This window comes from Streptomyces sp. NBC_00433 (assembly GCA_036015235.1).
GTDB lineage: Bacteria > Actinomycetota > Actinomycetes > Streptomycetales > Streptomycetaceae > Actinacidiphila.
In genome coordinates, this window is sequence record CP107926.1 from 1901758 (window position 1) to 1956983 (window position 55226).

A 55226-nucleotide genomic window follows, 5' to 3' on the forward strand; every position below is an offset into this window, starting at 1 on the left:
ATCCGCTTCGGCTCCCGGGTCGACGTCTACCTGCCGGCCGGGATCGAAGCGGGTGTCGAGGTCGGGCAGACCACCACGGCTGGGGTGACACGCCTTGACCGTGACTGATTCGGACACGGCGCAGTCCACCTGGGTCTCCGAGCTGCAGGACGAGGTCGACGACCTCCCCCTGTCGACCCGGCTGTCCATCGCCGACGCGCTCACCCTCGGCAACGCGATCTGCGGCTTCATGGCGGTGTACTTCACCACCACGGGCGTGCTCGTCCCGCACCTGATGGGCACGAGTGACGGCGGCATGTCGAAGCACAGCGCCGCCACGGCGGTCACGCTGATGCTGCTCGCCTCGGTCTTCGACCTCTTCGACGGGCTCGTCGCGCGCAAGCTGCGCAGCTCGGCGATGGGCGCGGAGCTGGACAACCTCTCCGACCTGATCAGCTTCGGGCTCGCCCCGGCGTATTTCGTGGTCGTCTGGGGCCTGGTCGCCGACGACGCCTACGGCAAGGTGTCCGCGGTCGCCGCGGTGCTCGTCGTGCTCGCGGTGGTGCTGCGGCTGGCCCGCTTCTCCTGCACGACGCTGCGGGACGGCGTCTTCCAGGGCATGCCCAGCCCCTTCGGGGCGATGACCGTGGTGTCCGTGGTGCTCCTCGAACTGCCCTTCGCGCCGACCATCGCGGCGATCGTGGGCGTGGCCTGGCTGATGGTGAGCCGGGTCGAGTACCCCAAGCCGCGCGGGCGGCTGGCCGTCGTCACGCTGGCCTGGATCCTGGTCAGCATGGGATGCCTCACCGCCTGGACCCTGGACGCCCCCGGCGGCCACCAGCTCCTCCAGACCGGTGCGGCGCTCCAGTGCCTGGCCGCCGCGGTCATCCCCTGCTTCGCCACGACGCGCCGGGTGAACACGATCCGGGCCAATCGCCGCGAGGCGCGAGCCGAGGCCATCCGCTAGCCCCGCGCCCGGGGGTTTCCCCCGGGACCCCCTCTGGCACCCTCCGCCGCTTCCCGCGGCCGGGGGGTGCTTTTGCCTGCGGCGCGGCCCTTCTGCGGCCGGTGGTCCGGCCCCACCGAGCAGCCCCTCCTGCGGTCGGTGGCCGGATCCGACAGAAACGGCCCCTTGCGGCCGGCGGCGACGTGCAGCTTGCCGACGGCCGGTCGCGCCCACGCGGCGCCAGCCGCACATCAGATGCAGCCCCGCGCCCCTGAGGGCTCGGCCCCGCCCCAGAGGGCACCCACCAGGGGCGCGGGGAACGGCGCGCTCAGCCCACTACCGGCCGGTGGTCCGGATACGACAGGAACAGCCCCTTGCGGCCGCTGGCGACCCGCGGCCCGTCGACGGCCGGTCGCGCCCACGCGGCGCCAGCCGCACATCAGATGCAGCCCCGCGCCCCTGAGGGCTCGGCCCCGCCCCAGAGGGCACCCACCAGGGGCGCGGGGAACGGCGCGCTCAGCCCACTACCGGCCGGTGGTCCGGATACGACAGGAACAGCCCCTTGCGGCCGCTGGCGACCCGCGGCCCGTCGACGGCCGGTCGCGCCCACGCGGCGCCAGCCGCACATCAGATGCAGCCCCGCGCCCCTGAGGGCTCGGCCCCGCCGCAGAGGGCACCCACCTGAGGGCGCGGCCCAGCCGCAGAGGGCACCCGTCTGAGGCGCGGCCCCGGCGCGGAGGGTGGCCACCAGGGGCGCGGCCCCGCAGGGGATGGGTCAGGTCAGGAAGTCGTGGGCCAGGTTGGCGGACAGGTGTTCGAGGAGGGGGCCGGCGTCGGACATGGAGCGGGAGGTGTCGGGCTCCAGGTCGGAGAGGGCGTAGGCGCGGCGGATGCCGGCGGCGCCGAGGGCGGCCGGGGGGAGGCTGAGGCGGCCGCAGACGGCCACCACGTCGATGGAGCGGGCGCGGGCCGCGCGGGCGACGCCGGCGGGGGCCTTGCCGTGGAGGGTCTGCTCGTCGAGGGAACCCTCACCGGTGATGACGAGCGTGACGCCGTCGAGGGCCGCCTCGAAGCCGAGGACGTCGAGCAGCACGTCGATGCCGGGCCGGAAGGCCGCGCGCAGGCCGACCAGGGCACCGAAGCCGATACCGCCGGCGGCGCCGGCGCCGGGCGCCTCGGCCTCCGCGGTGGCGTCGAGCACCTCGGCGTAGCGGGCGAGGGCCGCGTCCAGGACGGCGACGTCGGCGGGCGACGCGCCCTTCTGCGGGCCGTAGACGGCCGCCGCGCCCTTCGGCCCGAGCAGCGGGTTGTCGACGTCGCTGGCGAGCACCACGTCGGTGGCGGCCAGCCGCGGGTCGAGCCCGCCGAGGTCGGCGGTGGCGAGGCCGGCCAGCGCGGCGCCGCCGGGCGCCACCGGGGCACCCGAGGCGTCGAGGAGCCGCGCGCCCAGCGCGCTGAGCATGCCCGCGCCGCCGTCGTTGGTGGCGCTGCCGCCGACGCCGAGCACGATCGTGCGGGCCCCGGCGTCGAGGGCGGCCCGCAGCAGCTCCCCGGTGCCGTAGGTGGTGGCCGTGAGCGGTGCGAAGTCCCCGGGCGGCAGGTGCCGCAGCCCGGAGGCCTCGGCCATCTCGATCACGGCGGTGCCGTCGCGCAGCGCGTAAGCGGCTTCGACGGGCTCGCCGAGCGGCCCGGTGACGCGTACCGTCCGCCGCTCGAAACCGGCGGCGACCGCCGCGTCGACCGTCCCGTCGCCGCCGTCGGCCACGGGCAGCGCGGCCACGTCGAGGCCGGGGACGACGGAGCGCAGGCCGGCCATGACATGCCCCGCCACCTGCACCGCGGTCAGCGAGCCCTTGAACTTGTCGGCGGCGATCAGAACGCGCCCGGTCGAACTTCCTGCGGTGTCGGACACCTTGGTCTTCTCCATCCGGTACGGAACGTCGCGCCTTTCGGACCCTATCCCGGCGGGGCCGCCGTGCCCGTCGGCGACGCTGCCCGTGGTCGTACGAACACGGCCCGTCGGCGGGCCCGGCGCCGTAAATTGGCGGCATGACCATGGATTTCGCGACCTACATCGCCGGCCTTCCGAAGATCCTCGCCGGCGCCAGCATGCTGTGCCGTTCGGCGGACGGGCGGATCCTGATCGTGGAGCCGAACTACCGGGACGACGGGACGTGGACGCTGCCCGGGGGCACGATCGAGTCGGACCTGGACGAGACGCCGCGGGAGGGTGCGCGGCGGGAGACCCTGGAGGAGATCGGGCTCGACGTGGAGCCGGGCGCGCTGCTGGTGGTCGACTGGTCCTCGGGCCCCGGGCGGCCGCCGTCGGTGAGCTTCCTCTTCGACGGCGGGGTGCTGTCGCCGGAGCAGCTGGCCGCGGTCCGTGTGCAGGAGGAGGAGCTGGACTCGTGGCGGCTGGCCGCGCCCGCGGAGCTGGACCGCTTCTTCGCGCCCGGCCAGCTCGGCAGGCTGCGGGCCGCCCTGGCGGCGCTGGACGCGGGCGCCGGCGCCGCCGAGCTGGTGAACGGCCGCCCGGTGGCCGTGAAGGAGTGACTCAGGGCTTGGGGATGTCGAAGTAGTAGGTCAGGCCGCCGGCCAGCCGGATGTCGCCCTTGACCTTGAGCTTGCGGGTGAAGAAGAGCGTGGGGCCTGACGCGTTGCCCGACACGAGGCGGAGGAATTCCGGCGCGGCCATGGTGAGGCTGAGCTGCGGCTCGCGGTCGGTGCGCTCGGGGGTCACCGTGCAGGTGCCGCCGCCGATGTGGGTCTCGTAGACGTCGTCCTCGTCGCCGTCGGTGATGCGCCAGCGGATCAGCGCGTCCCTGCCGGCGGCCGCGTCGGGCTTGAAGAGGGTGTGCATCCGGCCGAAGACCTCGTCGAGCACCCGGCGACGCTGCTCGCCGCTCATCAGCTCGGCGATCCGCCGGGTGGGCGTGCCCTTGACGATCCGGGCGAATTCAACGGGCTCGACCGAGCCGAAGTCCAGGGTCTCCAGGTCGAGATCGTCCAGTGCGGCCATCGGCCACCGTCCTTACTCCAGCGTAAACTTACCGGCGGGTAAGCCTAGTTTCCGTACGCCCCGGTGACAACCCGCACCCCCCGGTCGTGACCGCTCCCGCGGAAGATCCACGAATGGTGCGGAAAGCGGCGACACAGAGCAACCTTTACCCCTATGCTTCCGGTTCGGCACCCGTAACCGCCTGCGGAAACGGGTGTCTTGCGGCTTGAGCCGCCTTCTTCGGCATGCCCCCCACCCCACTGCGGCCCGCTGCGGCCGCATGTCGTGTCTGCCGGGCTGCCCCCGTCCCCACCGCTTGCGTTCCACCATCGAAAGGCGCGTGTCCCATGTCCCAGTCCCAGACCCTCGGCAACGGCGAGAACACCTCGTGGGAGAAGTTCTGGTACGTCCTCGGCTGCATCTACTTCGGTGCCGCCTACCTGTCGAAGGTCCCGGGGAAGAAGGCGCTGTCGGAGTACGGCCTGGTCGAGATGACCGGCGCCGAGAAGTTCTGGTACGTCGTGCAGTGCATCTTCTTCGGTGCCGGCTACTTCAACAAGATCATCGTGAAGAAGGCGCTGTCCGAGGTGCGCTTCGCCGCCCCGCAGGGCTACGCGGCGCCGGCCGGCGCCCAGTCGCCGTACGCTCCCTGACCGCAACTGCCGCCCGGTCCGGCGCCGCCTCCCGCCAGGGGCGGCGTCCAGGGCGGCGCCGGCAGCGGTGTCAGCGCCCGGCCGCCGAGCGCCGCAGGTGCCGCAGGACCGCGCCGGCCGCGTTGTGCCCGCTCATACCGTGCACTCCGGGGCCCGGCGGGGTCGCCGACGAGCACAGGAAGACCCCGGGCCGCCGGGTCGCGTAGGGCACCGCGGCGAGCCGCGGGCGCAGCACCGCCTGGATGCCGGCGAAGGCGCCGCAGGCCACGTCCCCACCCACGTAGTTGGCATTGCGCGCGGCGAGCCCCGCGGGGCCGGTGGTCGCGCGGGCCAGCACCAGATCGCGGAATCCCGGCGCGAAGCGCTCGATCTGCCGCTCGACGGCGTCGGTGGCGTCGCCGTGCCAGTCGTGCGGCACGTGGCCGTACGCCCAGAAGACGTGCTTGCCCTCCGGCGCCCTGGTCGGGTCCACCACGGTGGGCTGCGAGGTGATCAGGAACGGGGTGTGCGGCGGGCGCCCGGTGACCGCCCGGTTCAGGGCGTCGCCGATCTCGGTGTAGGTCGGGCCGATGTGCACGGTGCCGGCCCGCCGCGCCGCCTCCGCCGTCCACGGGACGGGGCCGTCCAGGGCGTAGTCGATCTTGAAGACCGAGGGGCCGTAGCGGTAGCCGCGGTAGGCGTCGCCGAGCGCGGCGATCCTGGCCAGCGCGGTCGGCGAGGTGTCGAAGACGTAGGCGCGGGCCGGTGGCAGCTCGTCGAGCTTGCGCACGGTCACGCCGGTGCGGATCTCGCCGCCCAGCTCGGTCAGATACCCGGCCAGCGCGTCGGAGATCGACTGCGAGCCGCCGCGGGCCACCGGCCAGCCGCGCTCGTGGGCGGCGAGCGCGAACATCATGGCCAGCGCGCCGGTGAAGGGCTGGCCCAGCCGCGAGATCGCGTGCCCGGCGAGCCCGGCGAGCAGCCCCCTGGCCTTGGCGTCGCGGAAGCGCAGCGCCAGCAGCGCGGCCGGCGGGGTGCCGGTCAGCCCGAAGCGCAGGAAGCGGTAGGGGTCGCGGGGTATGCCGGCCCACGGCGGCCGGAAGAAGTCCGCCGCGATGGCGTCCCAGTGGCCGATATAGGGCGCCATCAGCTTGCGGTAGGTGCCCGCGTCGCGCGGCCCGAGGGACGCGGCGGTCTCGCCGACCGTACGGCCGAGCACCGCGGCGGTGCCGTCGGGGAAGGGGTGCGCCATCGGCACCTCGGGCTGCACCCACTCCAGGCCGTGCCGGGCCAGCGGCAGTGCCTGGAAGGCGGGCGAGCCGATGCCGAAGGGGTGCACGGCGGAGCACGGGTCGTGCCGGAAGCCCGGCAGCGTCAGCTCCTCGGTGCGCGCGCCGCCGCCGACGGTGTCCGCGGCCTCGTAGAGCTGCACGCTCAGGCCCGCGCGGGCCAGCTCGACCGCGGCGGTCAGCCCGTTGGGTCCCGCTCCGACGACGACCGCGTCGGCGACCACGGCCCGCCTCACGACCGGGCCGCCGTCCGGCCCGCCGGGTTCTCCTGCACACCGACTCCGTTGCCCATGGCGCCATCCAACCAGACGCCGGGGCACTGTGGTTCCGCACCCCGTACGGCCGCCGCCCTCATGACATCGCCGGGATCACCTGCTCGCCGTAGGCGTCGATCGTCGACTCCTTGGCGTCGTGCATGTCGTAGACGGCGAAGTGGTCGACGCCCAGGTCGCGCAGGGCCTTGAGCTTGGCGACATGGGCCTGCGGCGGGCCGATCAGGCAGAAGCGGTCCACGATGTCGTCGGGCACGAAGGCGGTGTCGGGATTGCCGCTGCGGCCGTGGTGGGAGTAGTCGTAGCCGTGCCGCTGCTTGATGTACGCGGTCAACTCGTCCGGGACCAGGGCGGAGTGCTCGCCGTAGCGGGCGACCAGGTCGGCGACGTGGTTGCCGACCATGCCGCCGAACCAGCGGCACTGCTCGCGGGCGTGCGCCAGCGCCTCCGGCGAGTCGTCGGCGGTGACGTAGGCGGGGGCGGCGACGCAGACGGTGACGGACGCCGGGTCGCGGCCCGCGGCGGCCGCGGCGGCGCGCACCGCCTTGACCATCCACTCGGTGAGGTAGACGTCGGCCAGTTGCAGGATGAAGCCGTCGGCCAGCTCCCCCGCCATGGCCAGCGCCTTGGGGCCGTACGCGGCCATCCACACCGGCAGCCTGCCGTCCTCGACCCACGGCAGCCGCACCGCGGTGCCGTCGACCAGGGCCTCCCGGCCCTCGGCGAGGTCGCGGATGGCGGTGATGGCCTCGCCGAGCCTGGCCAGCGTGTTGGGCGGCCGGCCGGCGACCCGCATCGCCGAGTCGCCGCGGCCGATGCCGCAGATCGTGCGGTTGCCGTACATCGAGTTGAGGGTGGCGAAGGTGGACGCGGTCACCTCCCAGGTGCGGGTGCCCGGGTTGGTGACCATGGTGCCGACGGTGAGCCGCTCGGTGTGGTCCAGGATGCGGCTGTGGATGACGAAGGGCTCCTGCCACAGCACGGCGGAGTCGAAGGTCCAGCCGTGGGTGAAGCCGTTGCGCTCGGCACGCCGCATCAGTTCGACGACGTCGGACGCGGGCGGGTCGGTCTGCAGCACGAGGCCGAAGTCCATGGCCGCACTCCTTAGGTGACGGGTGGCTACAGGTACTGGCAGATGCCGCGCGGGGTGTACTGCCCGTGCCCGGCCCTGCCGACGAAGGCGCGTTCCTCGATGACCGGGACGCCGCGGGACAGCACGGTCTCGACCCGGCCCGTGAGGGTCCGGCCCTCGTAGGCGGAGTAGTCGACGTTCATGTGGTGGGTGCTCGCGGAGACCGTCTGCTCGGCGTGCGGGTCGTAGACGACCACGTCGGCGTCGGCGCCCGGGGCGATGGTGCCCTTGCGCGGGTAGAGGCCGAACATCCGGGCGGGGGCGGCGCAGGCGATGTCGATCCAGCGGCGGCGGGTGATGTGCCCGTCTACCACGGCCTGGTGGAGCAGGTCCATCCGGTGCTCCACCCCCGGCATGCCGTTGGGGATCTTCGAGAAGTCGCCGCGGCCCATCTCCTTCTGCCCGGTGAAGCAGAAGGGGCAGTGGTCGGTGGACACCACCTGGAGGTCGTCGGTGCGCAGCCCCCGCCACAGCGCGGCCTGGTGCTCGCGCGGGCGCAGCGGCGTGCTGCACACGTATTTGGCGCCCTCGAAGTCCGGCTCGGCCAGGTTGTCGGTGGACAGGAAGAGATACTGCGGGCAGGTCTCGCCGAAGACCGGCAGGCCCAGGTCGCGGGCGGCGGCCAGTTCGGCGACGGCCTGCTCGGCGGAGACGTGCACGACGTAGAGCGGCGAGCCGGCCACCCGGGCGAGCTGGATGGCGCGGTGGGTGGCCTCGGCCTCCAGCAGCGCGTGGCGCACCTCGCCGTGGTAGCGGGGGTCGGTCTTCCCGGCGGCGAGCGCCTGCTGGACCAGGACGTCGATGGCGATGCCGTTCTCGGCGTGCATCATCACCAGGCCGCCGTTGCCCGAGGCGCGCTGCATGGCGCGCAGGATCTGCCCGTCGTCGCTGTAGAAGACCCCCGGGTAGGCCATGAACATCTTGAAGCTGGTGACGCCCTCCTCGACCAGGGTGTCCATCTCGGCGAGCGTCTTGTCGTTGACGTCGGCGACGATCATGTGGAAGCCGTAGTCGACGGCGCACTGGGCGTCGGCCTTGGCGTGCCAGGCGTCGAGTCCGGCGCGCAGCGACTCGCCGACGCCCTGGATGGCGAAGTCCACGATGGTGGTGGTGCCGCCCCAGGCGGCGGCCCTGGTGCCGGTCTCGAAGGTGTCGGACGCGGTGGTGCCGCCGAAGGGCATCTGCATGTGGGTGTGCCCGTCGACACCGCCGGGGATGACGTACTTCCCGGTGGCGTCGATGACGGTGTCCGCGGTCCAGCCGGCCGCGGTGTCGCTGTCGTGGGCGGCGAGCGCGGCGATCCTGCCGCCCTCGATCAGGACGTCGGCGTGCATCTCGTCGGCGGCGGTGACGACCAGGCCGCCGCGGACGACGGTACGGGTGCCGGTGCTCATACGGTGACGCCTCCCGTGGCGGTGCTCTGCGGGCTCTCCAGTGCGTTCTGCGCCGCCTTCAGCGCCGCTTCGAGCGCCGCGGCGCCCTCCTCCGCCTCGGCGACGGTCAGCGACAGCGGCGGGGCGATCCGCAGCACATTGCCGGCCCTGCCGCCCTTGCCGATGAGCAGGCCCTGCTCGCGGGCGGCCTCCAGGACCAGTCCCGCGGCCTGCGCGGACGGCTGGTCGGTGCCGGGCACGACCAGTTCGACGCCCAGCATCAGGCCGCGCCCGCGCACCTCGCGGACCACGCCGAGGCCGGCGGACACCGACTCGATCCTGGCCTTCAGCAGGCCGCCGACCCGGCGGGCGTTGCCCGGCAGGTCGTGGTCGATGAGGTAGCCCAGGTTGGCGAGCGCCGCCGCGGCGGTGACCGGGCTGCCGCCGAAGGTGGAGATCGAGTTGGCGGTCAGGCAGTTCATCACGTCGGCGCGGGCCACCACCCCGCCCATCGACATGCCGTTGCCGACGCCCTTGGCGAAGGTGAGGATGTCGGGCGGCCCGGCCTTGCCGTGCGCCTGCCAGCCCCAGAAGTGCTCGCCGGTACGGCCCCAGCCGGTCTGCACCTCGTCGGTGATCCACAGGATGCCGTGCCGGTCGAGCACCTGCTTGAAGGCCGCGAACAGCCCGTCGGGCGGCAGGGTGAAACCGCCGACGCCCTGGACGGGTTCGGCGATCAATGCGGCGACCTGGCCGCCCGCCTGCCCGAGCACGTCCTCCAGGTCGGCCACGCAGGCGGAGATGAACTCGGCGTCCGACAGGTGCGCGTAGGGCCCGCGGCTGCGCACCCCGCCGTGCACGTAGAGCGTCTGCAGCGGGGACAGGCTGGTCGGCGACCAGGCTGAATTGCCGGTGATGCCGATCGCGCTGAAGGACCGGCCGTGGTAGCTGTTGCGCAGCGCGAGGATCTGGTTGGAGCTGCGGTAGGCCGTCGCCAGCAGCAGGGCCGTGTCGTTGGCCTCGGTGCCTGAGGTGGTGAAGAAGACGCGGGCGTCGGGGATGCCGGACAGCCGGGCGATCCGCTCGGCCAGTTCCACGGCCTGGCTGCTCAGATACAGCGTCGAGGAGTGCAGCAGCTTCCCGGCCTGCTCGGCGACGGCAGCGGCGACCTCGGGCAGGGCGTGCGCGGTCATCGTGGTGAGGATGCCGCCGAAGAAGTCCAGGTAGCGGTTGCCCTCGGCGTCCCAGACGTGCCGGCCCTCGCCGTGCGTCAGCTCGATCGGCTGCGCGTAATACGTCGCCAGCCAGTCGGGCAGTACGGCCCGGTGCCTGGCGTGCAGTGCGGCGTGCGCGCCCGCGGTCTCGGTGGCCATCGGCTCAGCCCTCCGTCAGGTCGCCGTAGGCGTCGGGCCTGCGGTCGCGGTAGAAGGCCCACTGCTGGCGGACTTCGTCGATCAGGCCGAAGTCCAGGTCGCGGACCAGCAGTTCCTCCTTGGTGTCGGAGGCGGTGCCGTCGACGAACTGCCCGCGCGGGTCCACGAAGTAGCTGGTGCCGTAGAAGTCGTTGTCGCCGTACTCCTCGCGGCCGACCCGGTTGATCGCGGCGACGAAGTATTCGTTGGCGACGGCGGCGGCCGGCTGCTCCAGCTGCCACAGGTAAGCCGACAGGCCGCGGCTGGTGGCGCTCGGGTTGTAGACGAGTTGGGCGCCCGCGAGGCCCAGTGCGCGCCAGCCCTCCGGGAAGTGCCGGTCGTAGCAGATGTAGACGCCGATCCTGCCGACCGCGGTATCGAAGACCGGCCAGCCGAGATTGCCCGGTTTGAAGTAGTACTTCTCCCAGAAGCCGGTCACCTGCGGAATGTGGTGCTTGCGGTATTTGCCGAGGAAGCTGCCGTCCGCGTCGATGACCGCGGCGGTGTTGAAGTAGACGCCCGGCTGCTCGATCTCGAAGACCGGCACGACGATCACCATGCCCGTCTCCCGGGCGAGTTCGCGCATCCTGAGCACGGTCGGCCCGTCCGGCACCGGTTCCGCCCAGCGGTAGTGCTCGGCCTGCTGCACCTGGCAGAAGTAGGGGGCGTTGAAGACCTCCTGGAAGCCGATCACCTTCGCGCCCTGCGCGGCGGCGGCCCTGGCATGTTCCTCATGCTTGGCGATCATCGTCTCGGTGTGGCCGGTCCAGGTCGCCTGGACGAGCGCGGCACGCACGACATTGCTCATGACAGCAGCTCCTCTGACGTGACGTCACGCCGGTTCTACGCACGTAGATCCCCGCCGTCCGACGAACGTAGATCCCTCGCCCCACTCTGACAAGGCCCCCGCCGTTACCGCCTGACGTCACCCATGTTTCGCCCCCGCCCGACCCATACGGCGCACTGGCGGGCGTGGTGGCCTGATCCCGCCCATGACGCGGGAGGCGGGCGTTCGAGGGGTGCGGTCCTGCGACGGCCGGGGCGCGTGGGGGGACGCGGCGGGCCGGACCGGGCCGGGCGCGGCGAATCGAACGGCGGGGACGGGCCGGTGCGCACTTCCCGCCATAGTCCGCCATTCGGCTGAGCGAGTGGGATATGCGCATTTACCGTACTGATCGTGAAAGCCGTACGTCATACGCGGGTCCTGCCGGCTGCCGCCGGGCTGGCGGCGGCGCTGCTGGTGCTGTCGGCCGGGCCCGCGCCGGCCGCGGGCGGGGTGACGGTGACCGTCGGCTGCGCTCCGGGCGCCGGATGCGGAATCCTGCTGGTCAGCTGCGGGCCCGGCGGGCACGTGACGGGGGTGGTGCGGCTGGGGGGCGCCCTGCCCGTGCTGCCGATCGGGCACATCACGGTGCGGATCGGGGGGCCGTGCGGGGTGGCGCAGCCGCCGCCGACGGCGCCGCCATTTACCACGCCGCCCACGACGCCGCCGACGACGCCTCCCCCGCCCTCGACGCCTTCGACGGTGCCTTCCACGGTGCCGCCGAGCACGGCTCCGGGCACGGCCTCCGCGTCGGCGGCGGCGCCCTCGCGGCCCCTGCCGCCGGTCGCCTCCCGGCCCGCCGTGCCCGCCGCGAGGGAGTCGCCGCACCCCGCCACCGCCTCGGCTGCCACCGGGCCCACCACCGCGTCCACCAGCGGCCCGCCGCCGCCCGTGCCGCCCGGCCCCGCCGGACATACACCGCCGCCGGTCGCCGCCGAGCCGTACGACCGGGCTTCGGGCGAGGCCGCGCGCTGGTGGCTGCTGACGATGGCGGTCGTCGTCCTGCCTGCCGTGCTCGCGGCACTCCCCTACCGCCACATCCGGCGCCGGCACTGAAACCGACCCCTGGGAGTCCCATGTCCTCCTACGCCCTCCCCCTGCTGTTCACCCTCGGCGGTGCCGCCTTCGCCTTCTGCCTCGGCCGCTTCCTCGGCGCGGGAGGCGTCACCGCCGAAGGGGAGATCGGCGGGCAGGCGCTGTCCCTGATCGGCGCGGTCCTGCTCAGCTCCTTCATCCTGCTGACCGGCTTCCAGGTCGCGGGGAGCTGGTCGGCGCTCAGCAGCGCGCGCAGCGGTACGTACGACGAGGAGCGGGCGCTCACCGACACCTACTGGGCCGCGGGCGGCCTCACCGCCGCCGACCGCACGGCGGTGCGCGGGCTGCTGCGGCAGTACACCGCGGACGTCCGCACCACGGAATTCCCCGAGCTGGCGCGCGGGCGGACCAGCCTCGCGGCCTGGCAGGCGCTCGACCGGGTCCGCGCCGCCGTACGCACCGCCGCCGCCCCCCGGCCCGACCAGCAGGCGGCCAAGGCCGCGGCCCAGTCCGCGCTGGCGACCGTGTACGAAACCCGCACCGATCGGGCCGCCGCGGTCAAGGCCGGCATACCCCGGGTGATCTGGCTCGCGATGGTCGGCGCGGGCGGCTTCCTGATCGCCTTCCCCGCGGTCCTCGGCCTCACCACCACCGCCCGCCACATCGCCGCCCACTCCTTCGCCGGCGCCGCCGTCGCCTTCGCGATCGTCCTCGCGGCCCAGCTCAACCACCCTTTCCGCGAGCCCTTCGGCGTCAGCCGCACGGCTTTCGTCTTCGCCGAGACCCGCTTCGACCAGATGGACGGCCGGCAGCGGTGAACCGTGTCCCGGGCAGCCATGTGTCGGGGCCCGCCGCCGGGGAAGACGCCCGACATGGCCGTACTCAGGAAGTTCGCCCGCCCCCTTCTCGCGTCGACTTTCGTCGTCGGCGGCTATGCGGCGCTGCGCAGCCCCGAGGCGCAGGCGCCCGACGTGACGCCGACCGCGCTGCCCCTCACCGAACGTGTCCTGCGGCTGCCGCAGGACGCCGAGCAACTGGTCAGGATCACCGGCGCCCTGCAACTGGGCGCCGGCGGGCTGCTGGCGCTCGGCCGGCTGCCCCGCGCGGCGGCGCTCGCGCTGTCGGTCAGCCTGCTGCCCGCCGTGCTGGCGGTCGATCCGTGGTGGACGGTCGCCGACCCCGACGAGCGGGCGCGGCAGCGCGCCAGGTTCTTCGCCGGGCTTTCGGTGCTCGGCGGGGTGCTGCTCGCCGCCGCCGACACGCACGGCAAGCCGTCGCTCGCCTACCGGACCCGGCGCGGCACCCGGCACGCGGCGGACGGTCTCGCGGACGGTGCGCGGGATCTGGCGGGCGGCGTACGCGACCGGCTCCCGACGCGCTGAGACCGGCGGTCCGGGGAAGGCTTGAAGCAGGAAGCCGGGGCCGTCCGGCCGTGTGAAGGGACCGCACCATGATCCGCATCGGGGACATCCGCGAGTGGCGCAACGAAGACGTCCTCGATCCCGGGGGCCACAGGATCGGCATCCTGGAGTCCGTCTACGTGGACACCAGCACCGACGAGCCCGCGATGGGCACCGTCCGGGTGGGGATGCCCACCCGGCACCGGCTGGTCTTCGTGCCGCTGGACGACGCACAGGTCGGGCCGGGCTACGTGAAGGTCGGCTACGACAAGGAGCTGGTCAAGTCCGCGCCCTGGATCGGCACGGACGCTGTGCTGCCGGCCGAGGACGAGCCGGCGATCTTCGAGCACTACGGCCTCACCTACAAGCCGGGGGCCAACGGCGAGCGGCAGCTCGCCCGCCGCTGAATCCGCACCGCTGAATCCGCACCGCCGACCCCGCCGCGCCAGGAAGCGCGCGGGGTCTCAGCGCGCGCCGCGGTGCAGGGCCGCGGCCAGGTCGCGGTGGCAGGGCGGGGAGACCCGGGCCGCGGCGGCGAGCAGGGGGTCGGTGAGGGACGGGCGGGCGCGGGCCACCGCGGCCGCGGCTTCCGCGGTCCTGCCGCGGGCGACGGTTTCGAGGAGTTCGCCGGCCTCGGCCGTGCGGCCGCCGCTGTGCAGGAGGTCGGCGACCACGGCGACGTCCCCTGCCGAGCGGGCGGCGACCTGGTGCAGCAGGGTGCGGGAGTGCGGACCGCGCCCGGCGGCGGCCAGCGCGGAGACGGCTTCCGCGACCGGCCGCGGCGGCAGCGCGGCGATCTCCCAGAGCAGGGTCGCCACGTCGGCGGCGAGGCCGGTGCGCTCCAGTTCCCGTACGACGTAGGGCAGACGGTCGGCGGGTCCTTCCGCGGCCGCAGCCAGGACGAGGTAGGCGGCGCCGCTCTCACCCGTGCGCCGCAACTGGCCGAGCCTGGCGGCCTCGGCGCGCGCCTCGGCGGCCCACCGGGGGTCGGCGGCCGGCTGCGCGGGCTCCGGTGCCGCCTGCGGCGCCCCGGCGAAGCGCGCCCCGCGCGGCATCCTGGGCGCGGGCACCTGGCGTGCCGCGGGCTCGGCGGCCGGGGGCGCGGACTGCACGCCGGTCCGCGGGGCGCCTGCGAAGCGCGCCCCCCGCGGGGCGGACGCGGACGCCTCGTGGTCCGCCGCGGACGGCGTCACGGGAACCGCGCCCGCCGACGCCGGCCCCCCGTCCGACCGCGGCGCCCTCGCGAAGCGCGCCCCCCGCGGCGCCGCGGGCACGGGCGCGCCCGGCGACTCGACCGGCTCGGGGTCGGCGGGAGCCACGGCGGCGAGCCGCTGGTGGAGGGTCGTGCAGCGGGCGGTGGTGCGGGTCAGGTCGTCCCGGGTCCAGGCGAGGGACTGGGCGCGGGCCGAGGTGGGGTGCCGGGCGTAGGCGCGGGCGGACTCGCGGGCCCGGGAGGCCGCGGACTCGCGGGCGCGGGTGGCCTCGGCGAGGCGGCCGCGCAGGCGGGCGGCGGCGTCGGGGGCGGCGTCCTCCGCGGCGAGGGCGGCGCGGTGCAGGGCGTAGGCCCTGGACGCCTCCGCCGGGTCGATGTCCTCGGCGCCGGAGTTGACCGCGAGGTCGCGCAGGACGGTTCTGACCACGTCCCAGGGCGGGATCTCCCGCCCGGTCTCGTGGTCGCGGGCGGGACCGGGCTCGCGTTGGGCGTACAGGCCGTACCAGCCGGGCCGTTCGCCGAGCGCCGCCACCAGGGACCGGAAGTAGTACGTGAAATCCGCCGTCACCGAAGCCTCCCGACCGGCATTGGACACCCGGTGCGTTACGGCGCTGCTACGGACGGTTTTCTGGCGGTGACAGGATCCGCCGCGGAAGCCGCCGCGGATCGGCAGGCAAACTTGTAAGTTTCCCTGCCGGACTCCTACGGTGGAGCCATGCCGAGAGCCGACCGCGCCCGTACCGCAGACGAGCTGACCACGCTGGTCGCCCAGCTCAGCAGACGGCTGCGGGCGGCGTCCGCGGCCGCCGAGCTGACCCCGTCGCAGCAGTCGGTGATGGGGCGGCTGGGGAGGGAGGGTCCGGCGACGACGGCCGGGCTCGCCCGCGGCGAGCTGGTCAGGCCGCAGTCGATGCGGCTGACGCTGGCCGCCCTGGAGGAGCGCGGGCTCGTCGTCCGCGCCCCGCACCCGACCGACGGCCGGCAGGTGGTCTTCTCGCTGACCGCCGAGGGCGCCGGCCTGCTGGGCTCCGGCCGGGCCGCCCGCCGCGGCTGGCTGGCGCAGGCGATCGAGGCCCGGCTCACCCCGGAGGAGCACCGCGCGCTGGCCTGCGCCCTCCCGCTGCTCCGCCGGCTGGTGGAGTCACCGCACGACCCGTACGACGGCCCACCGCACGACCCGCACCGCACCGCACCCACAGGAGATGTCCCGCAATGAGCGCCACCACCCTCGACCCCCGTACCGCCCTGGTCGCCATAGACCTGCAGACCGGCATCGTCGCCCTGCCCACCGCCCACCCGGCGGACGAGGTCGTCGCCCGCAGCGCCCGGCTGGCCGCCGCCTTCCGCAAGGCGGGCCTGCCGGTGGTGCTGGTGAACGTCACCGGTGTGGCGCCCGGCCGCACCGACGGCGGCCCCGGCGGCTCCGTCACCTTCCCCGAGGGCTGGACCGACCTGGTCGGCGAGCTGGACCCGCAGCCGTCCGACATCACCGTCTCGAAGCAGCAGTGGGGCGCCTTCTACGGCACCGGGCTCGACCTGGAGCTGCGCCGCCGCGGGGTCACCCAGATCGTGCTGTGCGGCATCTCCACCAGCATCGGGGTGGAGTCCACCGCCCGTGACGCGTACGAGCACGGCTACAACGTCACGGTGGCCACCGACGCGGTGACCGACACCGACGCCGCCGCGCACGAGCGCTCGGTCAGCGCGATCTTCCCGCGGCTCGGCGAGACGGGCAGCACCGCGGACATCCTGGGCCTGCTCCCGGCCTGACCGGTCCGCTCGTGGCGCGGCCCACCCGTAGTCGGCACCGCTCGAACACCGCTACGATGCCGCGCCATGAGCGACGACCTCCGCAATCTCGTCCTTGGCCTTGCCGCGGCCGCCGTCTGCGTGGCGCTCGGCTGGTTCGCCCGCGGCTATCTGTGGCAGCGCAGGCTGCACCGCAAGCAGCGCTTCTTCGGACTGCCGAAGGACTCCGAGTGCCTGCTGGTGGTGCCGCGCGATCCGGGCTCGCGGACCTGGAGCGTGGCGCGGCACGACGCCTTCGCGCTGCTCGAACTGGCCGCCGTGATCGGCGAGTGCGGGGCGCACTCGGAGGTGCTCGCGCACGACACGGCCTGGCAGGGCTTCGGCGCCCGCACCGAATTCTGCATCGGCGGGCCCGCGGAGAACCTGCGGCTCGCTGCGCACCTGCGGTCCATGCTGCCGGGCATCGAGATCAACGTCGATCCGGCGCCCGGTCCCGAGCAGGGCGCGATAACGGTCGGCGGCGACACCTACCGGCTGGAGAAGGGCGCCGTCGAGCACGTCCTGCTGGCCCGACTGGCGTCGGCCGGCGACACCGGCAACGACCGCCCGGTCTTCCTGTCGTCGGGCCAGCGCGGTATCGCCAACCAGGCGGCGGTGCGCTATCTGGCCAGGCACCACACGCGGCTGGCCCGCAAGCACGGGGTGGACTCGACCTTCTGCCTGCTGCTGCGGGTGGTGAATTCCCAGGCCTACGGGTCGGACGTGGTGGAGCTGGTGGCCGATGTGACCAAGCCGGCCGTGGCGGCGTCCAAGAAGCTCAGTCAGCGAGACCGATCACCAGCCACATGATGCCGGTGCCCGCCACCGTGCAGAGCAGCGTGGAGCTGGACGGGTGCGGGCTGTGCGCCTCCGGGAGGATGTCGGAGGTCGCCAGGTAGAGCAGGAAGCCGGCGAAGAAGCCCAGGTAGAGCCCGAGCGCCCCGGACGGGATGGTGAAGGCCAGCGTCACGGCCGCGCCGGCCACCGGGGCGATCGCGTCGGCGCCGAGCAGCAGCTGCGCCCGGCGCCGGCCGTTCCCGTACATCCGGGTGATCGTGTACGTGTTGAAGCCGTCGGCGAAGTCGTGCGCCACGACCGCGATGGCGACCACGATGCCGACGGTGTTGCCGGCCTGGAAGGCGGCGCCGATCGCGAAGCCGTCCATGACGCTGTGGCCGACCAGCGCGGCGGCCGCGGTGATCCCGATGCCCTTGACCGGGTCGTGCGCGTGCCCGTGGCCGTGAGCGTGCGGGGCGTACTCGCCCTCGTGGGCGCGGTGGATGGCGACCGAGCGCTCGATGATGTGCAGCGCGAGGAAGCCCGCGACGAACATCAGCAGCGCCGCGGGCACTCCGAAGACCACCCTCGGCTGGGTCTCCAGCGCCTCGGGCAGCAGATCGAATCCGACGACGCCGAGCATCAGCCCGGCGGCGAGTCCGAGGACGAGGTGGCGGCGGTCCCCGATGTGCTGGGCGACGACTCCGCCGACCATGGTCATCGCGAAGGCGCACGCGGCTATCAGGACCGGCATGGATCGATGATCCATGACGCCGCGCGCGGCCGCGACTCAGGGTCGCCTTACCCGCGAGAACGCCCCTGGCCGCCGACCCGGGCCGTCACGGCCCGCGCCATCACCCGCTCGCCGGTGGCGTTGGGGTGGGCGGGCGCCGCGGGCGAGGCGGGCACCAGCGGCTCTATCCAGCGGTCCGCGGGCGCCTTGCACATGTCGTGGCCCACGGTCGGCCGGTAGGTGTCGACGTATTCGGCGCCGCCGAGGAGCGCCTCGATCCGCAGCATGGTGTTGAGCTGCTTCTCGGTGTCCCGCAGATACGGGAAGTCGCCGGCCGCGAAGGGCACGGCGGGGAAGCAGCCGACGCCGTCGTCGGGCAGCAGGTCGGGGTAGCCGACGACGACGACCCGGGCGTGCGGGGCCTGGCGGTGCACGGCCCGCAGCACCGCGGCGACCTTCGGGGCGGTCCTGACGACGTTGACGGTGAGCTGGTCGAAGCCGCCCGCCCGGTAGTGGTCCTTGCAGGGGCTGCCCGCGGGGGCGGTGACGCTCAGGCCCGCGCAGGTGGCGATGATCGAGCTGAAACCGATGTCATTGCCGCCGATCTGCAGGGTGACCAGGGTGGTCTCCCGGGTGACGGCGTCGAGCTGCGGGCCGTTGGTGCCCTGGGCCTGCCACATCTGGACGGTGGTGGCGCCGCCGCAGCTGACGTCGGTGAAGCCGGCGTAGTGCCCGGCCGCGGCGACCAGCGACGGGTAGTTCTGGTTCGACCTGGCGCAGTTCGCGTCGACCTGGGTCGGTATGGCGGGGCCCGAGGCGTAGGAGTCGCCGAGCGCCACGTAGTGGACGGCGGGCTTGCCGTGCCCGCCGCCCTGGTGCCCGCCGGGGTGGGCGGCGGCCGGGGTGACGGCCGCCGCGGTCAGCGCGAGCGCCCCGCCGAGTGCCGCGGCCCCCAGTCCCACCGCCCTGCGGCGCGTCCCCGTGCCCGCTGCCGCGCTCCTGCTGCTGCCCGTGCCAGACCTGCCGGCCATGTGGCCCCTCCCCTGCGTCGACGCTGACGTCGATCAAGGCTCAGGGCCGCGGGGGGCGCTGTCAATGGCCCGGACGCCGCCAGGCTACCCGGGCGTCACTTCCCGTCCGGCCGGCGGCTCGCGGGGCCGCTCAGGTCGCGACGAGCTTGCGGGCGGCGGCCGCGATGGCGGGGGCGCTGATGCCCGCCGCCTCCAGTTGCTCGGCGGGGGTCCCGGAGCCCGGCATGGTGTGGACGGCGAGCCGGGTGTGCCGGGGGGTGGGGAGGCCGTTGCCGAAGGACTCCATCACCGCGTCGGCGAGCCCGCCCTCGGGGTGGTGGTCCTCGACGACCACGAAGCGCCCGGTGTCCGCGGCGGCGGTGCGCAGCGTCTGCGTGTCGACCGGCTTGACCGAGTAGAGGTCGATCACCCGGGCCCTGATGCCGTCGGCGACCAGCTGGTCGGCGGCGGTGAGCGCCTCGTGGACGGTGATGCCGGCGGCGATCAGCGTGACCTGGTCGTCGGAGTGCGAGCGCAGCACCTTGCTGCCGCCGATCGGGAAGGCGTCACCGGGTCCGTAGATGACCGGGCCGTTGCCGCGGGTGGCCCGCAGGTAGCTGATGCCGGGCCGGTCGGCCATCGCGGTGACCAGCTGGACGGTCTGGTTGGCGTCGCAGGGGTAGAGCACGGTGGTGCCGTGGATGGCCCGCATCATCGCCAGGTCCTCCAGGGCCATCTGGGACGGGCCGTCCTCGCCGATCGACACGCCCGCGTGGGTGCCGACCACGTTGATCGACGAGCGGCTGATCGCGGCCATCCGCAGGAAGTCGTGGGCGCGGGTCAGGAAGGCCGCGAAGGTGGACGCGTAGGCGGTCCAGCCGCGCACCCCGATGCCGACGGCGGCGGCGATCATCTGCTGCTCGGCGATGTAGCACTCGATGTAGCGCTCGGGGTGGTCGGCGAAGAAGAGCTGGGCCTTGGTGGAGTCGCCGACCTCGCCGTCGAGGACCACGATGTCGTCGTGCAGCGAGCCGAGCGCGGCCAGCGTCTCGCCGAAGGCGGTACGGGTGGCCACCGGGTCGCCGCCGGTGGCGTAGCGCGGCAGCACGGTGTGCGGGTCGCCGCCGCCGCGGGCGGGCGGCGCGACGTCGGGCGGCGGCTGGACGTCGACCCGCAGGTCGCGGATGCCGCCGAGTTCGCGGATGGCCGCGTCCGGGTCGGCCAGCGGCTTGCCGTGCTTGCCCTCCCGGTCCTCGACCTCGCTGGCGCCGCGGCCCTTGCGCGTACGGGCGATGATCGCGGTGGGGGCGCCGCGGGTGGTGGTGGCCGAGGTCATGGCCTCGTCGATGGCGGCGATGTCGTGGCCGTCGATCTCCACGGTGTGCCAGCCGAAGGCGCGGATCCTGCGCGCGTAGGCGTCCAGGTCCCAGCCGTGCCGGGTGGGGCCGCGCTGGCCGAGCCGGTTGACGTCGATGATCACCGTGAGGTGGTCGAGGCCCTCGATGCCCGCGTGCTCGAAGGCCTCCCACAGCGAGCCCTCGGCCATCTCGCTGTCCCCGCACAGCACCCAGGTGCGGTAGGGCAGGTGGTCGAGCCGGCTGCCCGCGAGGGCGACGCCGACGCCGACGGGCAGGCCCTGGCCGAGCGACCCGGTGGCCACGTCGACCCAGGGCAGCCGGGGGGTGGGGTGGCCCTCCATCCGGCTGCCGAGCTTGCGGAAGGTCAGCAGCTCGTCGTCGCTGATGGCGCCGGCCGCCTTGTAGGCGGAGTAGAGCAGCGGGGAGGCGTGGCCCTTGGAGAAGATCAGGTGGTCGTTGCCGGGGTGCTCGGGCCGGTCGAAGTCGTAGTGCAGGTGCCGGGCGAGCAGTACGGCCATCAGGTCGGCGGCGGACATCGACGAGGTGGGGTGCCCGGAGCCGGCCGCGTCGGCCGCCCTCACCGAATCCACCCGCAGTTGCTGGCCCAGCTCGGCGATGTCGCTGTCGCTCATGACCGGGGTGTGGGCGATCGTGTCTTTCATGGCGCGGTCTCTTTCCTCGCGGAGTCGGTCCGTCCCACCGTTGCGGCTGCCCGACCGGGGGCAGGACAAACCGGGATCGCGCCCCACCCGTCGCCTTACCCCAGGTAATGAAGGCGCGGGAGGCGGCGCTCAGATCTCCTCGGGCAGCGCCGTCGGCACCGTGACGGCCTTGGTCCTGGGGCTGCGCCGCTCGTGCCGGGCGATGCGGTGGGCGGACCAGGACAGCAGCACGCACATGCCGATGTAGACGGGGGTGATCACCATCACCACCGGGATGAAGGGCAGGTCGTAGTCCAGGTCGGTGGCGATGAGCTTCCCCGAGTAGAGGAATTCCTGGTAGGTGATGAGGTAGCCCAGCGAGGTGTCCTTCAGCGCCACCACCAGCTGGCTGATGATCGCCGGCAGCATCGCCCTGGCCGCCTGCGGCACCAGCACGTAGGTCATCACCTGGGTCTTGCGCAGCCCCAGCGCGTAGGCCGCCTCCCGCTGGCCGCGCGGCACCGCGTCGACCCCGGCGCGGAAGACCTCGGCGAGCACCGAGCCGTTGTAGAGGGTCAGCCCGACGACCAGCGCGATCATCGGGTCGAACCGGAGCGCGACGAAGATGAAGAAGATCATCACCAGCAGCGGCATCGCCCGGAAGAACTCCACCACCAGCGTGCTCGCCCAGCGCACCACCCGGTGGTCCGAGAGCCGCCCGGCGGCGAAGACCACCCCGAAGGCCAGCGAGGCGAGCGCGGCCCAGCCGAAGGCCCTGAGGGTGTTGGCGAGGCCGGTCAGCAGCAGCCGCTGGATGCCCTCGTAGGCGAAGGGCCGCCATTTCACGGCCGAGAACTGCCCGGTCTCCACCAGCTTGTAGCCGACGAGGCCGACCAGCGCGGCGAGCACCGCGACGGTGATCCAGGCGTACAGCCGGTGTCTGGCCAGCGCCTTGGGTCCCGGGATGTCGTAGAGGGCGCTGCTCGTGGTCACCTGGCCACTCCCAGCTTCCGCTCCAGCACGGCGAAGAGGCCGGCCAGGGTGAGCGTGACGATCAGGTAGCCGACCGCGATCCACACGAAGGTCCACACGATGCTGAAGCCCTGCTCGTTGAGCGGCTTGTAGGTGCCGAGCAGTTCGGAGACGGAGAAGGCCCCGGCGATCGCGGAGTTCTTGGCCAGTGCGATCAGGGTGGAGCCGATCGGCGGGATCACCGAGCGGGCCGCCTGCGGCAGCACCACCAGCGACAGCGTCTGGGTGAAGGTCATCCCGAGGCTGCGGGCCGCCTCGCCCTGGCCGAGCGGCACGGTGTTGATGCCGGCCCGCACCGCCTCGCAGATGAAGGCCGAGGTGTAGGCGCCGAGCGCCAGCACCGCGAAGACCGTGAAGGGCAGCACCACCCCGAACCGCGGCAGGCCGAGCAGTACCGCGAAGAACAGCAGGGTCAGCGGGGTGTTGCGGAGCACCGTCACCCACACGGTGCCGAACACCCGCAGCGCCTTGACCGGGGAGACCCGGCAGCCGGCGACCAGCACCCCGGCGGCCAGCGCGAGGCCGCCGGCCAGCAGGGTGAGCCGGACGGTGCCCCACAGGCCCCTGCCGTAGAGCGCGAAGTTGTCGGTCAGCACGTTCACGTGTCGCTCCCCTCGTCCCTTCAGTAGCGGTCGACCGGCGGCGCGGCGGGCGCGGGCACCCCTGACAGGCCGAGGGTGGCGGCGTAGGCCCGCCTCCAGTCGCCGTTGCGCTCGTGGGCGACGACGGCCTCGTCCAGCGCGAGGCGCAGCGCGGTGTCCCCCTTGGACAGGCCGATGCCGTAGGGCTCCTCGGAGAACGGCCTGCCGACCACCTTCATCTCCTTCGGGGCCTTGGCGGCGTAGCCCAGCAGGATCGAGTCGTCGGTGGTGACCGCCTCGACCTGGTAGGTGAGCAGGTTGTCCACGCACACCGAGTAGGAGTCGTACGTGACCGGTGTCGCGTCGGGGTAGTCGGCCTCGATGCGCTGGATGGAACTGGACCCGGCGGCCGAGCAGACCTTCTTCCCTCTCAGGTCCCGCGGCCCGCCGATGTCGTGCTCGCCGGTGCGCACCAGCAGGCCCTGCCCTGCCAGGTAGTACGGCCCGGCGAAGCCCACCTGGCGCTTGCGCAGCGCGTTGATGGTGTACGTGCCGACGTAGAGGTCGATCTGCCCGTTGCCCAGCGAGGTCTCCCGGTTGGCCGACGCGACGGCCTTGAAGGTGACGCGGTCGGCGGGGAAGCCCAGCGAGGCGGCCGCCATCCTGGCGATCTCGATGTCGAAACCGGAGTACGTCCCCGTGGCGGGGTCGCGCTCGCCGAGGTAGGGCTGGTCGTCCTTGACGCCGATCACGAGCCGCCCGCGGCCGCGGGCGCGGGTCCAGGTGGGCGAGGCGGGCAGCGAGAAGGCGGTGTCGACGCGGTAGGCGGGCAGGTCGGCGGCCCGCGGCCCTTTGGACGGCGGGCTGCCCTGCAGGCCGCAGCCGCCGGTCAGCGCCAGCAGGAGGGCGGCCAGAACCGGCAGGAGGGCGGCGGGCCGGGCGCTGCGCGGGGTCACGGGTGGGCCGTCAGTGGTGGAGGATCTTGGACAGGAAGTCGCGGGCCCGGTCGGTCCGCGGCTCGGTGAAGAAGTCCTCCGGCACCCGGTCCTCGATGATCTGCCCGTCGGCCATGAAGACCACCCGGTCCGCGGCGGACCGGGCGAAGCCCATCTCGTGGGTGACCACGACCATCGTCATGCCCTCCTCGGCGAGCTGCTGCATCACTTCGAGCACCTCGTTGATCATCTCGGGGTCGAGGGCCGAGGTCGGCTCGTCGAAGAGCATCGCCTTGGGGTCCATGGCCAGCGCGCGGGCGATCGCGACGCGCTGCTGCTGGCCGCCGGACAGCTGGGCGGGCAGCTTGCCGGCCTGCGGCAGCAGGCCGACGCGGTCGAGGAGTTCGCGGGCCCTGCGCTCGACCACGGCCCTGCCGCGGCGGCGGACCTTCAGTGGGGCCAGCATCACGTTGTCCAGGACGGTGCGGTGGGCGAAGAGGTTGAAGGACTGGAAGACCATGCCGACGTCGGCCCGCAGCGCCGCCAGGGCCCGGCCCTCGGCGGGCAGCGGCCGCCCGTCCACGGTGATGGTGCCGGCCTCCACCGGCTCCAGCCGGTTGATCGCCCGGCACAGGGTGGACTTCCCCGAGCCCGAGGGGCCGACGACCACCACGACCTCGCCGCGGGCGACGGTCAGCTCGATGTCCTTGAGCACATGGAGCTGACCGAAGTGCTTGTTGACGCCGCGCAGGACGATCAGGGGCTCCTCCGGCATACGGCCGCGGTCAGCCGAGCACGCGGTGGACGAGCGTGTCGCGCTCGGTCTGCGGGATCGCCGTCCACCGCATGCCGCGCAGGGCACCCTCCAGCGCCAGCAGGGTGTGGGTGCAGGCGTCGTCCGGCAGGTCGGGGCGGATCTTCTCGAAGGCCCTGCCCGATCCCAGCCGGCGCAGTTCGCCGGCGTCGTCGACGCCCGCGCGGCGCAGGCGGTCGGCGAGCACCGCCCCGATGTTCGGCAGCTGCTGTAGGGAGTCCACGTGGTGCCTCCGGTGCCAGGCTGATGGGTGAGTCAAGGGAACGTCTGCCGCCATCATGCACATATGCCGCACCCCAGCCGGCGACCAGGGCGTTGACACGCCCTGGTCGTAACCCCTGCGCGGGGTGGGCGCCACCGGATCGGGTGACGCGCCACCCTGCTCCCGCGCGGGCCTCTTCCCCCCGGGGTGCCGGGACCCGTCCGATCCGGGACCTTCTGCCGGTGCGGGGTTGCTCGCGCAGTCCCCCGCGCCCCTGGACCCCCGGGGGTGGCCCGCCCCCTCTGAACCGGGACCCACCGGCAGAGAGGGCTGGGCGCGCAGTTCCCCGCGCCCCCGGGGGTGGCCCGACCCCTCTGAACCGGGACCCACCGGCAGTGCGGGGCTGGGCGCGCAGTTCCCCGCGCCCCTCAACCCCCGGGGGTGGCCGGACCCCTCTGAACCGGGACCCACCGGCAGGGGGGGTTGCTCGCGGCCCTGGCTGGCTGCGGGCGGTCAGTCTTCTGCGGTCTCTGCCAGGACCTGGGACAGTTCTGGGGTGCCGTTTTCGGCCCAGGTGTGGCCCGCTTCCACGGTGTCGATCTCGCGGCCGGTGGTGAGGCGGACCACCGGGTGGCCGTTGGGCCGTATCTGCCAGTGGGCGCCGGGGACCGTACGGACGATGACCGTGCCCAGGTAGAGGCCCGCGTCATTGCCGAGGCGGTCGAGTGCCTGCTCCTCCTCGTCGCGCCAGTTGGGGACGAGTTGGTCGAGCGCGCTCAACGAGGCGGCGGAGTCGTCCAATTCCACCCCGTCGTCCGCCGCCCTGGCCCGCAGCAGCGGGCATTCGCCCAGCAGTTCGGCCAGCATCGCGGGGTCGGGCCGGTCCCGGTCGCCGAAGACGGCGAAGCTGCTGGCCACGGCATGCCGCTTGCGCCACTGGCTGATGAGGGGGATGTCCATCCCCCCAGCCTGGCACCGCGTCCACCGCTCCGATACCAGGCACGCGGCCTGATGTCAGGCGTCGAGGTCCACCACGACCGGGGCGTGGTCGGAGGCGCCCTTGCCCTTGCGCTCCTCGCGGTCGACATACGCGTCGGACACGGCCTTGGCGAACGGCCCGTTGCCGTACACCAGGTCGATGCGCATGCCGCGGTTCTTGGGGAAGCCGAGCTGGCGGTAGTCCCAGTAGGTGAACGGGTGGTCGTACTTGAGCGGGCGCGGGACCACGTCGGTCAGGCCGGTGCCGCGCAGCGCGGCCAGGGCGTCCCGCTCGGGGGCGGTGACATGCGTCTGGCCCTCGAAGACCGAGATGTCCCAGACGTCCTCGTCGGTCGGTGCCACGTTGTAGTCGCCGAGGACCGCGAAGGGCAGCTCGCCCACCGCGTCGTCGGCCACCGCGGCGCGCAGCGCGTCGAACCACTGGAGCTTGTACGCGTAGTGCGCGTGGCCGACCTCGCGCCCGTTGGGCACGTAGACCGACCACAGGCGGACCGGGCCGCAGGTCGCGGACACCGCCCGCGGCTCCTGCACCCCGTCGTAGGCGGGGCCGCCGGGCAGGCCCTTGACGATGTCGGCCAGGCCCACCCGGGAGATCAGCGCCACGCCGTTCCACCGCCCGTCGGCATTGACCGCGGCCTCGTAGCCGAGCTCGCGCAGCTCGTCGTACGGGAACTGCTCGTCGGTGCACTTGGTCTCCTGGACGCACAGGACGTCCGTGCCGCTGCTCTCCAGCCAGCCGAGCAGCCGGGGCAGCCGGGCGGTGATCGAGTTGATGTTCCAGGTCGCGATGCGCATACGGACCAACCTAGCGGCTGGGTCCGACAACGAGCCGCACGCCCTGGTCCGGTCAGGTCCCGGTGCCGTCGCCGGGCGCGAGCCGCAGGTGCTCGGCGGCGGTCAGATTGGTCAAGAGCATGTCGTAGAGCGGCCGGGCCAGGTCGGTCAGCAGCGCGTCGTGGACGTCGACGGCCCGCCGCGGCGCGACCTCGCGGACGTAGTCGATCACCTCGGAGACCTTGTTCCAGGGCGCGTGCACCGGCAGCAGCAGGGTGTCCACCGGGTAGCCGGGCACGGTCAGGGCGTCCCCGGGGTGGAAGACGGCCCCCTCGACCAGGAAGCCCACATTGGTGATCCGCGGCAGGTCGGGGTGGATGACGGCGTGCAGCTCGCCGTGCACCTGCACGTCGAAGCCGGCGGCGGTGAAGGTGTCGCCGTGGCCCACGGTGTGCACCCGGCCGGGGAAGGCCGCCGAGAGCTGCTCGGCGACGCTCGCCAGGGTCCACACCTCGGCTGCCGGGTTGGCTTCCAGACAGGCCCGCAGCCGGGCGGGGTCGAAGTGGTCCGGGTGCTCGTGGGTGACCAGGATGACGTCCGCGCCGTCCGCCGCGTCCTGTTCGCTGAAGGCACCCGGGTCGATGACGAGCGTCAGCCCGTCCTTCTCCATCCGGACGCAGGAGTGCTGTTTCTTGGTCAGCTTCACTGGATTCCACCCTCGCCGGTTGCGCGTCGGTCGGACTCGGTGCCCAGGGGCTGTCCCGCACCCCTGGGGTTCGGCGCCGCGCGGGACGGCGGCGCCCGTATTCCATCCTGCTACGGATGCCCGTTGGTCTCCTGCTCGACCACGGTGCGTGCCGCCGCCAGCGCGGCCCGTGCGGCCGGCAGCCCGCAGTAGACCGCGGTGTGCAGCAGCACCTCCTCGATCTCGGCCGGGCTCAGGCCGATCCGCAGCGCGCCCCTGACGTGGTCGGCCAGTTCGGCGAGCTGCCCGGTCGCGGTCAGCGCGGTGAGCGTGACGCAGGCGCGGGTGCGCCGGTCCAGGCCGGGCCTGGCCCATATCTCGCCCCACGAATAGCGGGTGGCGAAGGCGTCGAAGCCGCTGCCGAAGCCGTCGCCGGTGGTCAGCGGCCGGTCGGCGCCCGCGCTCTCGCCGATGACCTCGCTGCGGATACGGGAGCCCTCGGCGAGCCGGTCGGGCGTCGCGGAGGCCGGGATACGGGCCGGGGGGACCGGCGAGACCGGCGGCGGGGGCAGCGGCATAGCGGCGGGGGTGTGGTCCTGCCAGGCGGTGCCGAAGTGGGTGGCGAGCAGCTCGCCGACCGCGACGGGCTCCTCGACGGGCGCGAGGTGCCCGGTGGCGGGGACCACCGCGAGCCGCGAGTCGGGGATGCCGGCGACCAGCAGCCGGGCGTCGGCCGGCGGCGTCTCGGTGTCGTCGGCGCCGGCCACCACCAGGGTGGGCACTCCTATGCTGCCGAGCGAGTCGCGGATGTCGAAGGCCGCCAGAGCCTCGCAGGCGGCCACGTAGCAGGCCGGGTCGGTGCTGGCGACCATCTGCACGGCCCACTCGGTGATGGCCGGCTGGGTGGCGAGGAAGGCGTCGGTGAACCAGCGCTTGGGGCCGGTCTGCGCGGTGCGGTCCAGGCCGTTGGCGCGGACCACGACGCCGCGCTGCCGCCAGGTGTCGGCGGAGCCGAAGCGCGCGGCGGCCGACACCAGGGCGAGGGCGGCGACCCGGTCGGGCCGCAGCAGCGCCAGCCGGGCGCCGATGGCGGCGCCGAGCGCGCAGCCCGCGTAGCCGAAGGTGTCGATGCCCTCGTCGTCCAGGACGGCGAGCAGCCGCCTTGCCAGGTCGTCGACGGACGACGCGGGCTCCGCGGGGGCGCCGCCGTGCCCTGGCAGCTCGTAGCGCAGCACCCGCCAGTTGGTGGCGAGCATCGGCAGCTGCCGGTCCCACATGTGCCAGGTCGCGCCGAGGGCGGGGCCCAGCACCAGCACGGGTGCGCCGGCCGGCCCGTCGAAGCGGTACTGCAGCGGAGGCGCTCCTGCGTACATGTCGTCCATGTCGTCGTAGTCGGCCATGCGGTCGCCCCGGGGGCCGGCCGCATAGTCGGCTGCGGCGCCGAAGGGCGCGTCGGTCGTCAGCTCGCTCATCGCTTCACGCTACCGACTCCTGGGGCCACCCGGGTCACCCGCCCCCGAAGCCGTGCTGGAAGTTGACAGTGGACACCACATAGACCACAGGCGTGTCGGCGTGTGTGAGGTCCACGGTGATGTCGTGGTCGGGCTTGTCCCCGGCCTGGTGGGAGGACATCCCGGCCCACTCGTGGTCGGGGAGGTCGAAGTTCCAGCCGACCTGCGCCGACTGCTTGTCGCTGATCGCGACCTTGCCGTCGTCCAGCGCGGCCCGGCTGGTGCCGAGCTGCGCGAGGAAGGTGTCGAGGCCGCCCGCGCTGGTGGTGAACTGGCAGTAGAACTCGCTGGTGTCCCAGGAGTTCGTCTCCAGGTAGCCGTCGTGGACGGTGCCGTCGGGGATCGGCACCTGGTAGATGCGGCGCTGCAGCTCGCTGGGCACGACCCAGGTCAGATGGCGTGCGGCGGCCTGCTTCTGGACGTCCTGGCCGCTGTCGCGGCTCTGCGCGGCGGAGATGATCACATAGCCGAGCGGGACGAGCACCAGCAGCGGCACGACCACCCAGCGCATCCAGCGGGGCAGCTCGCGCGGCACCGGCAGCGCGGAGCCGCCGTCGCCGCCCCGCCCGCCGCCCGGACCCTCGTCACCCGGACCCTCGTCGCCTGGACCGCCGGGCGCGGGCTCGGCGGCAGCGGTGTCCTCGTCGGCATACTGCGGTACGGCCTCCCGTTCGGGGGTCGTCGTCACGAGTCGGCCTCCTGCCGGCCGTAGATCCTGCCGTAGCGCTCGTAGCGCTCGACCCGGCGGCGGTTGGCGCGGCGGAAGCGGCGGGCGACCAGCCTGGCCAGGTCGGCGGCGCCGACCATGCCGGCCTCGGGGCCCAGCTCCGCCTTGGCGATCCTGGCCTCGGGGCGGTAGCCGCGGCCCGTCAGCGTACGGCGGAAGGCGTCCCTCGCAGGGGCGATCAGCAGATCGTCCGCCGCGCTGACGCCGCCGCCGATGACGAAGCACGACGGGTCGAGGGCGGCGGCGAGGTTGGCGATGCCGACGCCGAGCCACTGGCCGATGTCCTGGAAGAGCTCCACGCACATCGGGTCGCCGGCTCGGGCCAGCTCGGTGATCAGCGGCCCGGTGATGTCGCCGACATGGCCGCCGACCCGGTCGATGATGCCGTACGCCACGGGCGAGTCGGCGGCGGCCAGCTCGCGGGCCTCCCTGACCAGGGCGTTGCCCGAGCTGTACTGCTCCCAGCAGCCGCGGTTGCCGCAGGCGCAGCGGTGGCCGCCCGGCACGACCTGCATATGGCCGAATTCGCCGGCGACCCCGTAGCGGCCCCGCTTGACCTGGCCGTCCTCCAGGATGGCGCCGCCGATGCCGGTGCCCAGGGTGATCATCACCAGGTCGGCCTCGCCGCGGCCGGCGCCGAAGCGCCATTCGGCCCAGGCGGCGGCGTTGGCGTCGTTGTCGACCATGACCGGGACGAGCAGCCGCTCCGCGAGCCGTTCGCGCAGCGGTTCGTCGCGCCAGGACAGGTGCGGGGCGAAGAGGATGCGGGAGCGGTCGGCGTCCACCCAGCCGGCCGCGCCGATGCCGACCGCGTGCACGTCGTGCCGCTCCGACAGGTCGAGGACCAGCTCCACGATGGTGTCCTCGACCACCTTGGGGCTCTTGGACTTGTCGGGGGTCTCGGTGCGCAGCGTCTCAAGGATGACCCCGTCGGCGTCCACCACCCCGGCCATGACCTTGGTGCCGCCGATGTCGATGCCGACGGTCGGCACCCGGGGCGCCGTCAGGTGGCTGCGTCTCTCCCGGCGCTCGGCGCCGCTGACATTGCGCCACACCGTCGCTCTGGCGGCGCTGCCGCGATACACACGTTCACGATTGGCACTCAAGCGCGGATCTCCGGGTCGGTGGCGGCCGGCGGGTCCTCGGCCAGGGGTTCCGCGGCCGGCGTGTCTCCGGCCGCCGGCGCCTTGGCCGCCGGTGCGCGGCTCAGTTCATGCGTCAGCTCGTCCAGCTCGCTGCCCCCGGCCATCTCCCGGGTCAGCTCGTCAAGCGTAATGTCCTTCTTGAAGTGGCTGCCCGACATCGTGCCCCGCTTCAGCAGGACGAAGCGGTCGCCGACGAGGTAGGCGTGGTGCGGGTTGTGGGTGATCAGCACGACCCCGAGCCCGGCGTCGCGGGCCGCGGCCACGTATTTGAGCACCATTCCCGACTGCTTGACGCCGAGCGCGGCGGTGGGCTCGTCGAGGACCAGCACCCTGGCGCCGAAGTGGACGGCCCTGGCGATGGCCACGCACTGCCGCTCACCGCCGGACAGGGTGCCGATCGGCTGGTCGACGTCGCGCAGGTCGATGCCCATCCGCAGCAGCGCGGCATGGGTGGTGCGGCGCATGGCGGCGACGTCGAGGCGGCGCAGCGGGCCGCGGCCCTTGGTGGGCTCGGACCCGAGGAAGAAATTCCGCCATACGGGCATCAGCGGCACCACGGCCAGGTCCTGGTAGACGGTGGCGATGCCGCGGTCCAGGGCGTCGCGCGGTGACGCGTGCCTGACCTGCTCGCCGGCGACGGCGTAGCTGCCGGAGTCGTGCGGGTGCAGTCCGGCGATGATCTTGATGAGGGTGGATTTCCCCGCGCCGTTGTCGCCCAGGACACAGGTGATCTCTCCGGCGTGCACTTCCAGTGAGACGCCCCGCAGGGCTCGGACGTTCCCGTAGGACTTGGAGACGTCGGTCAGCGCCACCAGCGGGGCGGTCGCCGTGTCGGTCGTGGTGGTCATGCGGTGGCCTCCGCCCGCTTGCGTACCCAGGCGTTGAGCAGGGTGGCGAGCAGCAGCATCGCCCCGAGGAAGAACTTGAACCAGTCGGGATTCCACTGGGCGTAGACGATGCCCTTGTTGGTCATGCCGAAGATGAACGCGCCGACCGCGGACCCGATGGCGCTGCCGTAGCCGCCGGTCATCAGGCAGCCGCCGATCACGGCCGCGATGATGTACAGGAACTCGTTGCCGACGCCCTCCCCCGACTGGACCACGTCGAAGGAGAAGAGCAGGTGCTGGCCGGAGACCCAGGCGCAGAAGGCCACCGCCATGTAGAGCCCGACCTTGGTGCGCGCCACCGGGACGCCGACCGCGCGGGCCGCGTCGGCATTGCCGCCGGCCGCGAAGATCCAGTTGCCGGCCCGGGTGCGCAGCAGCACCCAGGTGGCGACCGCGACCAGGCCGAGCCACCACAGGACGGTCACCTGGAGGTCGACCGAGCCGACGGTCCAGTGCGAGGCGAAGACGGCGTGGGCTGCGGGGAAGCCCTCCATGTCGCCGATCGACTTGGTCGCCACGGTGCCGCTGATCAGCTTGGTCAGGCCCAGGTTCAGGCCGGTCAGCATCAGGAAGGTGCCCAGCGTGATGATGAAGCTGGGCAGCTTGGTGCGCACCAGCATGATCCCGTTGAAGGCGCCGAAGGCCAGCGTCACCAGCAGCGAGACGCCGGCGCCGACCCAGACGTTCGCGGTCATCTGGAAGCTGAACATCGAGGAGGCCAGCGCGGAGCTGGTCACCATCACGCCGGCCGACAGGTCGAACTCGCCGCCGATCATCAGCAGCGCCACCGGCACCGCCATGATCCCGATGGTGGACGAGGCGTAGAGGACGGTGCCGAAGCTGGACCACTGCAGGAAGGGGTCGGCGGCGAAGGCGAAGAAGAGGAAGACCGCCGCGGCCCCGACGACCGCTCCCAGCTCCGGGCGGCCGAGCAGCCGCCGCGCCGTGGACCGCGGCGCGAGCCGCTCGTCCGCCACGAGGGCGAGGCCGGTCACCGGGTGCCCCGCTTGGCATAGGACAGCAGCGCGTCGGCGTCGTCCTCGGTGACGATCTGCGGGCCGGTGAGCACGGCCTGGCCGCCGCCGAGGGTGTCCTTGTTGTAGCGGTGGAGCCACAGCAGGTCCACCGCCTCGTAGCCCTGGAGGTAGGGCTGCTGGTCCACGGCGAAGCCGATGGTGCCGTTCTTCAGCGAGGCCGCGACCTGCGGGTTCAGGTCGAAGGTGTCGATCTCGGCGCTGGAGCCCGACTGCTGCTTGGCCTTGGCGGCGGTGTCGGCGAAGGGGGCGCCGAGGGTGACGACGGAGTCGATGGACCTGTCGGACTGGAGCTTGGCCTGGATCGCGGACAGCACGTCGGGCATGTTGGTGCCGTTGACGTAGAGGTTGTCCATCCGGCCGGAGAATTTCTCCTTGGCCCCGGCGCAGCGCTGTTCGAGGCCCACATTGCCCTGCTCGTGCAGGACGCACAGGGCGTGGTGCCTGCCCCGGGTGTTCAGCTCCTCGCCGACCGCATTGCCGGCGATGGCCTCGTCCTGGCCGATGTGGGTGAGCGCGCCGAACTCCTTGGACTGGGCGGCGCCGGAATTGATGGTGATCACCGGTATGCCGGCGGCTTCGGCCTTGGCGAGGACCGCCTTCATCGCGTCGGGCTTGGCCAGGGTGACGACCAGGCCGTCGACGTGGCTGTCGACGGCGGCCTGGACGAGCTGGGCCTGCTGGTCGCCCTGGTCGCTGCTGGAGTAGACGAACTTGATGTTGTCCTTGGCCGCGGCCTGCCTTGCGCCGCTCTGGACGATGTCCCAGAAGGTGTCGCCGGCTCCCGAGTGGGTGACCATGGCGAAGGTCCAGTGCGGTGTGTTCACGGCCGAGCCGTTCGCCGCGAGCTTCTTGGCCCGGTCCTCCGCGCGCTTGCCGCCGGTGCTGCTGCATCCGGCGAGGCCGGCCGCGCCGAGCACCACCGCCAGGAGTGCGCCCAGCGCCTTCGTTCCCGCCCTTGCCATCGCCACGAGGCCCGCCTTTCCGTTCCGGTTCGTGTTGCAGCCGAGGTGGAAGTGCTGCGAAAAGCTTCGAGCGACGACCATCCCGGCGGGCCAAGTATCCGTCAAGAGGTACGGCAACCCTGCCGCCGGGAGGCTCCAGCGGGGTCGCGGCCTGCGGTATACGGCTCAGCCGCGGACCAGCAGCCGGAATTCGAAGGTGTAGCGGGAGGCCCGGTAGACGTGGGCGCCGAATTCGACCGGCCGGCCGCGGTCGTCGTAGCTGACCCGCCGCATGGTGAGCAGCGCCGCCCCCGGGGGCTCGCCGAGCAGCCCGCACTCCTCCGCGGTGCCCGACCTGGCGCCGACGCTCTGCTGGGCGCTGTGCAGGGTGATGCCGTGCCGCCGCATCAGGGCGTAGAGGCTGCTGCTCTCCAGCTCGCCGGTGGGCAGGTCGAGCAGGTCGCTGGGCAGGTAGTTGCACAGATACGCCACCGGTTCGCCGCGGGTGAGCCGCAGCCGGTGCACCACGGTGACCTGGCAGGACTCCGGCAGCCCGAGCGCGGCGGTGACCTCGGCGGGGGCGGGGCCGCGGGTGTTGTGCAGCACCCGGGTGGTGGGGTGCAGGCCGGCGGCGGCGAGGTCCTCGTAGAGGCTGCTCAGCTCCATGGGGCGGGCGACCCCGGTGTGCACGACCTGGGTGCCGACGCCGCGGCGGCGCACCAGCAGGCCCTTGTCGACCAGCAGCCTGATCGCCTGCCGGACGGTGGGACGGGACAGGCCGAGCCTGGCGGCCAGCTCGATCTCGTTGCCGAGCAGGCTGCCGGGGGTGAGCGCACCGTCCTCTATGGCCGACTCCAGCTGCCGGGCCAGCTGGAAGTACAGCGGTACGGGGCTCGCCCGGTCCACGGCGAGCCGCAGCTGTGCGGGCTCGTGCTTGGGCACGCTGGGAGCGTAGCGGGACGGCATCATGACGGGAAGTCCTTATGTCCGGACAAAGCGTTGACACGAGTGCGGGTGGCGCGGGAGGTTGGGACGGCGCGGACAGCCGTCACGACTCCTCTTCCGAAGGGGCAGGAGCAGGTATGCGGATCGGACTCATCGGCGCGGGGCGGATCGGCGGCTTTCACGCCGGGACGCTGCGGGCACACCCCGACGTCGGCGAGCTGCTGGTCGCGGACGCGGACCCGGCCCGTTCACGGCAGGTCGCCGCCCGGCACGGCGGCCGGGCCATGACGGTCGACCAGCTCTTCGCGGCCCGGCCCGACGCGCTGGTCATCGCCTCGGCGACCGCCGCGCACGCGGGCCTGATCGCCCGGGGGGTCCAGGCCGGGGTGCCGGCTTTCTGCGAGAAGCCGATCGCCCTGGACCTCGCGGGCACGGTCGCCGCGCTGGAGGCGGTGGAGGGCGGCGACGCGGTGCTGCAGATCGGCTTCCAGCGCCGCTTCGACCCCGGTTACGCCGCCGCCCGGCATGCGGTCGCCGCCGGGCAACTCGGCCGCCTGCACACCGTACGCACCGTCAGCTCCGACCCGGCGCCGCCGCCGGCGGCCTATGTCCCGCTGTCCGGCGGGCTCTACCGCGACTGCCTGATCCACGATTTCGACATCCTGCGCTGGGTGACCGGCCGGGCGGTGACGGAGGTGTACGCGGCGGGTGCGAACGTCGGCGCGGACTTCTTCCGTGCCGCGGGCGACGCGGACACCGCCGCGGTGCTGCTCACCCTGGCGGGCGGGGTGCTGGCCACCGCGACGGCGACGCGGTACAACGCGGCGGGTTACGACGTGCGGATGGAGCTGGCCGGCACCGACGACCAGATCGCGGTCGGCGTCGCCGCCCGCACCCCGCTGACCTCGGTGGAGCCGGGCGGCGCCGCGCCGCGTACGCCCTGGTCGGGCTTCCTCGACCGGTTCGGCTCGGCCTACCGGGCCGAAATGGACACCTTCCTGCGCGTCGCACGCGGGGTCGAGGCCAATCCCTGCGAGGGTCGGGACGCGCTGCGGGCCCTGCTGGTCGCGGAGGCCTGCGAGGTCTCCCGGCGCGAGCGGCGCCCGGTGCCGGTCGCCGAGGTCGAGGCGGCCGCGCGGGCCTGCCACGGCGGCGCGCGAAAGGGAGTGGTGGCGTGAGGCGGGAGCGGATCGCTGCGGCGCCGATCTCCTGGGGCGTCTGCGAAGTCCCTGGCTGGGGGCACCAGTTGACGCCCGAGCGGGTGCTCGACGAGATGACCGGGCTCGGCATCACGGCGAGCGAGTTCGGCCCCGACGGCTTCCTGCCAGGGCCGCTGCTCGCGGCGTACGGCGTGACCGCGGTGGGCGGCTTCGTGCCCGCGGTGCTCCACGACCCCGGGCACGACCCGCTGCCCGACGTACGGGCCGCGCTCGACCGCTTCACCACGGCCGGCGCCCGCACCCTCGTGCTGGCCGCGGCGACCGGCCTCGACGGCTACGACGAGCGCCCCGACGTCGACGCGGCCGGCTGGCGCCTGCTGCTCGACCGGTTGGACGAGATCGACTCGCTGGCGGCGTCCCTGGGTGTGACCGCGGCCCTGCACCCGCACGTCGGCACGGTCGTCGAAGGCCCGGCCGAGGTCGACCGGGTCCTCGACGGCAGCGGCATCGGCCTGTGCCTCGACACCGGCCACCTGCTGATCGGCGGCACCGACCCGGTGGCCCTCGCCCGGCGCGCCGCCTCCCGCGTCGCCCACGTCCACCTCAAGGACGTCGACGCCGCCGCCGCGTCCGCGGTCCGCACCGGCCGCACGACCTACACGGCCGCGGTCACAGCGGGCCTCTACCGCCCCCTCGGAGCCGGCGACCTGGACCTCCCGTCCCTGCTCACGTCCCTGGAGTCCGCGGATTACCCCGGCTGGTACGTGATGGAACAGGACACCGTCCTCCCTTCCCCACCCCCGCCAGCCACCGGCCCCCTGACCGACGTCCACTCCTCCCTGACCTGGCTAGAGTCCTGGACCCCCCACCCATGACCCACAAGCCGACCAAGCCCGTCCGGCGCTTGAGGACGAGCGGCCAAGTGGACGCAGCCGCCGAGCAAACCCAGCCCGCCGAGCAAACCCAGCCCGTCCGGCGCTTGAGGACGAGCGGCCAAGTGGACGCAGCCGCCGAGCAAACCCACCCCGCCGAGCAAACCCAGCCCGTCCGGCGCTTGAGGACGAGCGGGCAGGTGGACGCAGGCGTCAGGCAAACACAGCCCGTCCGGCGCTTGAGGACAGAGGGGCGGGCGGGCGGGGAAGAACCCACGGCCGAGCCGTACGACGTCATCACCCTCGGCCGGGTCGGGGTCGACCTCTACCCCGAACAAAGCGGCATCGGCCTCGCCGAAGTCAGAAGCTTCGCGAAATACCTCGGCGGCACCGCCGCCAACGTCGCGGTGGCGGCGGCCCGCCTCGGCCTGAAAACCTCCGTGCTCAGCGCGGTAGGCCCCGACCCCTTCGGAACCTTCGTGCGCACCGCCCTCAAAGGCTTCGGCGTGGACGCCGCCCACGTCGCGACGATCCCCGACACCCAGACCCCCGTGGTCTTCTGCGAACTGTTCCCGCCCGACGACTTCCCGATCCACTTCTACCGCCGCCCCGTCGCGCCCGACGAGTGCCTGACCCCCGCCCACCTGCCGCCGGAGGCGATCCGTACCGCCCGCGCCCTGTGGATCACCGGCTCCGCGCTGGCCGTCGAGCCGACCCGCTCCACGGTCTTCGCCGCGCTGGAGGAGCGCGCGGGCGGCGAGGTCTGGTTCGACCTGGACTGGCGGCCCGGTTTCTGGGCCGACCCCGCCGAGGCACCGGCGCTCTACGCCCGCGCGCTGGCGTATGCCACGCTCGCGGTCGGCAACCGCGAGGAGGTCGAGGTCGCGGTGGGCAGCGCGGACCCGGAGACGGCGGCCGGGCTGCTGCTGCGGCGGGGGGTGCGCACCGCGGTGGTCAAGCAGGGCCCGGCGGGCGCCCTGGTCCGTACCGCCAGGGAGCAGTACGTGGCGCCGCCGCTGCCGGTGAAGGTCGTCAACGGCCTCGGCGCCGGGGACGCCTTCGGCGGCGCGCTGTGCGCGGGCCTGATCGCGGGCGACCCGCTGCCCGAGGTGCTGCGGGCGGCCAACGCGGCGGGCGCGATCGTCGCGTCCCGCCTGGCGTGTGCCGACGCGATGCCGACGCGGGCGGAGATCGACGCGATGCTGCACGAGCAGCCCGCCCCGAACGGCGGCGCGGGCCCGCGGCCGGACGGAACCTCCGACCCCCACTCGGGAGTTGACCGGCCATGACGCATCTCCCCGCGGGCAGCGGCGCCCGGGACGGCTATGACCTGTGGATCGACCCTGCGTCGGCCGGCTGGGCCTATTCGGCACTGCGGGTGCTGACCCTGGAGCCGGGCGGGCAGCGGGACTTCGGGACCGGGGACAGCGAGTGGATCGTGCTGCCGCTGGCGGGGGCGTGCACCGTGCTGGTCGACGGTGAGGCCTTCGCGCTGCACGGCCGCGCCGACGTCTTCTCCGGGGTGACGGACTTCGGGTATCTGCCGCGTGACGCGCACGCGGTGGTCGCTTCCGCGGCCGGCGGCCGCTTCGCGCTGGCCGGGGCGCGCTGCTCGCGCCGGCTGCCGCCCCGCTACGGCCCTGCGGCCGGTGTGCCGGTGGAGCTGCGCGGCGCGGGCGGCGCGACCCGCCAGGTGAACAACTTCGCCGCGGCCGGGGTCTTCGCGTGCGACCGGCTGATCGCGGTGGAGGTGCTGACGCCGGGCGGCAACTGGTCGTCCTTCCCGCCGCACAAGCACGACGAGGCGGGGCCGCACGAGTCGCGGCTCGAAGAGGTCTACTACTACGAACTGGCGGGCGGACCGGCCGCGTTGGGCTACCAGCGGGTCTACCCCTCCCCGCACGGCTCCACCGATGTGCTGGCCGAGGTCCGCTCGGGCGACGCCGTGCTGATCCCGGACGGCTGGCACGGCCCGAGCATGGCGGTGCCCGGCTACGACATGTACTACCTCAACGTGATGGCGGGGCCCGGCCCTTCGCGGTCCTGGCTGATCACCGACGACCCGGCGCACGCGTGGGTGCGGGACGGCTGGGCGGACCAGCGCACCGACCCGCGGCTGCCGTTGTACGAGGCCCCGGCACGGGAGGACGGCTCGTGAGGCTCACCGTCGCGCAGGCACTGATCCGCTTCCTGTCGGTGCAGTTCACCGAGCGGGACGGGGTGCGGCACCGCACGGTCGCCGGGATGTGGGGCATCTTCGGCCACGGCAATGTCGCCGGCGTCGGCCAGGCGCTGCTGGAGGCGGGCCCCGAGGCGATGCCCTTCCACCAGGGCCGCAACGAGCAGGCCATGGTGCATGCCGCGGTCGGCTACGCCCGTATGACGCACCGCCTGTCGACGCTGGCCTGCACCACCTCGATCGGCCCCGGCGCGACGAACCTGGTCACCGGCGCGGCCCTGGCCACCGTCAACCGCGTGCCGGTGCTGCTGCTCCCCGGCGACGTCTTCGCGACCAGGCCCGCCGACCCGGTGCTCCAGCAGCTCGAAGTGCCGTGGGCCTACGACGTGTCCGTCAACGACACGCTGCGCCCGGTGTCCCGCTACTTCGACCGGATCTGGCGGCCCGAGATGCTGCCGGCCTCGCTGCTCCAGGCGATGCGGGTGCTGACCGACCCGGTGGACACCGGTGCGGTCACGCTGGCGCTGCCGCAGGACGTGCAGGCCGAAGCCCACGACTGGCCCGACGACCTCTTCCGCGAGCGGGTCTGGCACGTACGGCGGCCGCTGCCGGACGCGGCGGCGCTGGAGGAGGGTGCCGCGCTGCTGCGGTCGGCCCGGCGCCCGCTGATCGTGGCGGGCGGCGGGGTGCGCCATTCCGAGGCGGCGCCCGTACTGGCGCGGTTCGCGGCCGCGACCGGCGTCCCGGTGGCGGAGACGCAGGCCGGGAAGGGCTCGCTGCGCTGGGACCACCCGCAGGCGCTGGGCGCGATCGGCCACACCGGTACGGCTCCGGCGGACGCGGCGGCGCGGGAGGCCGACGTGGTCCTCGGTGTCGGCACCCGCTGGACGGACTTCACGACGGCTTCCGGCTCGCTCTTCGCCCCGGGCGCGCGCTTCGTCAACCTCAACGCGGCCTCCTTCGACGGCCACAAGATGGCGGGCCTGGCCCTGGTGGGCGACGCGCGCGCCGGACTGACCGCGCTGGCCGCCGAGTTGACCGGCTTCCGCGCACCGCAGCGGACTTACGCGGTGGACGAGTGGCGGGCGCGTACGGACGCGGTCTTCGGCAAGGGCGGCGGCGACGGGGCTTGGCCGCCCTCGCAGGGCGAGGTGATCGGGGCGCTGGACGCGGTGCTCGGCGACCGTGACGTGCTGATCAATGCGGCCGGGTCGATGCCGGGCGACCTGCACAAGCTGTGGCGGTCCCGGGACCCGGAGCAATACCACGTCGAATACGGCTACTCCTGCATGGGTTACGAGATCCCCGCCGCCATCGGTGTACGGCTCGCGGCCCCCGACCGCGAGGTCTTCGCGCTGGTCGGCGACGGTACGTACCTGATGCTGCCGACCGAGATCGTCACGGCCGTGCAGGAGGGCATCCCGGTCAACCTGGTGATCGTCCAGAACCACGGCTACGCCTCGATCGGCGGCCTGTCGGCCCAGGTCGGCGCGGAGGGCTTCGCGACGGCCTACCGATTCCCGGGCGCGGGCGGCGACTTCACGGGTACGCCGCTCCCGGTCGACCTGGCGGCGAACGCGGCCAGCCTCGGCCTTGAGGTCTTCACCCCGGGCAGCGCGGCGGAATTGCGCACGGCGCTGGCCGCCGCCCGCAACTCCCCGCGCCCGACCGCGGTCTACGTCGAGACCGACCCGTCCCGCCCGGCCCCGGGCGCCGAGGCCTGGTGGGACGTCCCGGTCGCCGAGGTGTCCACCCGCCCGTCCACCCGCGCGGCCCGCACCACTTACGAGGCGTCCCGCCCGGCCCGGGACGCCCGCCCGAGGCTGTGACCTCAGTCCTGCGGCTTGTCCGCCGGGCCGAAGTCCACGGCGTCCGTGCTGACCGTGCCCGCCTTGCGGCCGGGGGCGCCCTGGAAGCGCCAGTAGAGGTTGGTGTGCGAGATGACCTGGGCCGGCGGCGGGGCGCCGTAGGGCGTCAGGTCCTCGGTCGTGTGGGCGTCCTCGACCAGCGTCACGTCGTAGCCGCGGGTGAACGCGCCGTGCAGCGTCGACCGGATGCACGCGTCGGTCTGGGCACCGGCGACGACCACCCGGCCGACGCCGTGCCCGGCGAGGACGGACTCCAGGTCGGTCGCCTCGAAGGAGTCGCCGTAGGCCTTCTGCACCAGCGCCTCGGCCTCCGCCCGCACCAGCTCGGGCACGTATTTCCAGCTGTCCGTGCCGGTGACCAGCTCGTCGCTGTTGTGCTGGACCCATACGACCGGCACGCCCCCGCCCCGTGCCTTGTCCACGAGGGTGGCGATGTTGGCCACGACGGCGTCCCGGTCGTGTGACTGGTCCATGACGCCGTTCTGCACGTCGATCACCAGCAGGGCCGTATTCGGTCGATTCTCCAGCGTGGTCATGCTCAGTGCCTCCGTGCGGGTCCAGGTACAGGTCCGTCGTCCCGGCCGACTTTACGACCGGCCACTGACATCGCCCTCGGCCCAGGGGAATCCGTCCCGGTCGGGTGCGGGCCCGGTCAGCCGGTAAGGGGGCAGGCGCACGCCCGGCACGACAGCGCCGCCGCGGGCCGGGAGGTGGCGGCCGGGCGAACAGCGGGCGTCCGGCCCGCGCGCACCTGTCGCGTGATGGTCACAACCGCCGCCGGGCCCGCACCTTCCACCGCGGTATTACCTACGCTGCTGGCCGGGGCACAGGCGACTCGGCAGGGGGAAGTGGGCAAAGTGGCGGCAGAGGTGAAGCAGGGGCAACTGGTCGGCGGGCGCTACCGGCTGGTCGTGAGGCTGGGTGCGGACGCGATGGGCGAGGTGTGGCGGGCGCACGACGAGCGCCTGCGGATCGACGTGGCGGTCAAGCGCTTCCTGCTGTCCGCCGCGGACGCCGACAGCGCGGAGGTGCGGGCCCGCGCGATGCGGCAGGCCCGCAATGCCGCGCGGCTGCGCGACCACGCCCACGTCGTCGCCGTCCACGACGTCGTCCACGAGGACGACGTGCCCTGGACGGTCACGCGACTGGTCGAGGGGCGCTCGCTGCGGGAGCACCTCGACGCGCACGGGACGCTGTCCGTGGACCGGGCGGCGGACGTGGCCAGGGCCGTGCTCAAGGTCCTCGCCGCCGCCTACGCGGCCGACGTGGTGCACCGCAACATCTCACCGGCGGCCGTCATCCTCGCGAGCGACGGCGAGGTGCTGCTCACGGACTTCGGGGGCGCCACGCGGAATTCCGACGGCGCCCTGACGTCCCCGGGCGTGCTCGCCGGGACCCCGGGCTTCATCGCACCGGAGCGGATCGGCGGGGCCGAGGCGGGCGGTGCGGGCGACCTCTTCTCGCTGGGCGTGACCCTCTACCTGGCGCTGGAAGGTGAACTGCCCTTCCGGCCGGACGTCCTGACCTCGGTGGTCCACGACGAGGCCGCGCCGCCCAGGCGTTCGGGGCGGCTCACCGCGCTGATCACCCAACTGCTGCGGAAGGACCCGGATCTGCGCCCGACCCCGGTCCAGGCGCTGGCCCTGGTCGACGCCCCGCGCGACGCGGTACCGGCGGCGCAGGATGCCGCGCCCGAACCGCCCCGGGTCGCCTGGGCGTCCGACCCGCACGCCGTGGAGGGGCACACCGACTGGGTCAGGGCGGTGGCCTTCAGCCCGGACGGCACGACGCTCGCCAGCGCGGGCGACGACAAGACCGTACGGCTGTGGGCGGTCACTCCGGGCCAGACCGTCAGCACCACGCTGCACGACCACAAGGGCTGGATCCGCGCGCTGGCGTTCGGCCCGGACGGCACCGTGCTCGCCAGCGGCGGCGACGACAAGGTGATCCGGCTGTGGGACATCACCGCGGGGCGTCCCGTCGCGACGAAGCTCACCGGCCACACCGGTGCGGTCCGTACGCTGGCCTTCAGCCCGGACGGCACGACGCTCGCCAGCGCGGGCGACGACACGTCCGTGCGGCTTTGGGACGTCGCCTCGGGCGGCTGCACCGCCGAGCTGACCGGCCACACGCGCTGCGTCCACTCGCTGGCGTTCAGCCCGGACGGCATGACGCTGGCCACCGGCGGCAACAACAAGGACGTCCGCCTGTGGGACGTCGCCTCGGGTGAGAAGGTCGCCGGCTGGCCCGGCGGCGGCGGCCGGATCCACGCGGTGGCTTTCAGCCCGGACGGCAGGGTGGTGGCTGCCGCCACCGGGAAATCCGGCGTCCGGATGTGGGAGGCCGCCACGGGCGCGTCGATCCCGGCCTGGCCCGGCCTCGGCGGCCGGATCAGATCCCTGGCTTTCAGCCCGGACGGCACGAGGCTGGCCACCGGCAACACGAGGCGTACGGTGACGCTCTGGGACGTCGCCACCGCGACCACGACGGCCACGTGGCGCGGCACATCCGGCCAGGCCTACTCGGTCGTCTTCCGCCCGGACGGCACGATGCTTGCCAGCGGCGACGCGCGCTACGTCCGCCTCTGGCGCGTCCCGCGCTGACGCCCCCGCTCAGGCCTGGAAGCGGCCCGCTTTCACGTCGGCGAGGAATTCGGCCCAGGCCGAGGCATGGAAGACCAGGGCCGGGCCCTGGGGGTCCTTGCTGTCACGCACGGGCGTGAACCCCGCTACGCCGTCCGCAACCTCGACGCAGTCGCCGTTGTCCCCGCCGCTGTAACTCGACTTGCGCCAGGTCATAGCGCTCTCCTTTATGCAAGGGGCTCAGACCTGAAAGCGGCCCGCCTTCACGTCGGAGAGAAAGGCTGCCCAAGCCGCAGCCGGGAAAACCAGGGCCGGGCCCTGGGGGTCCTTGCTGTCACGCACGGGCGTGAATCCCGTTACGCCGTCCGCGACCTCGACGCAGTCGCCTGCGCTGGGGCCGCTGTAGCTGGACTTACGCCAGTGGGCGCCGCTCAGCTGGAACTCCATGTCGTTCATATTCTTCCGCCACTTCCTCGATCAGGGCCAGCGACTGTGCTGCTGACAGCGACTCACTCAAAGCCAAGCTGAAGGACGCCTGACAGGCTTCGACCACCGCTGGATCGTCCAGCAGGCGTCCCATGTACAGGCCTTCAACGTATGCGAGAGGAGGCGCGTCGGTGAACCACATGAGGGTGACCATGCTCTCCAACAGCGCGTGTGCACCTGCTGAGAACGGGAGGACATGGAATCGAATACGGCCCCTGCGCACGACGGAGGCGATGTGGCGCAACTGCCTGGCCATGACTGCGGGCCCACCAACGCAACGGCGTAGTGCGTGCTCGTCCATAATGAACCACAAGACCGGCGTGTCGGGGTCTTCCAGGATCTGGGCCCGCTCCAGGCGACCTGCCACCCGTTGTTCCACATTGCCCGCAACAGGGTTCGGCAGGCCCGCGCGCAGCACCGCCGTCGCGTAGTCCTCGGTCTGGAGCAGGCCGGACACCAGCGCTCCCCCGTAGCAGTGGATGACCGTCGCCAGTCGTTCCAACTCCCTTACGGCGGCGAAATGGTGGGCGAACCGCGCGTCCTCCAGCGTTCGGCGCATCCGCACGAAGAAGCCGTCTGTGTCCAGGGCCTGGTCAAGGCGCCTCGCGTCGTCAATACGCGGCTTGCGGCGGCCGGCCTCGAAGTGCGCGATCATCTGTGGCGACATCACGATCAGCTCGCCGAGCTTGGCCTGCGTCAGGCCCATCAGTTCGCGACGGCGCTGGATCTCCTGGCCGTAGAACTCGCTAGGGCTCAGCGGGACATCGGGATCCTGGCTACGACTCACGTGGAACTCCCCGTTCCTCCATCGCCCTTTGGAGAGGGCGGCCTCCTGTCAAGGCTATCCCCGGCCACGTCACTCTGTGCGTAGTTCGGCACACAGAGTGCCGGTAGTACGCGCGGAGGCACAGTCATGGAACAGCCCACGACCGACCGTCAGGTCACCCTCGACACCCGCCCCGACCCCGTCGTGGCCCGGTGGCCGCTCAGTGGGCGGTCGGTCGCGCGGGCGCGGCGCGAGTTGCGGGGCACGCTCAGCACGTGGGGGCTTGACCACCTCGCCGACCCGGCGGAGCTGGTCCTCTCGGAGCTGCTCACGAACGCCGTCCGGCACGCCCGCACGCCCGCGGGGCGCCTGGTCGAGACGCGCTACGAGCGGATGCCCGAGGGCATCCGCATCGAGGTGCACGACGCCAACGACCGGTTGCCGCAGATGCGGCGGCCCGCGGACGACGACGAAGGCGGCCGCGGGCTCGCGCTGGTCGATGTGCTCACCGGGCGCCGGTGGGGCGTCAGTTCACGCCAGGGAGTCGGGAAGCTCGTCTGGGCGCTGGTCGGTTGACTTGCCCAGGGCCGCGTCTGGGCCCTGGTCGGTTGACTTGCCCAGGGCCGCCGCGCGGGCGGCCCGGCGGGCCAGCACGTCGGGTTGGGCGGCGGCCATCTCCCGCAGCACGGCCCGCCGTTCGCGGGCGGACAGCCGGTCGACGTACAGGCGGCCGTACAGGTGGTCCGTCTCGTGCTGGAGGCAGCGCGCGAAGTAGCCGCGGCCCTTGATCACCAGGGGCCCGCCGTGCATGTCCTGGCCGCGGACGACCGCCAGGTCGGGCCTGGCCAGCACCCGGTGGGGGCCCGGCACCGACAGGCAGCCCTCGGGCTCCTCCGCGAGACGGCGGCGCACGGCCGGGAGGTGGTCGAGCACCGGGTTGGCGATGTGGCCGACGTGCCGCACTCCCCACTCGTCGGCCATGTCCCAGACGAAGAGCCGCAGCGGGACGCCGACCTGGTTGGCGGCGATGGCCGCGCCCTCGGCGGCCGCGTTGGTGGCGAACATGTCGTCCACGAGCCGGGACAGTTCGGGTGTGCCGAACCGCGTCACGTCCTCGCAAGGCCGGCTCAGCACCTCCTCGCCGACGACGGTGATCCGGCGTACCGCGCCGCGTACGGCCTCCGGCGGCAGGTCCGGATGGGACGCGACCCGCTCGCCCTGCACCCGCACTTCGCGTACTTCCGTACCCATCCGGGGACCTCCGCCCTCGGGCGCGCGCCAACCACTGGTGGCGCCTGCCGACTTGACCAACTCATTTGCAAAGTAGCACTCTTTGCAAATGAGCGACGACCCGCAGGACCGGACCGCGGCCCGACCGGACCGCGCCCGGCGCGACCTGCCGGACCACCCGATACGGATCGCGCTGCTCGACCTGCTCGCCGAGGCCGGCACGGTCACCTCCACACAGGCCGCCGCCCGGCTCGGGCACAGCTCCGGGCTGTGCTCCTTCCACTTGCGGCAGCTCGCCCGGCACGGGCTGATCGAGGAGGCGCCGCACTCCCCCGGGCGCGGCGGCCCGCGGCCCTGGCGGCTGCGCTGGGAGTCCGCCACCGCCGTGCCCGACGGCTTCACCGCGCTGACCCGCGACCTGGAGGACGCGGCCTACCGGCGGCGGCTCGCCGGACTGGAGCAGGCGCCACCGCAGTGGCGGCAGGACGACTCCTTCAGCGCGGTCGTGCACCTCACCCCGGCCGAGACCGCGGAAGTGGCCGCCGCCGTCCACCGCCTGCTGGCCCGCTTCCGCGACCGCGACGACCGCCCCGCCGCGCGCCCGGCCGGCGCCGTACCCGTCGCCGTGGTGGCGCGGCTCTTCCCGCTGCCCCCGGACACGTCCGGTCCCGCCACCACGTAGAAAGGTCGCATGGACTCCACCCAGGCCGACGCCTACCTCCGCCGTATCGGCGCCGCCCGCCCGACCACCGCCGACGCGGAAGCCCTGCGTACGCTCCAGCGGCGGCACCTGCTGGCCGTGCCGTTCGAGAACCTGTCGATCCACCTCGGGCAGGACATCGTCCTGACGGAGGCGGCGCTCTTCGAGAAGGTCGTCGGCGCCGGGCGCGGCGGCTTCTGCTACGAACTCAACGGCCTCTTCGGCGCGTTGCTCCGCTCGCTCGGCTTCGGGGTGGACCTGCTGGCGGCGCGGGTCTTCGGCGACGGCGAGCACCTCGGGCCGCCGTACGACCACCTGGCGCTGCGGGTCACGACGGCGGACGGCGGCGGGCCGTGGCTGGCGGACGTCGGTTTCGGGCGGCACAGCCACTACCCGCTCGACTACGGCAGCCGGGCCGAGCAGCACGAGCCCGGCGGTGTCTTCCGTATCGCCGAGGCGCCGGACGGCGACCTGGACGTCACGCACGACGGCGCCCCGGCCTACCGGCTGGAGCAGCGCCCGCGCGCGCTGGGCGACTTCGAGGCGACCTGCTGGTGGCAGCGCACCTCGTCGACCTCGCACTTCCGGCAGTCGCTGGTCTGCTCCCGGCAGACCGGGACCGGGCGGGTGACCCTCAGCGGGCGCAAGCTGGTGCTGACCGAGGACGAAGGCGGCCGGGTGGAGCGGGAGTTGGGCGACGGCGAGGTCCTGGCCGCCTACCGCGAGCACTTCGGTATCGCGCTCGACCGCGAACCCGTCGTCGCCCCGCTGTGACGGCCGGCGCCAGGGCGTAGCGTTGAGATATGACGCCGAAGATCGCCCTGATCACCGGGGCCAACAAGGGAATCGGGTTCGAGACGGCCCGGCAGCTGGCCGCACTGGGCGTGACCGTCCTGGTCGGTGCGCGGGACGAGGCGCGCGGCCAGGAGGCCGAGGACTCGCTGCGCAAGGACGGAGCCGACGCCCGTTTCGTCCAACTGGACGTGACCGACGGAGAGTCCATCGGCCGGGCGGCGGCGTGGATCGAGGCGGAGTACGGCCGCCTGGACATTCTGGTCAACAACGCGGGCACGTCCACGCTCTCGCGCCGCGGGGCCTCGCCGAGCGAGACGTCGCTCGATGACATGCGGGCGGTCTACGAGGTCAACGTCTTCGGAGTGGTCGCGGTGACCAACGCGATGCTTCCGCTGCTGCGCCGCGCCGAGGCCGCGCGGATCGTCAACGTCTCCAGTCAGGTCGGCTCGATCTCCTCGCAGGATACGGGCGGTCCGCTCGGCCGGATGCCGGCCTCGGCGCAATACCCGTCGTCCAAGACGGCGGTCAACATGCTCACCGCCATGTACGCGAAGGAACTGCGGGACACCCCGATCAAGGTCAACGCCGCCAATCCCGGCTTCACCGCCACGGACTTCAACGACCACCGGGGCCCGCGCTCGGCAGCCCAGGGAGCCGAGCCCAGCGTGCACCTCGCCACCCTCCCCGACGACGGGCCGTCCGGAATCCTGTGGGGCCACGTCCAGCCCGCGGAAGGCGAGAGTGACATCGGCTACGGCACGCTCCCCTGGTGAGCCTGCCTTCCGCGCGCGGACCGGGGGCCGGGGGGGCTGGCGCCGGCCCCGCCCCGGCGCGGTCAGACATCCCAGGCCGCGCGCAGCCCCGCGAAGAAGTCGTGGAAGCCCGGGAAGGTCTTCTTCACGCAGTCCGGGTCGTCGAAGGTCGTGCCCGGCGTCCGCAGGCCCGCCACCGCGAAGCTCATCGCCATCCGGTGGTCGCCGCGGCAGGCGATCTCCACCGGGGCCGGTGTGCCCGGCTGGATCTCGATCCAGTCCCGGCCGGTCTCGACCGCGACGCCCTGCGCCCGCAGATTCTCCGCGCAGGCGTCCAGCCGGTCGCACTCCTTGACGCGCGTGTTGTAGACGTCCTCGATCCGCACCGGGCCGTCCGCGAACGGCGCGATCGCCGCGAGGGTGGGCATCGTGTCGGAGATGTCCCGCATGTTGACCGTCACACCGGCCAGGCGGCCGGTGCCGGTCACCGTCGTGGCGTCGGGCCCGATCTCCACGTCGGCGCCCATGGCGCGCAGCACCTCGACGAATTGGAGGTCGCCCTGGAGTGCGCCCTTGCCCAGGCCCGGGACGGTGGCGGTCCTGCCCGCCAGGGCCGCGGCGGCGAAGACGTAGCTGGCCGCGGAGGCGTCCGGCTCGATGACGTAGTCCGTCGCCCGGTAGCCGCCGGGCGGCACGACGAACGTGTCGCCCTCGCGGGCCACCTCCACGCCGAAGCCGCGCATCATCGCGAGGGTGATCTCGACATACGGCACCGAGACGATGCCGGTCACCTTGATACGCAGGCCCTCCGCGGTCAGCGGCCCGGTCATCAGCAGCGCGGTGAGGAACTGCGAGGACAGGCTCGCGTCGAGCACCACGTCGCCGCCCTTCATCCCGGCCGCCCGCACGGTCAGCGGGAGGTGGCCCTCGGCCCCGTCGTGCACCAGGTCCACGCCCAGCCCGCGGAGCGCGTCCGTGAGCGGGGCGACGGGCCTGCGGCGCATCTGGGGTGAGGCGTCGAAGCGGAACGTTCCGCTCTTCGCGGCCGACGCCAGGGCCGGGAGGAAACGGGCCGCGGTGCCGGCGTCCCGGCAGTCCACCTCGGCCGTGGGCCTGGACGGGCCTTCCGGGCGGCCTGTGATCCGCCACTCGTCCGCTGCGCGGTGCACGTCGTAGCCGAGGGTCGCGAGGGCCTGCGCGAAGCCGTCCGTGTCGTCCGAGAGCAGGGGCCGGCGCAGGACGCTCTCCCCGTCCGCCGCGGCCGCCAGGAACAGGGCGCGGGCCGTCACGGATTTCGAACCGGGTACGCGGACCAGCACGACTGCCTCCAGCATGGTGGGGGGGACGCTCCCCCCGGCCCGCCGATTTTACGGGCCCCGGCCCGGCCCCGGATCCTGCCCCTTGCGGTGAGCTGCTTGCCTGCCGCCACCCCTGGGGTGATTGCCCCTTGCGGTGCGTTGCTTGCCCGCGGCTGCGTCGTGGCTGGTCGCGCAGTTCCCCGCGCCCCTTTTGGCCTGCGCCCTCCTGCGCCAGGCCTTGGTCCCCGCCAAGGGGCTGGGCTCTGCACAGAGGGCACGCGTTTTTCAGGGGCGCGGGGAACCGCGCGCCCCGCCGGCGAGGCGGGAAAGAAGGCAACGCCACCGCAAGTGGCACCCACCCGGGGGCACGTGGGAGTACCCCCAGGCGAAGCGCTGGGGGAGAACGGAGCGACCAGCCCCCACCAGGCCGTAGGTGAGGCCCCCCGGTCAGGGGCCGGTGTCGCCCAGGGACAAGAGGAGGGCGCGGAGGGTCGCGGACTGGCTGGCGCTGGGCCAGCGGCTGACGGCCGTGCAGGTGCTGGGCGGTGCGCTGATCCTCGGGGCGCTGGTGGTCGCGCAGTTGCGTCCCGCCACCGCCGGCTACCCGAAGCTGACCGCCAGCCGGACGGGCCCGCGTACGAGCAAACCCGGGCGCCAGGTGAGCGGTTCCGGCACCAGCGCCAGCTCGGGGGCGCGGGCGAGCAGCGTGGGGATGGCGACCCGGGCTTCCAGTCGGGCGAGCGGGGCGCCGAGGCAGTAGTGGATGCCGTGGCCGAAGGCGAGGTTGGCCTGCGCCGGGCGGCGGATGTCGAACGTGTCCGGCGCGGGGAAGCGCGCCGGGTCGCGGTCGGCGGCGGCCAGCGAGATCAGGACGGAGTCGCCCTGCGGGACGGCGGTGCCCGCGATGGTCATCGGCTCGGTGGCACAGCGCCAGGTCGTGGTCTCGACCGGCCCCTCGTGGCGCAGCGCCTCCTCGACGGCGCCGTCGATGAGTGTGATGTCCGCGCGCAGGGCGGCGAGTTGGTCGGGGTGCCTGAGCAGGGCGAGCACCGCGTTCGTGATGAGGTTGACGGTCGTCTCGTGGCCCGCCACCAGCAACAGGAAGGCCATGCCGGTCAGTTCGTCGGGCGAGAGGCTGTCGCCGTCCTCGTACCGCGTCCTGATCAGCGCGCTCAGCAGGTCGTCGGCCGGGCCGCCGCAGCGCTTGTCCTCGATCAGCTCGGTCAGATACGCCGACATGGCCTGCGCGGCTCGCCATTCGGCCTCGCCGTCGCCGCTCACGAAGTCGTTCGACCAGCCGCGGAAGGCCTTGCGGTCGAGGTCGGGGACGCCGAGCAGTTCGCAGATCACCATCATGGGCAGCGGGAAGGCCAGGGCGTCGACGAGGTCGGCGGTCGGTTCGCGCATGGCCGCGTCGAGCAGCTCGTCGGTGATCTGCTGGATACGCGGCTGGAGCGCCGCCACCCGGCGCGGGGTGAACTCCCTTGCCACCAGCCGGCGCAGGCGGGTGTGCTCCGGCGGGTCGGCGTTCAGCATGTTCGCGTTGGCCGGGAGCGAATAGGCGTCCGTGCTGAGATTGCGGAAGTCCTTGCCCAGCCGGGGATCGGCCAGGGCGGCCCTGGCGGCCTCGTGGCCCACGACGAGCCAGGTGGTGTCGCCCTCGGGGGTGATGACCCGGTGGACCGGGCCCTCGGCCCGTAAGCGGGCGTAGGTGGGATACGGGTCCTCGCGGAATCCTTCCGCGCGCAGGTCTTCGACGGGTCCCAAGCCGGTTGCCCCCTTGCGGTCGCGTCCTTCTTACCCAACTCCCGGGCCGTGCGCGCGGTTCCCCGCGCCCGCGGGCGAACTCCTCACGCGGGCACGGTGAAAGTGCCGCGGTGGACGGTCACCGCGCCCGTGCTGAGGGCGATCGCGAAGTTGAGCATACGGGCGGGGCCGTCGGTGAGCAGCGACGGGAGGGCGGGCGCGGGCGCACCGGCGGCGAGGCCGCGGCCCAGGTCGTCGAACCACGCGCGGGCCCAGGGCGTCTCGTCGGTCCAGTCGAGGAGGTCGAAGCCGCTGGAGGCGATCGTGGCGCACAGCTCCTCGGGGCCGGCCAGGTGGCTGTCGGTGCCGTCGAGGGACCAGGGAAGCGGCAGGGGCGGGGCGGCGGGGCCGCCGCAGACCTCGAAGACGACCAAGCGGGCCGCCGGGCGCAGGCGGCGGGCGATCTCGGCGTAGAAGGCCTTCTTGTCCTGGATGTTCATCTGGACGTGGACCGTGCAGGCGGCGTCGAAGCCGGTGCGGTCGAAGGCGCCGATGTCGGTGCAGAAGAAGGCGGTCCGTTCCGCGAGCCCGGCGGCTTGGGTCAGGGCGCGGGCGGCTTCCACGTAGGCGGGGGTGATGTCGACGCCGACGACGTGGCAGCCGGTGGCCTCGGCGATCCGGCGGGCGGGCCCGCCGAAGCCGGAGCCGACGTCCAGCAGGGTCGATCCCGGGGTGAGCGCCAGGTGCGGGATCAGGCGGTCGACCGCCTCCACGCCGCCTGCGTGGTATTGGTCGATGCCGTCCAGCTGCGTCCGCGGCAGCGCGGACAGGCTCGTCCCGGTGAGCTGCTCGATGGCGGCGGTGATGCCGGTTTCCGTGTAGGTCATGACGCCGCTCCAGAGGGGGTCACAGGTCGTCGGGCACCGGCCGCGCCGCGGTGGTCCGCGGGCCCCGGCCGGTCGGTGCTCAGGTCGGGTCGGCCAGGCGGTCGAGGAGGTCCATGAGGCGCTTGGTGACCGTCGGACGGTCGCCCTCGGTGAGCGCGGAGCCCATGCCCACCGCCACCGCGCCGGCGGCGACCCACTCGGGGGCCTCGGCGACGGTGACGCCGCCGATCGGGATGAGGGGCGCCTGCGGGAGGACCGTCCGCAGATGGTCGATCCAGCGCGGGGACAGCGAGGACGCGGGGTAGATCGTCAGCGCGTCCGCGCCCAGCTCCATCGCGCGCACCGCCTCGGTCGGGGTCGCGACGCCGGGGAAGACGGGCACGCCGTAGCGGTGGCCGGTGCGCAGGACCGCCTCGTCCAGATTCGGCGCCAGCAGGAAGCGGGCGCCCGCGTCGACGGCCATCCTGGCGGACATCTCGTCGACGACCGTGCCGGCGCCGATGACCGCGTCGTCACCGACCTCGCGGACCAGGGTGGTGACCGCTTCCAGCGCGAAGGGCGTGGTCAGCGAGATTTCCAGGGTGGTGAGCCCGGCCGAGAGCAGCGTGTCCGCGGTGGCGGCGGCCTGGTCGTAGGTCCGGCCGCGGATCGTGGCGAAGACCCGCTGTGCGAGCGCGGTCCTGGTGGTCTCCCAGCGGTACACGGAGGATCGCGGTCCTTCCTGACGGTGCTGCCCGGATGGTGCGGTGGGTGGAGACCGCGATCAGCACGCTACCCGCCGGGCGACGGCCCGCCGCCGGTCGATCGGGAGCTGTCACCGCACCGTGACATGAGAGGAGCATGAGAGGGAAGGGGCGGTGGCCGGGCTCACCCGGTGTGCGTCGAGAACAGGCCACCGGTCGGGCCCTGCTTGTCGCCGCCCTGCGCCTTCTTCAGCGCGTTGGCCAGGCCCTCGATCGTCATGGACTGGAGGATGACCCGGCCGTTGCCCTCCAGGGTGGCGAGCGACAGGCCCTCGCCGCCGAAGACCGCGTTCATGATGCCCTGGCGGTTCAGGCCGCCGATGCGCTGGACGCCGTAATGGATGCCTTCCTCGAAGGCGACGATGCAGCCGGTGTCGACCTCGATGCGGCCGCCGAAGTCGGCGGGGTTGAGGTCGATGAAATTGCCGGCGCCGGCGATGATCACGGTGCCGTGGCCGGTGAACTTCTCCAGGATGAAGCCCTCGCCGCCGCTCATGCCCTGCCGGCCGCCGGCGAAGGCGATGCCGAACTGCACGGTCTCCTCGGCGGCCACGAAGGCGTCCTTCTCCGCGAACCAGGCCCGCGAGCCGGTCAGCTCCAGGGCGCGCATCTCGCCGGGCAGCACCCCGGCGAAGCCGACGGTGCCCTCGCCGCCGGACGCGGTGAAGTACTGGAAGGCCAGCGACTCGCCGGCCAGCGCCCGCTGGCCGACCTGCATCGCGGTGCCCATGGCCTGCCGCAGCATGCCGCCCATGCCACCGCCCCCGCCGCCGCCGGGCTGGCCGCCGCCGGCATTGCGGGCGCCGGGGCCGCCGAGGCGGGTCTCCATGGACACGTTGGCCGTCTTGAACAGGAACTTCCCGGCCTCGCAGTAGACCGTCTGGCCGGGGTTGAGGGTGCAGACGGCCATCTGCATGGCATTGCCGACAATCTGCTGCTGCAAGGTCACAGCCATACTCCTCGGGACGTGCGGTACCGAATGGGGCGATAACGGCGCGCTCGGCGCCCTCCACTCAACGTACCGCGCGGGCGATTCGGTTCCGCAGCGAACCCGGATCGCCCGGCCGCTCGCCGTCGGCCTGGGCCGGCAGGCCGACCGGGCGCTCGCCGCCGGTGTCCAGGAAGCGGGCCAGCGGCAGGGTGGCGGCGCCCACGGTGACCGCGTCGGCGCCGAGCCGGCCCAGCTCGATGGAGGTCTGGGCGCACGGGTGGTGCAGGGCGTAGGCGGCGGCGACCTCGCGGACGGTGGGCAGCACCCGGGGTCCGAGCATCAGCCCGGCCCAGCCGCCGATGACGATGCGGTGCGGGTTGAAGAGGTTGATCAGGTCGGCGATGCCGGCGCCCAGGTACTCGGCGGCCTCGGCGAGCAGCGCCTCGGCCTCCGGGTCGCTGTCGGCGGCGGCGATCAGCTCGGCCAGCGCGGTCTCCTCGCTGACCCCCTTGGGGGCGCCCGGCCAGCGGCCGAGCAGCGCCTCGGCGCCGACGTAGGCCTCAAGGCAGCCGCGCGAGCCGCAGCGGCAGGTGCGGCCGCCGACCCGCAGGGTGGTGTGGCCCCACTCCCCCGCGCTGCTGCTGGCGCCGTGGTAGGGCTTGCCGTTGGTGACGACGCAGGCGCCGACGCCGGAGCCGATCAGCGCGATCACCACGTTGTCCGAGCCGCGGCCCGCGCCGAACCACATCTCGGCCTGGCCGAGGGTCTTGGCGCCGTTGTCGATGAAGAGCGGCAGGGTGGTGCCGGCTCGCAGCAGGCGGCCGAGCGGTACGGCGTCCCAGTCGATGGTCTGGCCGTAGACGACGATGCCGTCCCCGTCGCCGGGGACGGCTCCCGGCGCGTCGGGCTGGGCGACGATGCCGGGGACGCCGATGCCGACGCCGAGCACCTCGCTGTCGTCGATGCCGGCCTCGCGGACCACCGTCTCGATGCCGTCGAGGGCGAGCCGTACGACGTGGTCGACGTCGTGGCCGCTGTCGGACAACGGCAGGTCGGCGGCGGCCCGTTCGGTCAGCGCGAGGTCGAAGAGCTCCACCCGGACCCGGGTCTCGCCGACGTCCACGCCGACCACGTAGCCGTAGCCCGGGGCGACTTGCAGCAGGATCCTGGGGCGCCCGCCGTCGGACTCGACGGCACCGGCCTCCTCGACCATGCCGTCCGCGATCAACTCTCCAACGACGTTACTGATCGACCCGGCGCTCAGACCCGTGTCCCGGCCCAGTTCCTGGCGGCTCAGGGGACCTTCGAAATACAAATGACGCAGAAGCGATGCACGGTTGCCGCGCCGCAGGTCACGAACGGTGCGCTTGCCTCGCTCAGCCATCTCGTCTCCCTCCCGGGGGGTCCGGCGTGAATCTATCGCTGCACAAGGTCTTGACGCCACCTTTTCTCACAAGTTAAATCACGCCCTGAATTAAGACACAGGCGCTGTTCACTTCCTGAAGCGATCCCACCCCTGAGAGGGAACCGTCATGCGCTCTTCCAGCACCTCCAGCAGACTCGTCGCGGCTACCGCCCTCGTGGCCGCGCTCGGTCTGACCCTCGCCGCGTGTGGCGGGGGCTCCGACGACGACAACAGCGGCAGCAAGTCGACCGGCGGCAAGACCGCCGACGCCAACAGCCTGAGCGGCCAGACGATCACATACTGGGCCAGCAACCAGGGCACCAGCATCGACGCCGACAAGGCCACCCTGACGACCGAGCTGGACAAGTTCACCGCGTCCACCGGCATCAAGGTCAAGCTGGAGGTCATCGGCTGGGCCGACCTGCTCAACCGCATCCTGGCGGCCGCCACCTCCGGCCAGGGCCCGGACGTCCTCAACATCGGCAACACCTGGTCGGCCTCCCTCCAGGCCACCGGCGCCCTGATGCCGTGGGACGACGCGGCGTTCGGCACCATCGGCGGCAAGGACCGCTTCGCCGCGGCCGCGATCGCCTCCGCCGGTGCCGCGGGCCAGGACCCGGCCGCCGTGCCGCTGTACTCGATGGCATACGGTCTGTACTACAACAAGAAGATGTTCGCCGACGCCGGTATCGCCACTCCGCCCACCACTTGGGCCGAATTGGTCGCCGACGGCAAGAAGCTCACCACGGGCGGCCACTACGGCCTCGCGGTCGAGGGCGCCAACGGCGCGGAGAACATCC

Annotated in this window: 59 protein-coding genes (2 of these 59 only partly in view); 22 read left to right on the forward strand and 37 right to left on the reverse strand. The window is 73.2% G+C overall.

Features of this window, described 5'->3' with window-relative positions; all coding sequences use genetic code 11:
• Both OG900_07680 and pssA read left to right on the forward strand, forming a co-directional pair.
• A protein-coding gene (locus tag OG900_07680; protein ID WUH90000.1) for a phosphatidylserine decarboxylase crosses the window boundary here: on the forward strand, positions 1 to 108 show its 3' portion. 540 nt of this gene lie to the left of the window's left edge; 108 of the gene's 648 nt are visible here — the last part of the coding sequence; the start codon falls outside the window, past its left edge; it ends in the stop codon at positions 106 to 108.
• On the forward strand, positions 95 to 946 hold the full coding sequence (gene pssA / locus OG900_07685) for a CDP-diacylglycerol--serine O-phosphatidyltransferase (protein ID WUH90001.1): 852 nt from the start codon (positions 95 to 97) through the stop codon (positions 944 to 946). The genes OG900_07680 and pssA overlap by 14 nt, the downstream gene beginning before the upstream one ends.
• A 754-nt stretch (positions 947 to 1700) precedes the next feature.
• Here the strand turns inward: pssA and OG900_07690 are convergent.
• Complete coding sequence (locus OG900_07690) at positions 1701 to 2852, reverse strand: glycerate kinase (GenBank protein WUH90002.1); 1152 nt, start codon at positions 2850 to 2852, stop codon at positions 1701 to 1703.
• A gap of 122 nt (positions 2853 to 2974) precedes the next feature.
• On the opposite strand from OG900_07690, the gene OG900_07695 reads away from it, so the two are divergent.
• Positions 2975 to 3478: an NUDIX hydrolase gene (locus OG900_07695; protein WUH90003.1), complete on the forward strand. Its 504-nt coding sequence runs from the start codon at positions 2975 to 2977 to the stop codon at positions 3476 to 3478.
• Position 3479: 1 nt separating this feature from the next.
• Here OG900_07695 and OG900_07700 read toward each other — a convergent pair whose 3' ends face one another.
• On the reverse strand, positions 3480 to 3944 hold the full coding sequence (locus OG900_07700) for an SCP2 sterol-binding domain-containing protein (protein ID WUH90004.1): 465 nt from the start codon (positions 3942 to 3944) through the stop codon (positions 3480 to 3482).
• Positions 3945 to 4270: 326 nt separating this feature from the next.
• Between OG900_07700 and OG900_07705 the strand changes: the two genes are divergently transcribed.
• A complete protein-coding gene (locus OG900_07705) occupies positions 4271 to 4576 on the forward strand; it encodes a hypothetical protein (protein ID WUH90005.1) in 306 nt (101 codons plus the stop codon).
• Positions 4577 to 4646: 70 nt separating this feature from the next.
• Here the strand turns inward: OG900_07705 and OG900_07710 are convergent, their stop codons facing one another.
• From OG900_07710 to OG900_07730, 5 genes are all read right to left on the reverse strand, one after another.
• Entirely contained in the window at positions 4647 to 6080 is a 1434-nt protein-coding gene (locus tag OG900_07710; GenBank protein WUH90006.1) for an NAD(P)/FAD-dependent oxidoreductase, read from the reverse strand.
• Positions 6081 to 6195: 115 nt separating this feature from the next.
• Positions 6196 to 7209 carry a TIGR03842 family LLM class F420-dependent oxidoreductase gene (locus OG900_07715; protein ID WUH90007.1) on the reverse strand — a complete coding sequence of 338 codons (1014 nt, stop codon included), beginning with the start codon at positions 7207 to 7209 and terminating at the stop codon, positions 6196 to 6198.
• Positions 7210 to 7235: 26 nt separating this feature from the next.
• On the reverse strand, positions 7236 to 8642 hold the full coding sequence (hydA, locus tag OG900_07720; GenBank protein WUH90008.1) for a dihydropyrimidinase: 1407 nt from the start codon (positions 8640 to 8642) through the stop codon (positions 7236 to 7238).
• A complete protein-coding gene (locus OG900_07725) occupies positions 8639 to 9994 on the reverse strand; it encodes an aspartate aminotransferase family protein (protein WUH90009.1) in 1356 nt (451 codons plus the stop codon). The genes hydA and OG900_07725 overlap by 4 nt, the downstream gene beginning before the upstream one ends.
• A 4-nt stretch (positions 9995 to 9998) precedes the next feature.
• Entirely contained in the window at positions 9999 to 10841 is an 843-nt protein-coding gene (locus OG900_07730; protein ID WUH90010.1) for an acyltransferase, read from the reverse strand.
• Between the two features lie 369 nt (positions 10842 to 11210).
• Here OG900_07730 and OG900_07735 point away from each other — a divergent pair, with 369 nt between their 5' ends.
• The 4 genes from OG900_07735 to OG900_07750 all read left to right on the forward strand — a co-directional run bounded on the left by OG900_07735 (position 11211) and on the right by OG900_07750 (position 13698).
• The gene (locus tag OG900_07735) at positions 11211 to 11912 is read left to right on the forward strand and encodes a hypothetical protein (protein ID WUH90011.1); all 702 of its coding nucleotides are present in this window, start codon (positions 11211 to 11213) and stop codon (positions 11910 to 11912) included.
• A gap of 20 nt (positions 11913 to 11932) precedes the next feature.
• Positions 11933 to 12709 carry a DUF4239 domain-containing protein gene (locus tag OG900_07740; protein ID WUH90012.1) on the forward strand — a complete coding sequence of 259 codons (777 nt, stop codon included), beginning with the start codon at positions 11933 to 11935 and terminating at the stop codon, positions 12707 to 12709.
• Between the two features lie 54 nt (positions 12710 to 12763).
• A complete protein-coding gene (locus tag OG900_07745; protein WUH90013.1) occupies positions 12764 to 13273 on the forward strand; it encodes a DoxX family membrane protein in 510 nt (169 codons plus the stop codon).
• A 68-nt stretch (positions 13274 to 13341) separates the two neighbouring features.
• Positions 13342 to 13698 carry a PRC-barrel domain containing protein gene (locus tag OG900_07750; protein WUH90014.1) on the forward strand — a complete coding sequence of 119 codons (357 nt, stop codon included), beginning with the start codon at positions 13342 to 13344 and terminating at the stop codon, positions 13696 to 13698.
• A 57-nt stretch (positions 13699 to 13755) separates the two neighbouring features.
• Here OG900_07750 and OG900_07755 read toward each other — a convergent pair whose 3' ends face one another.
• Positions 13756 to 15072 carry a hypothetical protein gene (locus tag OG900_07755; GenBank protein WUH90015.1) on the reverse strand — a complete coding sequence of 439 codons (1317 nt, stop codon included), beginning with the start codon at positions 15070 to 15072 and terminating at the stop codon, positions 13756 to 13758.
• Between the two features lie 147 nt (positions 15073 to 15219).
• On the opposite strand from OG900_07755, the gene OG900_07760 reads away from it, so the two are divergent.
• The 3 genes from OG900_07760 (at position 15220) to OG900_07770 (ending at position 17102) form a co-directional block, all read left to right on the forward strand.
• Positions 15220 to 15720 (forward strand): MarR family transcriptional regulator, encoded by a 501-nt coding sequence (locus tag OG900_07760; protein WUH90016.1) that lies wholly within the window; start codon positions 15220 to 15222, stop codon positions 15718 to 15720.
• Positions 15717 to 16274 (forward strand): isochorismatase family protein, encoded by a 558-nt coding sequence (locus OG900_07765; GenBank protein WUH90017.1) that lies wholly within the window; start codon positions 15717 to 15719, stop codon positions 16272 to 16274. The genes OG900_07760 and OG900_07765 overlap by 4 nt, the downstream gene beginning before the upstream one ends.
• A gap of 66 nt (positions 16275 to 16340) precedes the next feature.
• Positions 16341 to 17102: a hypothetical protein gene (locus OG900_07770; protein ID WUH90018.1), complete on the forward strand. Its 762-nt coding sequence runs from the start codon at positions 16341 to 16343 to the stop codon at positions 17100 to 17102.
• On the opposite strand, the gene OG900_07775 is transcribed toward OG900_07770, so the two are convergent.
• From OG900_07775 to OG900_07860, 18 genes are all read right to left on the reverse strand, one after another.
• Positions 17071 to 17823, reverse strand: a complete 753-nt coding sequence (locus OG900_07775) for a ZIP family metal transporter (GenBank protein ID WUH90019.1) — start codon at positions 17821 to 17823, stop codon at positions 17071 to 17073. The two genes, OG900_07770 and OG900_07775, sit on opposite strands and share 32 nt — an antisense overlap.
• 47 nt (positions 17824 to 17870) lie before the next feature.
• A complete protein-coding gene (locus OG900_07780) occupies positions 17871 to 18833 on the reverse strand; it encodes an SGNH/GDSL hydrolase family protein (GenBank protein WUH90020.1) in 963 nt (320 codons plus the stop codon).
• A 130-nt stretch (positions 18834 to 18963) separates the two neighbouring features.
• Positions 18964 to 20802, reverse strand: coding sequence for a transketolase (locus tag OG900_07785; protein ID WUH95658.1), 1839 nt, complete (start codon positions 20800 to 20802; stop codon positions 18964 to 18966).
• Between the two features lie 159 nt (positions 20803 to 20961).
• Positions 20962 to 21804 (reverse strand): amino acid ABC transporter permease, encoded by an 843-nt coding sequence (locus OG900_07790; GenBank protein WUH90021.1) that lies wholly within the window; start codon positions 21802 to 21804, stop codon positions 20962 to 20964.
• On the reverse strand, positions 21801 to 22445 hold the full coding sequence (locus OG900_07795; protein WUH90022.1) for an amino acid ABC transporter permease: 645 nt from the start codon (positions 22443 to 22445) through the stop codon (positions 21801 to 21803). Before OG900_07795 ends, OG900_07790 begins: the two co-directional genes overlap by 4 nt.
• Positions 22446 to 22465: 20 nt before the next feature.
• On the reverse strand, positions 22466 to 23380 hold the full coding sequence (locus OG900_07800) for a glutamate ABC transporter substrate-binding protein (GenBank protein ID WUH90023.1): 915 nt from the start codon (positions 23378 to 23380) through the stop codon (positions 22466 to 22468).
• Between the two features lie 10 nt (positions 23381 to 23390).
• Positions 23391 to 24134, reverse strand: a complete 744-nt coding sequence (locus OG900_07805) for an amino acid ABC transporter ATP-binding protein (GenBank protein WUH90024.1) — start codon at positions 24132 to 24134, stop codon at positions 23391 to 23393.
• Between the two features lie 10 nt (positions 24135 to 24144).
• Positions 24145 to 24396 (reverse strand): TfoX/Sxy family protein, encoded by a 252-nt coding sequence (locus tag OG900_07810; GenBank protein WUH90025.1) that lies wholly within the window; start codon positions 24394 to 24396, stop codon positions 24145 to 24147.
• Between the two features lie 492 nt (positions 24397 to 24888).
• On the reverse strand, positions 24889 to 25335 hold the full coding sequence (locus OG900_07815; GenBank protein ID WUH90026.1) for a DUF6278 family protein: 447 nt from the start codon (positions 25333 to 25335) through the stop codon (positions 24889 to 24891).
• Between the two features lie 54 nt (positions 25336 to 25389).
• Positions 25390 to 26169: an exodeoxyribonuclease III gene (locus tag OG900_07820; protein ID WUH90027.1), complete on the reverse strand. Its 780-nt coding sequence runs from the start codon at positions 26167 to 26169 to the stop codon at positions 25390 to 25392.
• A 52-nt stretch (positions 26170 to 26221) separates the two neighbouring features.
• Entirely contained in the window at positions 26222 to 26854 is a 633-nt protein-coding gene (locus tag OG900_07825) for an MBL fold metallo-hydrolase (protein ID WUH90028.1), read from the reverse strand.
• Between the two features lie 110 nt (positions 26855 to 26964).
• Positions 26965 to 28206 carry an alpha/beta fold hydrolase gene (locus tag OG900_07830; GenBank protein ID WUH95659.1) on the reverse strand — a complete coding sequence of 414 codons (1242 nt, stop codon included), beginning with the start codon at positions 28204 to 28206 and terminating at the stop codon, positions 26965 to 26967.
• A 133-nt stretch (positions 28207 to 28339) separates the two neighbouring features.
• Positions 28340 to 29032, reverse strand: a complete 693-nt coding sequence (locus OG900_07835) for a hypothetical protein (GenBank protein ID WUH90029.1) — start codon at positions 29030 to 29032, stop codon at positions 28340 to 28342.
• Complete coding sequence (locus OG900_07840) at positions 29029 to 30177, reverse strand: ROK family glucokinase (GenBank protein WUH90030.1); 1149 nt, start codon at positions 30175 to 30177, stop codon at positions 29029 to 29031. Before OG900_07840 ends, OG900_07835 begins: the two co-directional genes overlap by 4 nt.
• Positions 30174 to 31064 carry an ATP-binding cassette domain-containing protein gene (locus OG900_07845; protein ID WUH90031.1) on the reverse strand — a complete coding sequence of 297 codons (891 nt, stop codon included), beginning with the start codon at positions 31062 to 31064 and terminating at the stop codon, positions 30174 to 30176. Before OG900_07845 ends, OG900_07840 begins: the two co-directional genes overlap by 4 nt.
• The gene (locus tag OG900_07850) at positions 31061 to 32098 is read right to left on the reverse strand and encodes an ABC transporter permease (protein ID WUH90032.1); all 1038 of its coding nucleotides are present in this window, start codon (positions 32096 to 32098) and stop codon (positions 31061 to 31063) included. The genes OG900_07845 and OG900_07850 overlap by 4 nt, the downstream gene beginning before the upstream one ends.
• Positions 32095 to 33102 (reverse strand): sugar ABC transporter substrate-binding protein, encoded by a 1008-nt coding sequence (locus OG900_07855; GenBank protein WUH95660.1) that lies wholly within the window; start codon positions 33100 to 33102, stop codon positions 32095 to 32097. Before OG900_07855 ends, OG900_07850 begins: the two co-directional genes overlap by 4 nt.
• Before the next feature lie 165 nt (positions 33103 to 33267).
• Complete coding sequence (locus OG900_07860; GenBank protein ID WUH95661.1) at positions 33268 to 34047, reverse strand: GntR family transcriptional regulator; 780 nt, start codon at positions 34045 to 34047, stop codon at positions 33268 to 33270.
• A 116-nt stretch (positions 34048 to 34163) separates the two neighbouring features.
• On the opposite strand from OG900_07860, the gene OG900_07865 reads away from it, so the two are divergent.
• The 5 genes from OG900_07865 to iolD all read left to right on the forward strand — a co-directional run bounded on the left by OG900_07865 (position 34164) and on the right by iolD (position 40066).
• The gene (locus OG900_07865) at positions 34164 to 35204 is read left to right on the forward strand and encodes a Gfo/Idh/MocA family oxidoreductase (protein ID WUH90033.1); all 1041 of its coding nucleotides are present in this window, start codon (positions 34164 to 34166) and stop codon (positions 35202 to 35204) included.
• Positions 35201 to 36061 carry a TIM barrel protein gene (locus tag OG900_07870; protein WUH90034.1) on the forward strand — a complete coding sequence of 287 codons (861 nt, stop codon included), beginning with the start codon at positions 35201 to 35203 and terminating at the stop codon, positions 36059 to 36061. Before OG900_07865 ends, OG900_07870 begins: the two co-directional genes overlap by 4 nt.
• 236 nt (positions 36062 to 36297) lie before the next feature.
• On the forward strand, positions 36298 to 37347 hold the full coding sequence (iolC, locus tag OG900_07875) for a 5-dehydro-2-deoxygluconokinase (GenBank protein WUH90035.1): 1050 nt from the start codon (positions 36298 to 36300) through the stop codon (positions 37345 to 37347).
• On the forward strand, positions 37344 to 38216 hold the full coding sequence (gene iolB, locus OG900_07880) for a 5-deoxy-glucuronate isomerase (protein WUH90036.1): 873 nt from the start codon (positions 37344 to 37346) through the stop codon (positions 38214 to 38216). Before iolC ends, iolB begins: the two co-directional genes overlap by 4 nt.
• Positions 38213 to 40066 carry a 3D-(3,5/4)-trihydroxycyclohexane-1,2-dione acylhydrolase (decyclizing) gene (gene iolD, locus OG900_07885; protein ID WUH90037.1) on the forward strand — a complete coding sequence of 618 codons (1854 nt, stop codon included), beginning with the start codon at positions 38213 to 38215 and terminating at the stop codon, positions 40064 to 40066. Before iolB ends, iolD begins: the two co-directional genes overlap by 4 nt.
• Before the next feature lie 2 nt (positions 40067 to 40068).
• Here iolD and OG900_07890 read toward each other — a convergent pair whose 3' ends face one another.
• Complete coding sequence (locus tag OG900_07890; GenBank protein WUH90038.1) at positions 40069 to 40641, reverse strand: cysteine hydrolase; 573 nt, start codon at positions 40639 to 40641, stop codon at positions 40069 to 40071.
• Between the two features lie 321 nt (positions 40642 to 40962).
• Between OG900_07890 and OG900_07895 the strand changes: the two genes are divergently transcribed.
• A complete protein-coding gene (locus OG900_07895) occupies positions 40963 to 42708 on the forward strand; it encodes a serine/threonine protein kinase (GenBank protein ID WUH90039.1) in 1746 nt (581 codons plus the stop codon).
• Between the two features lie 9 nt (positions 42709 to 42717).
• Here the strand turns inward: OG900_07895 and OG900_07900 are convergent, their stop codons facing one another.
• From OG900_07900 to OG900_07910, 3 genes are read right to left on the reverse strand one after another with little or no spacing between them, the layout of a single operon-like run.
• Entirely contained in the window at positions 42718 to 42903 is a 186-nt protein-coding gene (locus OG900_07900; GenBank protein WUH90040.1) for a DUF397 domain-containing protein, read from the reverse strand.
• Between the two features lie 24 nt (positions 42904 to 42927).
• Positions 42928 to 43134 (reverse strand): DUF397 domain-containing protein, encoded by a 207-nt coding sequence (locus OG900_07905; protein ID WUH90041.1) that lies wholly within the window; start codon positions 43132 to 43134, stop codon positions 42928 to 42930.
• Positions 43100 to 43960: a helix-turn-helix transcriptional regulator gene (locus OG900_07910; GenBank protein WUH90042.1), complete on the reverse strand. Its 861-nt coding sequence runs from the start codon at positions 43958 to 43960 to the stop codon at positions 43100 to 43102. The genes OG900_07905 and OG900_07910 overlap by 35 nt, the downstream gene beginning before the upstream one ends.
• Positions 43961 to 44086: 126 nt before the next feature.
• Here OG900_07910 and OG900_07915 point away from each other — a divergent pair, with 126 nt between their 5' ends.
• Complete coding sequence (locus OG900_07915; protein WUH90043.1) at positions 44087 to 44515, forward strand: ATP-binding protein; 429 nt, start codon at positions 44087 to 44089, stop codon at positions 44513 to 44515.
• Here the strand turns inward: OG900_07915 and OG900_07920 are convergent.
• Entirely contained in the window at positions 44471 to 45190 is a 720-nt protein-coding gene (locus tag OG900_07920; GenBank protein WUH90044.1) for a peptide deformylase, read from the reverse strand. The two genes, OG900_07915 and OG900_07920, sit on opposite strands and share 45 nt — an antisense overlap.
• 88 nt (positions 45191 to 45278) lie before the next feature.
• On the opposite strand from OG900_07920, the gene OG900_07925 reads away from it, so the two are divergent.
• From OG900_07925 to OG900_07935, 3 genes are read left to right on the forward strand one after another with little or no spacing between them, the layout of a single operon-like run.
• Entirely contained in the window at positions 45279 to 45851 is a 573-nt protein-coding gene (locus OG900_07925; GenBank protein WUH90045.1) for a helix-turn-helix domain-containing protein, read from the forward strand.
• A 9-nt stretch (positions 45852 to 45860) separates the two neighbouring features.
• Complete coding sequence (locus OG900_07930; GenBank protein WUH90046.1) at positions 45861 to 46643, forward strand: arylamine N-acetyltransferase; 783 nt, start codon at positions 45861 to 45863, stop codon at positions 46641 to 46643.
• Between the two features lie 29 nt (positions 46644 to 46672).
• Positions 46673 to 47437: an SDR family oxidoreductase gene (locus tag OG900_07935; GenBank protein WUH90047.1), complete on the forward strand. Its 765-nt coding sequence runs from the start codon at positions 46673 to 46675 to the stop codon at positions 47435 to 47437.
• Between the two features lie 62 nt (positions 47438 to 47499).
• Here OG900_07935 and aroA read toward each other — a convergent pair whose 3' ends face one another.
• The 6 genes from aroA to OG900_07965 all read right to left on the reverse strand — a co-directional run bounded on the left by aroA (position 47500) and on the right by OG900_07965 (position 54405).
• The gene (gene aroA, locus OG900_07940) at positions 47500 to 48750 is read right to left on the reverse strand and encodes a 3-phosphoshikimate 1-carboxyvinyltransferase (protein WUH90048.1); all 1251 of its coding nucleotides are present in this window, start codon (positions 48748 to 48750) and stop codon (positions 47500 to 47502) included.
• A 564-nt stretch (positions 48751 to 49314) separates the two neighbouring features.
• The gene (locus OG900_07945; GenBank protein ID WUH90049.1) at positions 49315 to 50481 is read right to left on the reverse strand and encodes a cytochrome P450; all 1167 of its coding nucleotides are present in this window, start codon (positions 50479 to 50481) and stop codon (positions 49315 to 49317) included.
• 83 nt (positions 50482 to 50564) lie between these two features.
• Positions 50565 to 51347, reverse strand: coding sequence for a methyltransferase domain-containing protein (locus OG900_07950; GenBank protein ID WUH90050.1), 783 nt, complete (start codon positions 51345 to 51347; stop codon positions 50565 to 50567).
• 79 nt (positions 51348 to 51426) lie between these two features.
• The gene (locus OG900_07955; GenBank protein WUH90051.1) at positions 51427 to 52050 is read right to left on the reverse strand and encodes a bifunctional 4-hydroxy-2-oxoglutarate aldolase/2-dehydro-3-deoxy-phosphogluconate aldolase; all 624 of its coding nucleotides are present in this window, start codon (positions 52048 to 52050) and stop codon (positions 51427 to 51429) included.
• Between the two features lie 164 nt (positions 52051 to 52214).
• Entirely contained in the window at positions 52215 to 53039 is an 825-nt protein-coding gene (locus OG900_07960) for an AIM24 family protein (GenBank protein ID WUH90052.1), read from the reverse strand.
• 64 nt (positions 53040 to 53103) lie between these two features.
• Positions 53104 to 54405: an ROK family transcriptional regulator gene (locus OG900_07965; GenBank protein ID WUH90053.1), complete on the reverse strand. Its 1302-nt coding sequence runs from the start codon at positions 54403 to 54405 to the stop codon at positions 53104 to 53106.
• Positions 54406 to 54553: 148 nt separating this feature from the next.
• On the opposite strand from OG900_07965, the gene OG900_07970 reads away from it, so the two are divergent.
• Positions 54554 to 55226, forward strand: partial view of a sugar ABC transporter substrate-binding protein gene (locus tag OG900_07970; protein ID WUH90054.1) — the 5' end (the start) only. Its footprint extends 692 nt past the window's final position; only the first 673 of its 1365 coding nucleotides appear in the window; it begins with the start codon at positions 54554 to 54556; its stop codon lies beyond the right edge, outside the window.

What these genes read in the sequence shown, in the direction of transcription:
- OG900_07705 (WUH90005.1), top strand. Translation starts at nt 4,271, where the DNA reads ATGTCCCAGTCCCAGACCCTCGGCAACGGCGAGAACACCTCGTGGGAG.
- OG900_07690 (WUH90002.1), bottom strand. Translation starts at nt 2,852, where the DNA reads ATGGAGAAGACCAAGGTGTCCGACACCGCAGGAAGTTCGACCGGGCGC.
- OG900_07845 (WUH90031.1), bottom strand. Translation starts at nt 31,064, where the DNA reads ATGACCACCACGACCGACACGGCGACCGCCCCGCTGGTGGCGCTGACC.
- OG900_07900 (WUH90040.1), bottom strand. Translation starts at nt 42,903, where the DNA reads ATGACCTGGCGCAAGTCGAGTTACAGCGGCGGGGACAACGGCGACTGC.
- OG900_07775 (WUH90019.1), bottom strand. Translation starts at nt 17,823, where the DNA reads ATGCCGGTCCTGATAGCCGCGTGCGCCTTCGCGATGACCATGGTCGGC.
- OG900_07780 (WUH90020.1), bottom strand. Translation starts at nt 18,833, where the DNA reads ATGGCCGGCAGGTCTGGCACGGGCAGCAGCAGGAGCGCGGCAGCGGGC.
- OG900_07935 (WUH90047.1), top strand. Translation starts at nt 46,673, where the DNA reads ATGACGCCGAAGATCGCCCTGATCACCGGGGCCAACAAGGGAATCGGG.
- OG900_07760 (WUH90016.1), top strand. Translation starts at nt 15,220, where the DNA reads ATGCCGAGAGCCGACCGCGCCCGTACCGCAGACGAGCTGACCACGCTG.
- aroA (WUH90048.1), bottom strand. Translation starts at nt 48,750, where the DNA reads ATGCTGGAGGCAGTCGTGCTGGTCCGCGTACCCGGTTCGAAATCCGTG.
- OG900_07750 (WUH90014.1), top strand. Translation starts at nt 13,342, where the DNA reads ATGATCCGCATCGGGGACATCCGCGAGTGGCGCAACGAAGACGTCCTC.
- OG900_07965 (WUH90053.1), bottom strand. Translation starts at nt 54,405, where the DNA reads ATGGCTGAGCGAGGCAAGCGCACCGTTCGTGACCTGCGGCGCGGCAAC.
- OG900_07915 (WUH90043.1), top strand. Translation starts at nt 44,087, where the DNA reads ATGGAACAGCCCACGACCGACCGTCAGGTCACCCTCGACACCCGCCCC.
- hydA (WUH90008.1), bottom strand. Translation starts at nt 8,642, where the DNA reads ATGAGCACCGGCACCCGTACCGTCGTCCGCGGCGGCCTGGTCGTCACC.
- OG900_07820 (WUH90027.1), bottom strand. Translation starts at nt 26,169, where the DNA reads ATGCGCATCGCGACCTGGAACATCAACTCGATCACCGCCCGGCTGCCC.
- OG900_07725 (WUH90009.1), bottom strand. Translation starts at nt 9,994, where the DNA reads ATGGCCACCGAGACCGCGGGCGCGCACGCCGCACTGCACGCCAGGCAC.
- OG900_07860 (WUH95661.1), bottom strand. Translation starts at nt 34,047, where the DNA reads ATGCCGTCCCGCTACGCTCCCAGCGTGCCCAAGCACGAGCCCGCACAG.
- OG900_07855 (WUH95660.1), bottom strand. Translation starts at nt 33,102, where the DNA reads ATGGCAAGGGCGGGAACGAAGGCGCTGGGCGCACTCCTGGCGGTGGTG.
- OG900_07695 (WUH90003.1), top strand. Translation starts at nt 2,975, where the DNA reads ATGACCATGGATTTCGCGACCTACATCGCCGGCCTTCCGAAGATCCTC.
- OG900_07905 (WUH90041.1), bottom strand. Translation starts at nt 43,134, where the DNA reads ATGGAGTTCCAGCTGAGCGGCGCCCACTGGCGTAAGTCCAGCTACAGC.
- OG900_07745 (WUH90013.1), top strand. Translation starts at nt 12,764, where the DNA reads ATGGCCGTACTCAGGAAGTTCGCCCGCCCCCTTCTCGCGTCGACTTTC.
- OG900_07770 (WUH90018.1), top strand. Translation starts at nt 16,341, where the DNA reads ATGAGCGACGACCTCCGCAATCTCGTCCTTGGCCTTGCCGCGGCCGCC.
- OG900_07890 (WUH90038.1), bottom strand. Translation starts at nt 40,641, where the DNA reads ATGACCACGCTGGAGAATCGACCGAATACGGCCCTGCTGGTGATCGAC.
- OG900_07785 (WUH95658.1), bottom strand. Translation starts at nt 20,802, where the DNA reads ATGAGCGACAGCGACATCGCCGAGCTGGGCCAGCAACTGCGGGTGGAT.
- OG900_07730 (WUH90010.1), bottom strand. Translation starts at nt 10,841, where the DNA reads ATGAGCAATGTCGTGCGTGCCGCGCTCGTCCAGGCGACCTGGACCGGC.
- iolB (WUH90036.1), top strand. Translation starts at nt 37,344, where the DNA reads ATGACGCATCTCCCCGCGGGCAGCGGCGCCCGGGACGGCTATGACCTG.
- OG900_07950 (WUH90050.1), bottom strand. Translation starts at nt 51,347, where the DNA reads ATGACCTACACGGAAACCGGCATCACCGCCGCCATCGAGCAGCTCACC.
- OG900_07830 (WUH95659.1), bottom strand. Translation starts at nt 28,206, where the DNA reads ATGTACGCAGGAGCGCCTCCGCTGCAGTACCGCTTCGACGGGCCGGCC.
- OG900_07765 (WUH90017.1), top strand. Translation starts at nt 15,717, where the DNA reads ATGAGCGCCACCACCCTCGACCCCCGTACCGCCCTGGTCGCCATAGAC.
- OG900_07715 (WUH90007.1), bottom strand. Translation starts at nt 7,209, where the DNA reads ATGGACTTCGGCCTCGTGCTGCAGACCGACCCGCCCGCGTCCGACGTC.
- OG900_07920 (WUH90044.1), bottom strand. Translation starts at nt 45,190, where the DNA reads ATGGGTACGGAAGTACGCGAAGTGCGGGTGCAGGGCGAGCGGGTCGCG.
- OG900_07815 (WUH90026.1), bottom strand. Translation starts at nt 25,335, where the DNA reads ATGGACATCCCCCTCATCAGCCAGTGGCGCAAGCGGCATGCCGTGGCC.
- OG900_07925 (WUH90045.1), top strand. Translation starts at nt 45,279, where the DNA reads ATGAGCGACGACCCGCAGGACCGGACCGCGGCCCGACCGGACCGCGCC.
- OG900_07740 (WUH90012.1), top strand. Translation starts at nt 11,933, where the DNA reads ATGTCCTCCTACGCCCTCCCCCTGCTGTTCACCCTCGGCGGTGCCGCC.
- OG900_07865 (WUH90033.1), top strand. Translation starts at nt 34,164, where the DNA reads ATGCGGATCGGACTCATCGGCGCGGGGCGGATCGGCGGCTTTCACGCC.
- OG900_07700 (WUH90004.1), bottom strand. Translation starts at nt 3,944, where the DNA reads ATGGCCGCACTGGACGATCTCGACCTGGAGACCCTGGACTTCGGCTCG.
- OG900_07930 (WUH90046.1), top strand. Translation starts at nt 45,861, where the DNA reads ATGGACTCCACCCAGGCCGACGCCTACCTCCGCCGTATCGGCGCCGCC.
- OG900_07805 (WUH90024.1), bottom strand. Translation starts at nt 24,134, where the DNA reads ATGCCGGAGGAGCCCCTGATCGTCCTGCGCGGCGTCAACAAGCACTTC.